Origin of the sequence: Thiothrix eikelboomii (assembly GCF_900167255.1) — a bacterium.
Taxonomy (GTDB): domain Bacteria; phylum Pseudomonadota; class Gammaproteobacteria; order Thiotrichales; family Thiotrichaceae; genus Thiolinea; species Thiolinea eikelboomii.
In genome coordinates, this window is sequence record NZ_FUYB01000001.1 from 373,123 (window position 1) to 416,984 (window position 43,862).

Here is a 43,862-nt window from a genome sequence, read left to right on the forward strand (position 1 = left end):
GCTAACAGCAGCGGGATGCGGCTGCATTTGACGGATTATCATTTGGAGATGGCGCGGTTGTTGGTGGCGGAAGTAACCCCTCCTAACCTCTCTTTATCAGCGGTGGAACAAAACGCTGTTACCAAGAGAAGGGCGGGTGGGGTCGCTTCAAAGACGATTGCCTTTCATATCACTACCGCTGACAAACTCATCAAGGAAACAGGCTATCACCGCCGAAACGCAGAACTCACTAAGTTAAAGTACTACCTAGGTTAAGCCTTCAAACCTGCGAACGGATCAATAATCCGCAGCCCTCCTTCAAGAATTTGCCCATGCTGCATATCTTCGGAATACAGTATGCTACAACCTTGCTCTAGCGCACTGGCCAGCATCAGGCTATCAAAATAACTGTAACCATAACGCTCCCCTAGCACGAGGGCTTGCTCAATTGTCTGACTGGTCACGATTGTGATCTAAAAATTACGTTGTAGCTCGTGGATAACATTCAGAATCTCCAAGTAGGCCTGCTGCTGTTTGCGACATAACACATTACTAACTTCGTTCAAGACTTGTGTGCTGATCTATGCATCTGACGCTTGAGCCGATTGCAGGGCAAGTGCTGCTTTCTCAGGTTCATCCTCTGAGTACAGATAAATCAACACATTGGAATCGAGGAAAACCCTAGCGAGCATTAGCATCCTCACGGTCGAAACGATAACCGTAGGTTTTCAAACTGATCGCATTAAACTGTTTCTTGATGGGCTGCGAGGCTGTCAGTGGTTGCAAACGGTTTTCGCGCATCAGTTTTTGCAAGCAGTCAAAGGTCAGACTAGGGTAAAGCTCAGCCAATCTGCCAATTTTCGCCCAATAATCCACTTGCCCACCTAAAGTACGCTGAAATATTTGCGCCTGTTGCCTTGCAGATTCGACAGTTTCATTGGAAAGCTTCACGCTGGTAGCCAGATTACCACCTATAGTCACTAAAAGTTACTGTTAGTAACTTAATCTTAGGTTGGCATCCTATTAACGTCAAGCTATAAGCCCCAGTCCTCCAGCTTAAGCAACATCTATCGCTCAAGCTTTTTCAAACCCCAGCTCCTTTAATTTGCGTGTCAGTGTGTTCCGCCCCCAACCCAATAATTCAGCCGCTTCAATCTTGCGCCCGCCGGTTTTATCGAGAGCAGCTTGCAGCAGGATACGTTCAAAAATCGGGTACATCTCATCCAGAAAAGCGGTTGAACCTTTGGCTAAACGGTGGCTGGCAAATTGGGCTAACGCTTTTTCCCAATCACCGGGGAGTTCAGCTTTAGATTGCTCACGCTCTTGCAACTCACTGGGTAAATCATCCATTACCACCTCTTGCCCAGAAGCCATCACCGTCAACCAACGACAGGTATTTTCTAATTGGCGTACATTGCCCGGCCACATTAAGCTTTGTAAATAAGCCGTGACTGCTGGAGACAGAACCTTCGCATCGACATGCAATTCTTCCGCTGCCCGCATCAGGAAAAACTTTAGCAACAGCGGAATATCCTCGCGGCGCTCGCGCAAGGGTGGATTGTGAATACGAATTACATTTAAACGATGGAATAAGTCCTCCCGAAATGAACCTTTACGAACTAACTCCTCTAGATTCTGGTGGGTGGCCGCAATAATGCGTACATCTACTTTAACCGGAGTATGCCCCCCTACTCGATAGAAAGTGCCTTCGGCTAAGACTCGCAATAAACGGGTCTGAAGCTCGGCGGGCATATCACCAATTTCATCTAAGAATAGAGTCCCTGTATCCGCTTGCTCAAAGCGGCCTTTGCGCTGTGCATACGCGCCGGTAAAGGCACCTTTTTCGTGTCCAAATAATTCAGACTCTAATAGCTCACTGGGAATAGCAGCGGTATTTAAGGCAATAAAGGGTTTATTAGCTCGTGGGCTATGCGTATGCAGGGCTTTAGCGACCAACTCCTTGCCTGTTCCAGACTCGCCAGTAATCAATACTGTAATACTCGATTTAGACAACCGCCCAATTGCACGAAAAACTTCCTGCATGGAAGGCGCCTTACCAATAATTTCTCCGGCTGCAAAACCACTATCAGTCGCCAGCTCACCCACGACTTGGGTGCGACTTTCTTGGCGCATCCGACACGCACGACGAACTAATTCGACCGCTTCATTGACATCAAACGGCTTGGGTAGATATTCAAACGCCCCTCCACGATAAGCCGATACGGCACTATCTAAATCTGAATGAGCCGTCATAATAATCACCGGCACATCAGGATGCCCTGTTTGCATTTTGGACAAGAGCGTCAGACCATCCGTGCCGGGCATACGAATATCCGTCAGGAGTACCTCCGGCTCTTCCATCCGTAAAGCCTGCAGCACTTGATCAGCCCCCTCAAAGCTACGTACCTTGATACCTGCTTTCTGCAAGGCGCGCTCTAAAACCCAACGAATCGAGCGGTCATCATCTGCGATCCAGATTTGCTCAGCCTGGTTGATTTCCATCAGTACCCTCTCCTCTGTCTAAGGGGATTAGAATCGAAAAGCAGGTGTAACCCGACACCGACTCACATTGAATTAAGCCCCCATGTTGACGCAGCAAAGCTTGAGCAATTGCCAGCCCCAATCCACTGCCATCGGCATGCCCACTCACCATAGGGAGAAAAATTTTATCTATTAAATGGGCAGGCACACCCTCACCGTCATCACAAATATCCGCTCGCAGCACAAGGCGATGCCGTCGCTGTTGAATCGTAAACTGCCGCAGTATCCGAGTACGCAGCCAAATCGTGCCACTCTCGCCTACTGCCCGCACGGCGTTATTCACAATATTTAAGCAAACTTGCACCAGCTGACCACGATCACCTAATAGCTCAGGAATACTCGGGTCATAGTCACGTATAAACCGCACATTGGCAGCTCCCTCAATTTCGACCAAGTTACGCACATATTCCAGCACTTCATGAATATTTACCGGCTCACGACAAGGCAACTTGCCCGGCCCTAACATGCCATTCACTAAATGCTTGAGGCGATCAGCTTCCGCAATAATAATCTGGGTATATTCTTTTAACTCTGGATTCTCAAGTTCCGCTTCCAATAATTGGGCAGCTCCCCGCAACCCCCCTAAAGGATTTTTGATCTCATGGGCGATTCCACGGACGAGTTCATGCACCGCCTGCTGCTGATTGAGAATCTGCTTCTCCCGCACGATGCGCATTTGCCGATCAACGCGCTGCATTTCTAGTAATAAACCGGTAATTTTGCGTGGCTCATATTCATAGACAGGGGTGATAATGCAATCGACCGTGATGGGCTGCTCATCTAGCAAATACATCACTTGCTCACGCACGGCTTGTGGCTCATTGAGTTGCCATGCAAGCCGCAATTGGGCATGAAAGACATCGCTATGCACCAAATAAGTGATATTACTACTGCGCATACGTTGCAAACTTTGCCCAAATAACATTTCAGCGGACTGATTCATATAAGCAACACACAAATCCGCGTCCAAAACGACCACTGCACAGGCCATCAAATCCATTAGATTATCGTCATTCATGCGTATTTGTTCCATGCGAGTTAAACTGCAAAATTAATGCCAAATAGGCGGATTACTCATCCACCGTCCTAAAGCTCAAGATCAGCCCACCTGAGTTTGCACTAAATAAGTGCAGCTCGGCGAGCTTCGCCTTAGTTTAGGGGTATTAGGCTGTACTCACTGTTTGAACAAGCGAGTTTAAAGCTCAGCGAGTTTGTTTCTTTTTAGCTAAACTCAGGCACAATAGCGCCCCTCACTGAACATAAGCATTGATACTTGTATGTTTTTATTATCCAAACATTGGCTGGTTTCGCTGATTATTATTTTCAGCTTAGGCTTTTCAACGCTGTCTGCCGCTGAACCCGCTTGGCAACAAGCACTGCCCACCCCCACGAAACCCAGTTTGAGTCGACTAGCAGGGTATCAGCAGGATTTATTTCAGTATTTTTTAAGCCGCTCTTTGCAGGGTAAAGGCAAGCAAGCCTTTCAAAAAGTCAGTCAGCGCGTAGCCAATAATATTACTTGGCGCAATCGGAAAGGGAATAATGCTTATCTAGCAGCTTATGAGCGCTCTTATCCCTTTATTAAAAAGGTCGATCTCCAGCAAATGCCGGCGATTATTCTCCTGATTCCCTATTTAGAATCACAATGGCAAGGCACACGCGGCGATCCTTCCGGCGATTATGGTTATTGGCAAATGGTACCTGAGGTGGTCGATGAGTTGCGCACCCTCGATCATGCCCCAAGTGGAATTAAAAAATCTAGCGCGAATACCATCCGCAGCAAAGCCTCGCTCAGCACTCAAGCGGCACAATTGCATTTACGCCGCTATTATTTCTATTTTGCTAAAGTCGCTCATCACTCAGAAACAGATGCTTGGCTATTGACGATGACTGCTTATAACTGGGGGGCAGGCAATGTTAAGCGCCTATTAGCTGACTTAGAAGCTAAAGGTATTAAGGCGAATTACTCCAACTTTTATCAAGCCTTATATAAAAAACAACGCGCTAATCCTGCTGACATTTCCCTACGTGCTGCGGTCGAATATGTACCGAGTCTTTGGCATATTGCGCAGATGTTGGATGACACTTACTAAACCCATGCAAACTTTAATCTTAGGCGGCGCCCGCTCCGGCAAAAGCCGTTATGCTGAACAACTGGCGCTGCAAAGCCAAAAGTCTGTGGTCTATATCGCCACGGCTCAAGCACAAGATGCAGAAATGCAGGCACGGATTGCCCATCACCAAGCTAGCCGTCCTGTTGAATGGCTGACCTTAGAAGAACCTTTGGCTTTAGCCGCTACGCTGGCGGCTTATGCTCAGCCAGAACGCCTGTTATTAGTCGACTGCTTAACGCTGTGGCTCACCAATCTACTCTGCCTTGAGGATAGCGAGCAGCGTTTAAACAGCGAGCTGCGGGCTCTCTATGCTTTATTGCCACAACTACCCGGTGAGCTGCTCTTGGTCAGTAATGAAACGGGCTTGGGAGTCGTGCCAATGGGCGAGCTGACCCGCCGTTATGTGGATGAGGCTGGGCGCATGCATCAGCACTTAGCTGCACAGGTGCAGCAAGTAATTTTTATGCTTGCAGGCTTGCCACAGGTATTGAAAACCCTTTAAACCGGTCGATAGCTAAAACTATACTGCGTCAGCTGTCGATAAACTTGCCCCGGTTCTAGCTCAGCACTGGGGAAATGCGCGTGATTGGGTGCGTCTGGCCACACTTGCGGCTCTAAAGCTAAGCCTGCATGAGCGGCATAACCGCCGTCTAAATACTGCCCATCATACAACTGCAAACCCGGCTCAGTGGTCACCAAGCGCATACTAACCCCTGTTTGCCCTTGTAAATAAGCGACTGGCCTTAACATCTGCCGGACTGATGCCGTACAAAAATTATGATCATATTGACTCTGCTGCCAATGAATCGGCTGGAGCTTGCGAAAATCAAAAGCAGTCTTGTCCACCGTGGCAATTTCCCCAGTCGGTATAGCCTCTGCATCCACGGGCAAATAATAATCGGCATGAATTTGTAATTGGTGATTTTGGATGCTGCCTGCACCGTCCAAATTGAAATAGCTATGGTGAGCGAAATTGCACAGCGTTGGCGCTGTGGTGGTAGCAGTGAATTCGACTTCTAAGGTCGCCGTTGCCAATAAGCGATAATGGAGAATTACGGTTAACTCTCCCGGAAAGCCCATCTGCCCATCCGCCAAACTAAGTTCTAAGCTTAGGCTAGACTGAGTATGAGCGATCACTGTCCACACCTGCCGATCAGTTCCCCTACTACCACCGTGTAATAAATGCTTACCTAGAAAATTGCGATCAAATTGATACATCTGCCCTGCGATCTTAGCCCGCCCCTGAGCAATCCGATTTGCAAAGCGTCCGACATTGCCACCGATATACGCTTGAGAATTCAAATAGCGGTTTAAGTCAGCAAAACCCAGTACTAGAGAATAAGGTAAGCCATCCAAGTGCAAATCCTGTAAAACCCCGCCCCAAGTTAAAACATGCGCTGTTAACCCACCCCCGCTTAACTCAAAGCGATAGATTGCTTTGCCCTCTGAATTGACTCCAAAACTTTGCATTGCCCTCTCCAAACCTTGCTCTAGCTGATTAATGTCGATTAATACTGCAATTAATCACTTTAGTAATGAAATAGTTAGTGCATGATCGCTAAAATTTGCTCTAGCTGCAGCTCTGCTTCTAAACTATCCGCTAAACGCTCTAGTTGCTGTTCACGAATCGCATTAATATCTATGCTTTGTGCAGCCTCTAAACCCGCCCAAGTTAACAGCGCCGTGACTGCAGCGGGTGAATCAAATAAGCCATGTAAATAGCTGGCAAAGATTTGATCGTCTGCTGACCGTGCGCCTTCGGGTTCACCCTCTAAATAAGTGGCTGGTCGCTCTAGGGCTTGGCCGACACTCTGACCGCAATGGATTTCATAGCCTTGTAAGACAATACTTGGATCAGAGGCTAGAACACCTCGGCGATTGATCAATTGCTTATTAGGATGTAAAACTGTCTCTAACTCTAATAAACCCAAGCCTTGATGATAGCAGGTCGTACCCTCAATCCCCTGTGGGTCATAAATACCTGTTCCCAGCATTTGCAGGCCACCACAAATTCCCATCAGCTTACCCCCATAGCGCAAATGCTGCTGAAGACGCGCTTCCCAACCTTGGGATCTCAGCCAATCTAAATCATAACCCGTATTTTTACTGCCCGGTAAAATAATCAAATCTGCTGCAGGGATAGGTTCGTTGTGACGGATATAACGAAAATCAAGCTGTGGATGTAAGCGCAATGGTTCGAAATCAGTGTGATTACTAATATGCGGCAAAACCGGAACAATCACCCGAAAACGAGCATCAGACCCCTGTTGCTCGGGCAAAGCATCTTCAGCATCTAAATGCAGCCCATGCAAATAAGGTAAAACACCGAGTACAGGCTTACCGGTATGCTTCTCTAACCAAGCCAAGCCGCTTTTCAGCAAACCTATATCCCCCCGAAAGCGATTGATCACGAAGCCTTTGATCCGTGCTTGCTCGGTCGGGCTTAATAAAGCTAAAGTTCCAACTAAATGTGCAAACACTCCACCACGATCAATATCCGCAATTAAAATCACCGGGCAATCCGCTGCCTCTGCAAAGCCCATATTAGCAATATCACCTGCCCGCAGATTAATTTCAGCAGGGCTACCAGCACCTTCTACCAAAATATAGGGATAGGCCTGTTTTAAACGTTCATAGGAGTCAAATACAGCTGCTGCAGCCTTAGGCTTATAGTGGTGATAATCCCAAGCCTCTAAATTAAGGAGGGCTTGCCCTTGCAAAATCACTTGTGCACCTGTATCGGTATTCGGCTTGAGCAAGACTGGATTCATGTGCACCGTTGGAGCAATCCCCGCTGCTTGCGCTTGCAAAGCTTGAGCGCGGCCAATTTCCCCACCATCAGCCGTCACTGCACTATTGAGTGCCATATTTTGTGGTTTAAACGGTGCAACACTTAAACCTCGCCGCTTAAAGACACGACACAAACCCGCGACTAAGGTGCTCTTACCCGCATCTGACGTACAACCTTGAACCATGAGTGTTGGCATGACACACCTTCATCCCTCTTAGTAAGCGCCCGACTATAGCAGAGTTTTCACCCATCCAGCTTCGACTAAAACCTTTGGATTGCTTTCAGTGCATCAAGCTGCCAACATGCCAATTTCTTAATCTAACTAGGGTAAACTATGAATTGGCTGGTGGCGTCTTGTGCAACTCCTAATCAACAGTTTCTTGCTTTAGCGCGGGCGCGCCAAGCTCAGCTCACCAAGCCACCACAAGCCTTGGGTACGTTGGAAACTATCGCGATTCGTTTAGCTGGGTTGCAAGCTTGCGAGCAGCCTTCCGTAGAACGGGTGCAGATCAGTATTTTTGCGAGTGATCATGGGATAGTGGCTGAAGGGGTATCTGCCTTTCCGCAAGCGGTCACGCAGCAAATGGTTGCCAATTTTTTACAAGGGGGTGCCGCGATTAGTGTATTGGCAAAATCGCTACAAGCTTCATTAGAAATTGTCGATGTTGGTATCCTTGAGCCATTATCCGAGCAAGCGGGCTTAGTAATCCAACGGGCGGGGGCTGGTACTGCTAATAGCCTGCAAACTGCCGCCATGACCTGTGAGCAAGTGCAGCTCGCCCTGCAAGCTGGCTATGCGGCGGCTGAACGCGCCTATAGCCACCAAGCTGAACTATTTATCGGGGGTGAAATGGGGATTGGCAATACAACCGCCGCGACTGTGTTGTATTGTGCTTTGCTAAATCTATCCCCTAGCACGATGACTGGAGCAGGAACAGGCTTAGATGCTGCAGGGATTGCGCATAAAACACAGGTGATTACCCAGATTCTGCAACGGCATGCGGCTTGTGGTCAGGATGCTTTAGCTTGGCTCACTTGTGCAGGGGGCTTTGAAATTGCCGCGCTCACAGGGGCTTATCTACGGGCAGCACAGTTGGGCTTACCGATTTTGCTCGATGGTTTTATCACAACTGCGGCGGCTTTGGTCGCGCTCAAACTACAACCAGCTCTTCAAGATTGGCTATTTCTATCCCATACCTCAGCGGAGCGCGGGCATCAATCAGCGATAACCGCTTTAGGTTTACAACCCTTATTAGATTTGAATTTGCGTTTAGGTGAAGGCAGTGGAGCAGCAATAGCCTTACCTATTATGCGCCAAGCCTGTCTTCTGCATAATCAAATGGCCACCTTTGCTGAGGCGGCGGTGGCTGGCAAACTTCGATGAGTATCACCTCTATTGATGTTCTGCGGCATGGCAAGGTTGTGACGCCGAATTTGTTTTGTGCCGCCTCGAATGAACCCTTAAGTGCAGTGGGTTGGCAACAATTACGACAGGCCACTCATGCTTATAAGCCTGATCAAATTCTCTGCTCACCGAGTTGGCGTTGCCTGCAGTTTGCAAAAGAACTCAGTACCGAACAAACCCTACCCTTGCATATTGAACCGCGTATTCAAGAAATGAATTTCGGCGATTGGATCGGTAAAAGCACCCAAGAACTCTGGGCAACCGACCCAACCGGCCTGCAACAACTGTGGACAGATCCATTAAGCTTTACTGCTCCTCAAGGCGAGAGCATGCTGGCTTTTATCCACCGAGTACAAGCAGCTTGGAATGATGTCACTCGGCTTTATGCAGGGCAGCGCATTCTGCTGGTCACTCACGGCGGGGTTATTCGGGTGCTTTTAGCGCAAACCTTAGGAATAAACTATGCTCAAACGCTCCGTTTCGAATTAGGCTATGGGCAAGCGGTGCGCTTTCATGTGTATGCCGATCATACTAGCAGTGTTTATGGTTTAGGCTTGGAGCAACTCCGATGCTAAAGCAGACATCAACTGCCTTTTTTCTCGCCGTATCGCTGCTCACCCGCGTGCCGACTCCAACCCTACCCACTTTGAGCGGTGCCGACTTTGGGCGTTCAGTTTTATTTTATCCCTTAGTCGGTGGGCTCATCGGTGGCCTGTTATGTTTACCGCTTTGGCTATTGCCCGAAGCCGAGCCTATCGTATTGGCAGCCATTTTAACAGTAATGTGGGCGGCGCTGACTGGAGGCTTACATTTAGATGGCGTAGCTGATAGCGCAGATGCTTGGTTGGGCGGCTTCGGTGATCTGGAAAAGACACATCGTATTCTCAAAGATCCGCTAGTCGGAGCAGCGGGGTCAATTGCGCTAAGTTCGACTTTATTACTGAAATTTGCCGCGTTAACTGTACTGATCAACCACCAACTGATCTGGCTTATTTTATTTGCACCCGTACTAGGGCGTAATTTTGTCGTGTTACTCTTGATCAGCACGCCTTATGTACGCACTCAGGGTTTGGCGAGTGCTGCTGTGAATAATTTGCCAAAAACACCCGCTATTTACTTAGCCCTGTTGGTCATGGGGATCGCAGGCGGGTTGGCTTGGCAAGGCCTAGTCTTGGCTTTAATCGTATTTTGGCGGTTGCGCCGTTTAATGCTGCAGCGTTTAGGCGGCTGTACCGGAGATACAGCCGGAGCTTGCGTAGAATTCGGTGAAGCAGCATGGCTCATCGGGATCGCATTGAGTTTATAAATCGACACCCTTTTGCGCTTGGACACCTGCGCGATAGGCATGCTTTTCATCACTGATGTCTGAAACCGTATCCGCCAAGCTTCGTAGCTCAGACGTTGCAGCCCGTCCTGTCACCACTAAATGCTGCATCGGTGGGCGGTTGACTAGCGCATCATACACGCGCTCAGCCTCCAGATATTTATAATTAATCAGATAAGTCAGCTCATCCAAGACCACTAAATCATAGCTAGGGTCGGTTAGCATTTGCTCTGCAATCAACCAACCCCGCTCTGAGGTCGCAATATCTTGAGCACGATCTTGGGTGTCCCAAGTGAAACCATCCCCCAACACATGCCAGTCCACGTTAGCCTGCTGGCTAAAAAAGGCTTCTTCGCCGGTATCGGTTCTACTTTTAATAAACTGCGCTACTCCGACCTTCATTCCATGCCCTAACGCACGCGCCACCATACCGAAGGCTGAGCTAGACTTACCCTTACCGTTGCCTGTTAGCAACACAAACACACCTTGGTCTTGATTCGCTTGGGCGATGCTAGCATCAATCGCTGCTTTTTTACGTTGCATCCGTTCTTTATGTCGCTGATTTCTCTCTAATTCGTCCATGTCTTGCCTCCTATTTGCTCAATGTCAACGTTTATACGGTTTAGTTCGTTCATAGGCTTACGGATAATATAAACTTTTGCGGAAAAGCCATAAAATTGTTAATGTGCACTTAAATTAAGCGTAGATTCATTCAATATAAATGGCTCGCAGGCCCCACAACCTGAAGCTTGAGTGTTCTGTATCATAAGCTGCCTTAATTTTAGCGTGTAGTTAAATCGCCCTAAGCTCTACAAAAACGCTAAAACCTTTTAACGGCAACTTTTTACATTAACGACTAAACTTTGGAATGATGGGGTCAATAATCCTGTCAAGGAGAAGGTATGGCATTTGGTAAAACAGGCATTGATTGGCGCTCAACGATTGCCGCCGTATGGCGATCAAATCGGCATTTTCTCAAGCCAATCACTCAGGTCGAGCTAATCGCACCGGATAGCCTGCTAGGCATTGATGAGCAGAAAGCTTTGTTATACAAAAACACAGAGAACTTTTTGCGTGGAAAGCCTTCGAGTCATGCGTTGCTTTGGGGCGCACGTGGAGTCGGTAAAACGACCTTAATCAAGACCTTACTGACTCGTTACCATAGTTACGGTTTGAGGATCATTGAAATACCCAAAGCGGATCTTCACTTATTACCTGACATCACCGATGATCTGCGTGAGCATCATCATCATTTTATTCTTTACTGTGACGATTTGACGTTTGAAGAGGGACAAACTGAGTATCGTCTACTAAAAAGCACAATGGAAGGAGCACTAGAAACGCCACCAACTAATGTGCTGATTTATGCCACCTCGAATCGCCGCGCTCTGCTACCTGCCCACATGGCCGCTAACTTAAATCGTGATCTACGATCTGAGCAAGCACCGGATGCAGATCATGAATACCTGTCATTAGCGGACTATTTTGGTTTATCACTGTCTTTTGCTCCTATGGATAAAGAGACTTATTTAGCCATTGTGGATCAACTTTTTAAAGGTAAAACCATTGACCGTAGTGCTTTGCATGAGGAAGCCTTACGGTTTGCAGCAGATCGAGGGGGCTATAGTGGACGTACCGCACGTCATTTTCTCACCCATTATCAAATATATATGTAAGAAAATTATGAAAACTACACATCTGCGCTTATCGGTAACGGCGCTTTTAGTTACCGCTTCAGTCGGTACAGCTTACGCTGAGCCTGCTGATGTTTGGTCTTCTAATGCACCGACTGTTGAAACAACGACTAAAGCTGTCGCTGCTTCTCCCGTTGTACCTATTGCTACTGCTCCAGCTCCGGTGGCCGTTCGCCCAGCGGTGGCAACAGCCAGTGCGCCCGTAGCAGCAATGCGCTCTAGCTATAACTATGGCTCAACGGCTAATGCGGGTGCAGCACTACCGAATGCGGTGAACGCTGCACCCACTGTTGCGGTGGATACTAGTCCGGTGCCACAAATGAGCCAACGTGATTTAGACGAACGCTTATGGTTGGCTGCTTTAGCTGGGAATCTAGCCATGATTAATGAGTTAGTCAGTCAAGGTGCAAACCCACGGATTGCCACACGTTACGGTGAAACCGCCATTCATGCGGCGGCGGCTCGAGGACATACGCAAATTATTGCTTTCCTTGCTCAACGTGGGGTCAATATCAATGCACGGACGAGCAATGGTTGGACAGCTTTGCATCATGCAGTACGCTTTGGACACGCGAATGTGGCGAACTATCTTGTACAAGCCGGTGCTAATCCTCGCGTCCCGACCAGTGACGTAGGGCAAAAAACACCGATTGATATTGCGATGGATAAAAACGACTTAAGGATGGCAAGAATTTTGGGCTATCAATAAGGTGCTGTTAAACTGGTGTTTTCCAATAACCCAAGAGTCTGGATATGAGACATATCAGTAAAGTGCTGCTTAGCTTATCGGCGGCTAGTTTGTTAATGGTCGGCTGTACCCAAGAGACGCAAAACCAAATTGGGCGTGCCATTAATAACTGGACAGGCACAAATGGTGTGCTAGAAGTGTATGCGGGTGACAAATTGGTTAGGCGTTTTGTCAAAATAGATAAATTGAGTACAGCTACAGGTACTAACTCAAGTGCTGACCGCCCTTACCGTTTTGGTAATGGCTATTTAGATGCCAACTTAAATGGGCTGGCCGATAAAGAAGAAAGCTATGTCTATTTTGAAATTAGCGACTATTCAACTCAGTACGTCTTCTACGAAGCACCTAAAGTAATGCCTGTTCAATAACTTGGTTCAATAGCCCCAATATTTAGGGCTTTTTATGCGCCCGTGGATGAGCTTGATCATACACGGCCGCTAAACGCTGAAAATCTAAGTGCGTGTAAATCTGCGTTGTGCCGATATTAACATGACCGAGCAATTCCTGTACGGCACGCAAATCGCTTGATGACTCTAATAAATGACTTGCACACGAATGGCGCAATTTATGCGGGTGTAAATGCTGGGCTAAGCCACGCTTCTCTTGCCAGTAAATCAAACGCGCCTGTACATTGCGCATACTAATACGACGACGTTGTTGGCTTACAAATAAAGCGGGTTCATCGGCATCGCATAAATCCCGGCGTAAGCTTAACCAAGCCCGCAAAGCCTCCACCGCTTGCCGACCAATCGGCAAATCACGCTCTTTTCCGCCTTTGCCATACACACGCATCATGCCTTGGCTTAAATCTAAGCTATTCACATTTAAATTCACCAACTCTGCTAAGCGCACTCCTGAGGAATAAAATAACTCCATCATGGCGCAATCCCGCACTTCTAAAGCCCCTTCAGGATCAGCGGCTAGCAAATAATCTAATTGATCCGTATTGAGAATTTCAGGTAGATGCGGCGGCGTTTTAGGCACAGGGACATCCACGCAAGGATTGGCATGGACTAAGTTTTCACGCAGTAGAAACTGATAAAAGCGGCGCAGTGATGAAAGTTTACGTCGTAAGCTGCGACTGCCTAAGCCACGCCGTCGCAAAGCACTGATCCAATCACGAATATGAAAAGCTTTCACTTGAGTCACTTCAGGTGCTGGCTTGAGCTGTTCCAACCACTGGATAAAATCACCCAAATCCTGCTGATAAGCAGACAGGGTTAATGGCGAATATCGTTTTTCGCTTTGTAGATAATGCTGATAACGCTCAAAAACTGCTAAATCCATGCCTTAAGAATGACTCGATTCCAGCGAGGGGTCAACCCAAGCTTCTAAATGCAAGGATAAAGCCCGTGATACCAAATCACCCAACTGGCTAATGAATAAAGTCCCCATCGCCGGATGGAAGCGATCTTCATGCTCACTGCCTAAGGCTAAGACCCCAATCTTGCGAGCTTCGAATAAGGGAATCAGTACAGCTGACTTAATAGTGGTGTTCTCTTCGCCAAATAAAAAGATTTGCTGCTTAGGTCGTAAGCGTCCACAAACGGGTTGGCGCTTTTGGAATAGACCTGCCATCTGTTTTAACGCACGGTCTTCAGGATCAATGAAATGCAAGCTGCTGTCCCCCGATTGCCCCCGACCAATTAGACGTAAGACCACGCTATCGGCATCAAATTCGGAACACATTAAATCGCGGCAAGTCGCCACCACATCATCTAAGCTGTCACAAGTCATTAACTCCAAAGCTAAATGATGTAGGCTAACGACAACACGCTCACTTTCACGCGCAGCACGTAGCATATCCTCCATTTGCCGTGACAGCTGTGCTTGTCGATCACGTTGGCGCTGCACTAAATGTTCTAATAAAGAAACGGCCTCGCCCGTGTGTCGATGGGGAATAAATAAACCATCCAGAAGTTCTTCATGTTCTTGGAAAAAATCATGATTTGCACGGAGGTAAGCAGCTACCTGCTCGGCAGTCATATCGTCTGCGTCTAATTTTGTGCTCATACTGTCACTGTACCTGTATAAACGGTCGTTGCAGGCCCTGTCATATAAACAGGTTGTCCCTCGCCTTGCCATGCAATTTGCAAACGCCCACCGGGTAAATCCACTTGAACTTGCTCTGCAAGTAACCCCTGCAAACGCCCTGCTACCACAGCAGCACAAGCCCCCGTTCCACAAGCCCGAGTTTCCCCCGTTCCTCGCTCGAAGACTCGTAAACGAATCTGCTGAGGGTTAATGACCTGCATAAAACCGACATTAACACGCTTAGGAAATAGCGGATGTGACTCTAAACTAGCCCCTAATGACTCCACGGGTGCGGCTTGCGTATCTGCGACTTGTAGCACAGCATGTGGATTACCCATCGACACGGCTGCGAACTGCACAGCATCTTGCCCTAGGTCCACAGTATAGAGCATTTGGCGCGCTTGGAAAATGAATGGAATTTCAGCAGGCTCTAAGCGCGGTATTCCCATATTAACGGTAACCTGCCCATCGGCTGTTAACTCTAAGACAATCCGTCCAGATTCAGTCATAACTGGAATCCGTGTCTTTTGGGTTAGCCCTTGCTCGTAGACAAAACGCGCAAAACAGCGCGCTCCGTTACCACAATGCTCTACCTCACTGCCGTCGGCATTAAAAATTCGATAGCGAAAATCCGCATCATCTCCCGCATGAGGCTCAACCAACAGTAACTGATCAAAGCCAATCCCTTCATGGCGGTCAGCTAATTGCCGGACTAGTTGCTCATTAAAATCGAGTGGCTGATTAATGGCATCAAACACCGCGAAATCATTGCCTAAGCCATGCATTTTGGTAAAACGGATTGACTGCGCTAGCATCTGTGCCCCTTGTTTAAGCGAGTATATTAGTATACAAATATATAGCGATAAAGCGATATTGCTGCTATATTAGCAATACGTTATATAGCGTTTTACCCATCATTTTAATCGAAATCAGGAGAGGAAAATGACCGATTTCAACACAGAGCTGGACGCACGTGGCCTTAATTGCCCTTTGCCCATTCTGCGCACCAAGAAAGCAATGACTGGCATGACAGCGGGCGATGTCTTAAAAATAGTCGCAACTGATCCCGGTTCTGTCAAGGACATGGAAGCCTATGCCAAGCAAACCGGCAATGAATTAGTCGGTAGCACAGAAAATAATGGCGAATATACCTTCTATATCAAGAAAAACTAAGCATTTAGTTTTGCATGCTATACCTTAAAAGGCACGCCTTTGTGCCTTTTTCATATTGGGCGTTATAATACGCCATGAACAAATACGCCCACCTTCACCAAGTCCTCGCCCAACGCCAACAGCAATCCCTATACCGCCGCGCTCGTATCACTGATGGCCCTCAACAGCCTATCATGCAAGTGAATGGCAGACCGATGCTGGCTTTCTGCAGCAATGATTATTTAGGCTTAGCCAACCATCCCGAGGTCATCAAAGCTTTTCAGCAAGCTGCCAATCAATACGGTGTCGGTAGTGGTGCTGCCCACTTGGTTAATGGGCATTCGCGTTTGCATCAGCAACTTGAAGAAGCGCTAGCTGAATTCACTAAACGGGAACGAGCCTTATTATTTTCTACTGGTTATATGGCAAATTTAGGGCTGGTGGCTGCTTTAGCCGAACGCCCAGATACGATTTATCAAGACCGGCTCAATCATGCTTCTTTATTAGATGCGGCTCGGTTATCTAGTGCAAAACGAGTCCGTTATCCACATAAAGATACCCAGCAACTCGCCAAGCGGTTAGAGGCACAAAGTACCGGACAAAAAGTGATAGTCACGGATGGTGTATTTAGCATGGATGGCGATACTGCCCCAGTTAAAACCTTAGCGAGCTTAGCCAAGCAGCATGAGGCTTGGCTCATCGTGGACGATGCACATGGTTTGGGATTCTTAGGTGAGACTGGGGCAGGTTTATTAGAAGCTGAACACTTAGCTCAAGACGATGCAATCTTAATGGGTACACTCGGTAAAGCTCTTGGCACAGCAGGCGCTTTCGTAGCAGCCAGTGCTGATTTAATTGAATTTTTGATTCAAACCGCACGCCCTTATATTTATACCACTGCCCAACCGCCTGCGATAGCTGCTGCCAGTTTAGCTAGCCTAAAACTAGTGCAAACCGAAAACGGGCGGCGCGAGCATCTCAAGGAATTAATTCAAGTTTTTCGCCAAGGGGCTGAGCAATTAGGCTTAGCTTTAATGCCCTCAACTACTCCAATTCAACCCATTATTATCGGTGAAAATGCTAAAACCTTGGCTATGAGTCAGCAATTAGAGCAATTAGGTATTTTGATTACTGCAATTCGCCCCCCCACCGTCCCTGCAAATACTGCACGCTTACGCATTACTTTGTCAGCCGCCCATAGTCAAGAGCAAGTCGAATTTTTATTAGCAGCCTTAGAACAGGTCATTCAGTCACAGACGCCAATACCCTAGACAAAGCTATTTACAAAACTCGAAAAGTATACTAAACCACTAGTGTAGCACGGGCTTGCGTGCGCATTTCTATTTGATACCCCACCCTCAGGAGCTGAATTGATGAGTACTTTAGTGGCTGTTGCTTTTGCTGATGAAAAAATGGCGTTCGATATGCGTGAAAAATTGGTGTCGATGCAAAAAGAATATCTAATTGAAATGGAAGATGCGGTGGTTGTTACTAAAAATGCTGAAGGTAAAGTCAAACTCCATCAAGCCGTTAACTTAACCGCAGCGGGTGCTGTCGGTGGAACTTTTTGGGGAATGTTAATCGGGATGTTATTTTTAAACCCCTTACTCGGTGCAGCTGTGGGTGCTGGTACAGGTGCATTAACCGGCGCTTTAACGGATATTGGCATTGATGATAAGTTCATGAGTGAGCTAGCGAAGTCAATGGAATCGGGGCATGCGATGTTATTCGTCCTAGTACGGCGTGCAACCACTGATAAAGTCTTAGAAGGCTTAAAAGGTTTCCAAGGCACGATTATTCAAACCTCGCTGGCTAAAGACCAAGAAGAGCAATTGCGTCAAGTTTTATCCACCCCTGCTGTCCAAGCTTATATTGAAGCCCAGCAAGCAGCTCCAGCAGCTCCAGCAGCTCCAGCAGCTCCAGCAGCTCCAGCAGCTCCAGCAGCTCCAGCAGAAACTAATACATCTGCGCCGGCTATTAACACTCCTTCACAATAATCACGGAATTGTCACAAAGCTGCGTAAAAATAATGTTTGAATGGGCTAATCAACCCCAACCTTTCAATTTTGCATTAAGAGTAATACATTATGAGTACAATTTTAGCTAGCCCTCTCGCAGAGTCTAATGCTCAAATAACACGTGTCACTTCCAATTGGTATTGGTATGTTATCGCAGGTATTGTGTTCTTAATCGGTGGCTTTATCGGTATCAGCAAACCCGTAATTGCCTCTTTAACTGTTGAAACCATGACAGCTATCTTTTTTATTGTGGGCGGTTTATTACAGGCTTTTCAATTATTCCGTGCTAATAAGACCTCTTCTTTTATTTGGGCCTTATTATTAGGTTTACTATTTATTGCCCTCGGTATCGTTTTGTTACGTAATCCAGTTGCAGGTTTATTTAGCCTGACAATTGTAGCAGCGGCTTTAATCGGTGCTTCAGGCGTTGTTAAATTGGTTTATGCTTTTAAACTGCGCCCTTTAAGTGGTTGGATCTGGATGTTAATTTCAGGGATTATTTCGCTTATATTGGCTTTTATAATTTTCACTAATATGGCTGCAAGTGCTGCAATAACTTTAGGTATCCTGTTATCAGTTGAGTTGATTAGCAGCGGTATTTGGCTGCTGCTAATCGGCTTCAGCTTTAGAAAAATTAACAAGGAATTATCAGCTCACTAATCTTTATAATCTTCAACCGCCCCATTGCTAGATAATAGAATCGCAATGGGGCGAGTCGTTGGGCTTGCGGAGAGTAGTAACATAATAATCACCATAATGGGTACACTTAAAATCATCCCGGTAATTCCCCAAATTGCACCCCAAACAGCCAAAGCAAGAATAATGACTAAACCACTTAAATTGAGTTTACTCCCCATTAAATAGGGTTCAAGAATATTACCGATACTAAACTGAATGGTAGTCAATACAATAGTAACCCCTAAAAAAGGCAAATAACTATCGAACTGCACCAATGATAATAAGGCGGGGAAAACCACTGCAATTAAAGAGCCAATTGTTGGAATATAATTTAATAAAAAGGTGATAAATCCCCAAAATGCGGGGTAATTTACATCAAAAATGGATAAAACTGTATAACAAAGCACGCCAGTTAAAATACTGACAAAGGTTTTTACCGTTAGATAAGTGCGAATACTCTCATCCAGACGATCCAAAGTGGTATTGACTCGGGTACGCTGTTGCGGATCAGTAAATAAGGCAATGATTTTTTTAGGCAGCGCGGCTTGCTCGGACACAATAAAGATAATATAAATCACGACCAATGAGGCAATGCCCAAAAAACCACTCACCGCACTCACCACCCAACTCACTAAACGCTCCAAATTAAATAAATCATTGAAACGGCTCATATCCAGTTTCATATCTGACGAAAACAGACTCAACATATAATTTATCTTTGCCTCAATGCGAAGCTGATAACTCGGTGCATCTTTAGCTAAAGCCAGCGCATTCGTAGCGATCATATCCATTACAAATAACATGAGCAGAATAGAAATAGCTAAGGCGAGTAAGACAGCAATCATCCGTGGCACATGAAAACCACCGAAGGAAATACTTTGAAAATAACGGGCGACGGTATCCAAGACATACCAGATAACAATCGCAATAATTAATGGAATTAAAATATCGCGCCCAATGACTAACAGCCAACCCAAAATACAGATTAAAAACAGGCCTGCTGTGATGTTGACTAGGCGATTATTTAGTAAACCTTGTGGCATAAGCTATCCCCAGCTTTTTGAGAAACAGCCTTAATTATAGCGAAATTGAATTAATTTGCTCGGCTACTAAAATGCCCTAATTGTTCTAATAAAATCGTCGCATAAGCCCCCGGCGGCAAACTAAAGCTTAAACGCACAGAAGTCGCAGATAAGGCGGTCAACTGAAGCTCATTCACTTTAATCCGCAAAGCACGACGCTCTTGTTTTAGGCCGTGCTTTTCCAAGCCTGCACAAAAAATCGGAAATTGCGCAGCTTGAGTGGCTTCCAACTCACCTACCCCCGCTTGCGTAGCTAACTCACCGCGTCCCCATAGCACACCTGTTGGATGCAAATCTAAAGCGGCTAAACGGGTCGTTAATTCAGGGCTAGCATCATCTGCAAACCATGCACTCCCACCTTCAAACATAAAGACATCACCTTCCATACGCTGATCCCAAGTTTGCTGTTGGATGCGAGCTGAAAGAACATGATTAAAAATCCAAGAACGGGCTGCCGATAAATACAAACTGCGTTGATTACGTTGCTTGGGCATAAAACCACCCTCAAACCAACGCTCAGCCTTGGTGAGATTGCCCATATTGTGTCCAAACCGTTGTTCACCATAATAATTTGGCAAACCACGCTGGCTAATCTCTACACAAATTGCCTGTGCAGCGGCTAAATCACCCGAGCAATCCTGTAAATTGAGAATAAATTGATTGCTCAACAAAGCACCTCGACGTAGTTTTTTGTCGTGCCGCTGCTGATAGAGAATCTCGATTTCTGGAGGTAAATCCGCAAAATTAGGGTCAGCTTTCCCCGGCAGTTGCAGACTAAACCATTGAGTGGTCACAGCATGGCGATCTTTTAAGCCAGCATAACCTACCTCACTGGCAGGGATTTGTGCACACCTTGCTAATTGACCAGCTACCCAATCAGTATTTGCGCCCGTTTTACGGACTTGTAACCACAGATGCTCACCCGCCCCGGAAAGGTCTATATCCATCTGCTCATTGACTATGAAATCCTCAGGTTTTACCCGAAACTGCCCTTTCAGTGGGGCTGAATAAGCGCGGGCAAAAGCCGCCATCGTAAAAGGAGTCGTCATCAATTTACTCTACCTGTACCAAGACCAAGCTTAAAGTTAACAGGCTAGCATGCAATAGGGCACTAGCAATGGTCATTTTAATCGCAGTGGTTAGACGGGCAGGGTGAAGTGCATAGCGCTTGAGTAAAATCGCCGCACTGATCGCTAAACCCAAAGGTAAAAGACTGATAATAGCCAAGCTAGGCAAGAACTGATTGATGATCAAACTCACTAAAATAACGAAGGCTAATAAAACATTGCCCACATAAATCCACGCTGCAGGCAAAGCACCAAAGCGAACCACCCAATGGTATTTACCACTCGCTGCATCAGCCTTAGCATCAGGAAATTGATTAATCAATAAAATATTCATCGCCAATAAGCCAAGCGGTAAACTAATCACACAAGGATACCAAGCTAACTGGCTGGTTTGCACATACCAAGCCCCTAGCGGCGTGAGCAAGCCAATACCCAAAGCCACCGCTGGCTCGCCTAAACCACGGCTATTCAATTGCAAGGGCGGTGCAGAATAACCCCAACCGACTAAAAAACCGGCTAAACCAATCCAAAACAAACCCCAACCGGTTTGCCAGACTAAGATTAAACCCAGCAGGCTAGCCACAGCAAGCAACCAGCAGGCCCATTGAAAACTTGCCTTAGCGCTTAAAACCTGATTCTGAATAAAGCGACTTCCTCCTGTGAAGGGGTAAATCCGCTCAGTATTAAGCCGATCTGTACCATTTTGCTCATCGTAATAATCATTGATCACGTTCACACTTGCATGAATCAGCATCATCGCCAGCACGCTTAAGATAAACAAACCCCAGTTAAATTCATGGCCTTGGTAACTTGCCGCAGCAGCCCCCACACAAACAGGCAAAATGCTCACCCCTAAAAAAGCGGGGCGAGTGGCGAGGCTATAACGCAGGAGCGGCGACTGCTTGAGGAGAGCTTGAGTAGGTTCTTGTGGCATCGCAAATATAAAAGCTAATTAAGACCGCTTCACTCTAAGCTATTTTCCGTTATCATCCCACTATGAAATATCAAGACTTGCGCGACTTTATCCAACAATTGGAAGCCCGAGGTGAACTCAAACGGATTCAAACCGAAGTTGACCCCCATCTCGAAATGACTGAAATCGCTGATCGTGTACTGCGTGCGGGTGGGCCGGCTTTATTGTTTGAAAACCCTAAAGGCTATCATATTCCGGTATTAGCTAATCTCTTTGGCACACCCCGCCGAGTTGCCTTAGGTATGGGTGAAGAATCGACCTCAGCCTTGCGGGAAATAGGCCGTTTGCTCGCCGTACTCAAGCAGCCTGAACCACCTAAAGGTTTGAAAGAGGTTTGGAAGGCTGTGCCAGTTTTCAAAAAAGTACTGGATATGGCACCTAAAGTGGTGAACCACCCTGCTTGCCAAGCCATTGTATTAAAGGGGGATGAGATTGATCTGCATCAGTTACCGATTCAGCATTGCTGGCCGGGGGATGTTGCACCTCTAATCACTTGGGGCTTAGTCATCACTAAAGGTCCTGAAAAAAATCGCCAAAACTTAGGCATCTATCGCCAGCAAGTCTTAGGCAAAAATAAGGTGATTATGCGCTGGCTCTCGCATCGAGGCGGGGCTTTAGATTTCCTCGATTGGCAACGCAAATACCCCGGCGAACCTTTTCCGGTAGCCGTCGCATTGGGTGCTGATCCAGCAACGATTTTAGGCGCAGTGACCCCTGTACCCGATACCCTCTCTGAATATGCGTTCGCGGGCCTATTACGCGGTTCACGCACTGAATTAGCAAAAGCTTTGTTGTCTGATTTGCAGGTGCCAGCCTCTGCTGAATTTGTGCTAGAAGGTTTTATCTATCCACAGGATTATGCACCGGAAGGCCCATATGGCGATCATACGGGTTATTATAATGAGGTAGATACTTTCCCTGTATTTACAATTGAGCGTATTACTCATCGCAAAAATCCGATTTATCACAGCACCTACACCGGTCGCCCACCCGATGAACCTGCTATTTTGGGGGTGGCCTTAAATGAAGTTTTTGTACCTATTCTGCAAAAGCAGTTTCCAGAGATTGTCGATTTTTATCTCCCACCAGAAGGCTGCTCCTATCGCATGGCCGTGGTGAGTATTAAAAAGCAATATGCCGGACATGCAAAGCGCGTGATGATGGGGGTTTGGTCGTTCTTACGCCAGTTTATGTATACCAAATTTATCATTGTCGTGGATGAAGATATTAATATCCGCAACTGGCAGGATGTTATTTGGGCGATGACAACACGGATGGATCCAGCCCGTGATACCGTCTTGATTGAAAACACTCCGATTGACTACTTGGACTTTGCCTCGCCTGTGTCGGGCTTAGGTTCAAAGATGGGCTTGGATGCCACTAATAAATGGCCAGGAGAAACCACCCGAGAATGGGGTACACCGATTGTGATGGAACAAGCCGTGAAGGATAAAGTAGATGCTATCTGGCAGGAGCTGGGATTATAAATCCATGCTGATGTGAGTATCAGCATGGTTAGTTGGATTTAATATCTGCTTACAAGATTTAATTAAAGAAGTATATAATAAAATCACCTTTATTATAACTGGACTTACCCCACCAATTGCAGCCTTTTCTATTGTCATACCCAGTCGCATACATTGTTTGCATGCCACCCGTATAAAAATAGCCTACATTAGACCAAGCACCATTACTCTGATACTGACCATACCATGTGCCGCTTTGAGAGCGGCCAACACAGGTTACAGTATTAACATTATAATTGTAGGCATAAACTTGGCCATTATAACCCACTACTCGATTCCACAAATAGAAAGTGCGATAGGCATCAACATAGCTTGAGGTTGCTTTATTCCCACTCTTCTCAGCCAATTTCGTTATATCTACAGCAACCATGTCATCAGGGTAGCTTTTTATTCTAACTTGGTTAATGGCCTCTGAAACTTTAGCGGCGGTATCTGCAGTATCCTCAATAGTAGAAGGTATAACACTTAACAAATGCTGTGCAATTTCTACTGAAGGTGCTTCTATTTCTACTTTAAAGCCATTAAAATTTTTACTGGCTTTAGCTAAATTTGCATCCTGACTAACCGCAGCCAATACAGAGCCCATCGCTAACAAACCTAAACCAGTTAAAACTAAATTAGCTAATAATTTAGTTTTTTTCATTTTACATTCCTCCGACAGTATAATAAAACAACTTTAAGCTCTAAATTAGAAAATAACAATATGGCTTAGGTTATAATAAACTATATAGACTTACTATAACTCTATGCATAAAGTTATAGCTAGACATTCATAATTAAGCCTAGTTTTTCTGCATATTTGACTGCCCCGACTCGATTATGTACATTTAGCTCTTTTAAAATAGCACTGACATGGAGTTTAATTGTACCATCTGAGCAGTTTAACTCATGCGCTATATCTTTATTTGAAAAGCCAGCTGCTACTAATTTGAGCACCTGTAGTTGCCTTGGAGTCAGATGGTTGCGCTTGGCGGGTTCATGCTTTTTTAGATCCAATACAGCTCTCGGAAGAGCATGTGCTACCAACAAGCTAGGAGACACGTAGAATTCTCCCATTAAAACCAGTTTTAAGGCATTGTTTACTTCTCGTAAATCTGCCGATCTAGCTAAAAATCCATTAACACCCTGTAGCTCGATCAGTTCAGTAAATGACTGTTTTATATCGAAAATAACCAATAAACATAACTCATTGGCCTGAGCTCTCAGCTCCCTCACCCACCGATAAGCCTTATCATCTATGCTACAAATGATCAGATTGAAAGCTGTGGTCACAGACATTAGCGCACTCGCCTCCTCAACAGAGGCTGCCTCAAAAACGGATACAGGCTCTATTACCTTAGCTACTTGCAGAGTAATAGCCTCTCTAAATAAAGGATAAGGATCTATGATCAGAACTCGCATTTCTAATCGACCTCGCTTAGTATATAGGATATTAGTTATATTTAAGTGATAACTTCCTACTAAAGTATAAATTATAAATGGTATTTTTTTGGATTTTTTTATGGGGAGTTAAATTCAATAAATTGAGCAAAAAATAACCAGACTAGCTATCTCAATAACGAAATGTATTTTAATTAGCGCGAACTCGCTGCACCTAGAAAGCTAGGTGCTTAGGGTATATTGGGTAATGACTGTCCATCCTGAGCCACATAAATAACCCAACCAGAACCATCGGATTTAGGCATAGTCATGACTTCAGTAGCCTCGGGGAAAACTTGCTGCTCCCATAAAGCCTGCAAAACATCAACACCCTCAGGTGCCTTGCCTTGGAGATCCAGCTTACAAAAGGCGGGGCCACATTCAGTACGACCCTGCAGAAGATGAGCAAGTTCAGATTGATTGAAAGCAGCATCTAGCTTTTGTTGTAGCATGCTTTGCCTCGCTAGATCAGGCTCTGCTGCTTGCAATTGTCGATCTAACTGGCTCGTACCCGCTTTTAAGCGTTGCTTAGCCGTTTTAACCTGAGCCTCAAGCATCTGCTCTGTGGGTGGAGCAGCAGAATCGGCATCCATTGTGGTGGTAATAGCTTGAACATCTGGCATCGCTGATGCAGGCGTTTTAGTTGGAGCTTTAGCTTGCACTTGAGCTTGCTTTAGCTCATCAAGCTGTTTTTGTAGCGCCGTCACCGCCGCTGCTTGCTTCAACTCCATTTGCTTAAATTGCGCGGCAAAGGCAGCTTGCATCTGTTCTAACTGCTGAGAAATTAATTGATTCTGATCCACAGTTATAGGTTTTGTCTCTGACAAGCTCAACTGCTCTGGCACAATCTGCTTAACAGCAGTTGAGCTAGCTTGACTGAATGCGTTTGGAGTCTCTGTCGGCTGTCGATCAGTCCACCAAAAATAGCCATAGAACGCAGCGATCAAATATAAAACTGCCACTAAAACTATAGTAATGCGCATTCGCTCCAACCTTCAATGTGCTGATCAATTATCCTGCCAACTGACTCCACGCACGGTCGTGCCTTGAGCGAGATTGCAGCTAACACTATAGGTATCGTAATTATTCATCGTCCCTAAACCGCTGGTATTAAAACCCGCATAGACATTACCTGTCCCACGCGCCACCATCGACACAGAGCGACTAGCACCCGTCAAATAATCCGTATGAATCACCTTGCAGGTCGTCTCTCGAGCTGAGGGATGATTCAAATTGACATAAACAGTTTGCCGAACAAACAAGGTGCGCTGTAGTGGGCAAGAGACCCAAGCACTATTCGCGCTCACACGAACTAAGCCCGTCTCACCGATGGTATTAAACTGGCTGGTTTGACTACCTAAAGCCGCTCTACAAGCAGCTCCCGGAATGGCTTGCCAAGCAGCATAGCTACTGGTACTCAAAGTGCCGATCACAGCAACTAATACCCCTACTGGAATCAATTTCAAGTGCTTACTCCTCAATTAACTGGCTGGATTACTAGGCCTGATTACCAGACCTCATTAAAGGTTTTTACAGGTTTGCTTATACTGCAACTCACCCAACTTTGCTAGTCACCGCTCAACCCACCGCCTTTCACCGAACATCTGTCAGCTTATCGCTAGGCAGCGAATTTCTGGCATGATTTTGGGAATTAATAAAAAAATGGAAGCCCGCATCATGCAAGACCTCTCTTTATTAGATTGGCGCGACAATAAAGACGCTTGGACTAAAAAATACATTGCCCCTGGCATCCGTACTGGGGATGTTGACCTGATGATTGATGAATTAGGCCCGGATATTTATTGCTTCCCCCTATTCACGGATGCTTTTTGTTATGAAGTCGTCGAGCAAGCCGAGCGTTTAGGTAAATGGACGACTGCACGCCACGAATATTACCCCACGACCGATGTTTTATTACAAGACTTAGGTCTAGCCGACATGTATCACCAAGTCATGCATACGTTTTGCCATCCCATCGCTCGGAAAATTTGGCGTTTAGAAGGTCGGCATTGGGAAGATATGGTCGAAGAAAGTTTCATGGCACGTTACCGTTCGAATGAACAAGTACTCCTCTCTGTTCATCAAGACTATGCCGACTATACGTTTACCGTTGGCTTAAATAGTGGTTTTGAAGGGGGCGGTACTTGGTTTGTACGCCAAAAAATTCTAGGTAATCCCAAAAGTGGCTATTGCACACTGTTCCCCTGTATTACCCATCCGCACGGTGGCCGCCCGACGACTAAAGGTACTCGCTATATCGTTGTCTCGTTTTGTCGGCGTCGACACCTGTATGAGCACGGCTAAAGTGTCTTAGTGCTGTAATAACTCATCCAAAAAAGCCTGCCCATAACTAGTTAATTTACGCTGGCCAACGCCACTGAGCGAAGCCAGCTCCATTAAGGAGCGAGGGCGTTGTTGGAGCATTTCGCGTAAAGTGGCATCATGAAAAATCACATAAGGAGGTACACCATACTGCTTAGCCAATTGGGCACGTACTCGCCGTAACCCCTCCCAAAGGGGTTGATCAGTCCAACGAATAGGTTGTTCTGCACGGGCTTTAATTCGGGCTTTTTTCTTGTCAGTTTTACGCTCGCGACGCAGTGATAACTGAGCTTCGCCCCGTAAGAGTGGGCGAGCTTTTTCAGTCAGATATAAAGCACCATGTCCCTCTAAATCGACGTTTAAGTAAGCTAAAGCAATTAACTGACGAAACAGGGTGCGCCATTCGGTGTTATTTAGCTCTTGACCAATCCCAAAAGTAGACTGCTTGTGATGCCCAAACTGTTTAATACGCTCATCATCTTTGCCCAACAAAACATCAACCACATAAGTCACACCAAAACGCTGCCCAGTTCGATAGACACAAGACAAAGCCTTTTGTGCTGCTAAGGAAGCATCCCAAGTTTCTGGGGGCTGTAAACAATTATCACAATTGCCACATGGCTTGGAGTTTAGCTCTCCAAAATAATCTAATAAGGCTTGGCGACGGCAAGTGCTCAACTCACACAGACCCAGCATCGCTTCTAGTTTGTGATATTCAATCCGCTTTTGCTGCTCAGGTAAATTAGAGGTCTCCATCATCTGTCGCAAGCTAATCACATCTTGTAGGCCATACGCCATCCATGCATTGGCAGGCTCACCGTCACGTCCGGCACGTCCGGTTTCTTGGTAATAAGCCTCAATACTTTTCGGCAAACTCAAATGCGCTACAAAACGTACATCGGGTTTATCAATCCCCATACCAAAGGCAATTGTCGCCACAATAATAATGCTATCTTCACGCAAGAACCGCTCTTGATTAACCCGCCTAACTTCTGCACTTAAACCCGCATGATACGGCAAAGCTAGCCGCCCCTGTTGGGCTAGCCATGTCGCAGTATCCTCAACCTTTTTACGCGACAAACAATAGACAATGCCTGCATCTTCAGGATGATGAGCCTCGAGAAAATCCCACAATTGTTGGCGAGCATTCAAACCATCTTGAATCAAGTAACGGATATTCGGGCGGTCAAAGCTATTAATAAACACAGCTGCCTGATCAAGCTTGAGCTGGCTGATAATTTCTTGGCGAGTACGCAAATCAGCCGTCGCGGTGAGCGCCATGCGTGGCACATTCGGAAAGCGCTCCGCAAGAATATATAGCTGCTGGTATTCAGGGCGAAAATCATGCCCCCATTGCGAGACACAATGCGCCTCATCAATGGCAAATAGCGCAATACCAACTCGCGCCCGTGCTATCTCCAATAGATTTAACAGTCGATCCGTGACGAGGCGCTCTGGGGCAACATAGAGTAAATCCAAATCGCCCGCTAACAGCGCTTTTTCAATACGCTGAACCTCATTGAACTCTAAGGTGGAATTTAAGAACTCAGCCCGAATCCCCAACTGTTGCAAGGCCAACACTTGATCATGCATCAAAGCAATCAGGGGCGATACAACAATACCCACTCCCTCGCGCACTAAAGCCGGAATTTGATAGCAAAGCGATTTGCCACCACCTGTGGGCATTAGGGCTAAGACATCTTGGCCTGCTAGCAAAGCAGCAATAATCGCCTGCTGATTGAGGCGAAAATCAGTGTAACCATAAATGGATTTGAGGATTTCTTGAGCGCGTTGCATTTGTCGATTATGCCATGAGCTTTATGCCTAGCGCCCCTTCTTTTGATTCCCACCACTCATCTCGTTTTCATCGGCCATCTGCTGCTAGCTTAAGCAATGTGCAGTATACTCGCGGTTTCTTGGCAAAAATTACAGAATCAAATGGCTAACTACGACTTATCCACCTTTCAGGGCATGATTCAAGCACTGCAAGGGTATTGGGCTGAACAAGGTTGTGTATTAATGCAGCCTTATGACATGGAAATGGGTGCAGGCACTTTCCATCCAGCGACTTTTTTACGTGCCATTGGCCCCGAGCCTTGGCGAGCAGCTTATGTACAACCTTCGCGCCGCCCCACCGATGGTCGCTATGGTGAAAACCCCAATCGTTTACAACATTATTATCAATTCCAAGTTTTACTCAAACCTTCCCCCCCAAATTTTCAAGAGCTATATTTAGGCTCACTTAAAGCTTTAGGCTTTGACCCGCTCGTCAACGATATTCGCTTTGTAGAAGACAACTGGGAATCACCCACCTTAGGCGCTTGGGGATTGGGTTGGGAAATTTGGCTGAATGGGATGGAAGTCACGCAATTCACCTATTTTCAACAAGTTGGTGGTTTGGATTGTCGTCCAGTGAGTGGTGAAATTACTTATGGCCTAGAACGCTTAGCCATGTATATGCAGAATGTGACCAGCGTTTATGACTTAGTATGGGCAAAAGGGCCTCAAGGTATTGTGACTTATGGTGATGTCTATCATCAAAACGAAGTCGAGCAATCCACTTATAACTTCGAACATGCTAATACAGAAGCACTCTTCCACCAGTTCAATGTCGCTGAGCGCGAAAGCCAACGCATGAGTGAATTAGGCTTACCGTTGCCCGCCTATGAGCAAATGCTGAAAGCTTCGCATACCTTTAATCTATTGGATGCCCGTAAAGCCATTTCTGTCACTGAGCGCCAACGCTATATCTTGCGTGTGCGGACTCTAGCGCGAGCGGTAGCCGAAGGTTATTACGCCACTCGTGAACAGCTCGGTTTCCCGATGCTGCAATCAGAACCAAAGGTAGCCTAAGATGACAGATAAAATTGATTTACTGGTAGAAATTGGCACTGAAGAACTACCACCTAAAGCGTTAAAGAAACTTTCTGACGCCTTCACTGATGGTATCGTCACTGGTTTCCAAGCCGCTGGTTTAGCTGCGGATGAAGTGATTGCGTATGCCGCACCTCGCCGCTTAGCGGTATGGTTAAAAGATATACCTGCCCAACAAGCGGATCAACCGATTGAAAAACGTGGCCCCGCCGTACAAGCCGCCTTTGATAAAGAGGGTCATCCTAGCAAAGCAGCTCAAGGTTTTGCGGCCTCTTGCGGGGTTGAGTTCTCGCAGTTACAACGCTTAGAAACCGATAAGGGTGCTTGGTTGGTCTTCCGCCAAACTCAAGCTGGCCAAAAGACGGCTGCACTATTCCCCGCCATCGTAAAACAGTCCTTAGATAATTTACCGATTCCTAAGCGGATGCGTTGGGGTGATGGTGAGGCGGAGTTTGTACGTCCTGTGCATTGGATTGTCATGCTCGCCAATGAGCAAGTGATTGAGGCTGAAATCCTTGGCATTAAAACTGGTCATGAAAGCCGTGGGCATCGCTTCCATGCGCCTGCCTCAATTCGCATTCGTCAACCAGCTGATTATGCCGTGCAATTGGGTGAAGCGTATGTCATCGCCCGCTTTGAAGCCCGTCGTGAAATGATTAGTCAGCGGGTGCAAGAACTAGCCACTGAGTTAGGTGGTCATGCCATTATGCCGGAGAGCTTACTGGATGAAGTGGCAGCTTTAGTTGAGTGGCCCGTTCCCATTGCTGGACGCTTTGAGGAAAAATTCCTTGCAGTTCCTCAAGAAGCCCTGATTCATACCATGCAAGGTGACCAGAAATACTTCGGCTTGACCGACGCCAATGGCAAGCTCATGCCAAACTTCATCACCATCAGCAATATTGAAAGCAAAGACCCCAGCAAAGTCAGCGAAGGCAATGAACGGGTGATTCGCCCCCGTTTCAGTGATGCGGCTTTCTTTTGGGAGCAAGATAAAAAGCAGTCTTTAGCTTCGCGTCGTGACTCACTAAAAACGGTCGTCTTCCAGCAGCAATTAGGTAGTTTGTACGACAAGTCTACTCGGGTTGCAGCTTTGGCTGATTACATGGCTCAGCAGTTAAACGCAGATACCCAGCTCGCTATCCGTGCTGCTGAACTGGGCAAATGCGATTTAATCACCAATATGGTGTTTGAATTCACTGATCTACAAGGCACGATGGGGCGCTATTATGCGCAACACGATGGCGAACCCGCTGAAGTCGCACAAGCAATGGAAGAGCAATATCTGCCACGCTTTGCAGGTGATGCTTTACCCACGACACAAACAGGCCGCATCCTAGCCCTAGCTGAACGTATAGATACCTTAGCGGGTATTTTTGCCATTGGGCAAAAACCGACAGGAACCAAAGATCCCTTTGGTTTGCGGCGCTCAGCCTTAGGGGTATTGCGGATTTTAATTGAACAGCAATTACCTCTCGATTTAGCCGAGTTACTTGAGCAGGCAGCGCTTAATCTCAGCCTGCAATTAGGCCAAAAACCGGATATGCAAGAAGCCTTGGAGTATATCCTTGAGCGTTTGCGGGCTTATTATCAGGAACAAGGGATTGGCGCTGAATTAGTCGAAGCTGTTGCAGTCTTAAAACCCACTCAGCCATTAGATTTCGACCGGCGCATTAAAGCTGTTGCTGCTTTCCGCCAATTAACTGCCGCTGAAAGTTTAGCAGCTGCTAATAAGCGGATTAGTAATATTTTAAAGAAAGTCGAGACGCCCCTGCCTGCTGAAGTCGATGCCAGCCTATTGAAAGAAAATGCTGAGCAGGCCTTAGCTGAAAGTTTACAAGCTCAACAAGCGGAGGTACTACCTTTGTTTGCAGCGGGTGATTATAAGCAAGCACTACTGTCTTTAGCTCATCTACGTGAACCTGTTGATAACTTCTTTACTGAGGTGATGGTGATGGCTGACGATCAAGCTTTACGCAATAATCGCTTAGCCTTATTGAATCAACTACGTGGCTTATTTTTACGAGTCGCTGATTTGTCGGTGCTTTAAACTGAAAGCATCGACTGGCAACTGACTAGGCAGTTAATTTTAGCTGTCTAGCTATTTAGTCTTCTTCAGCTGGAGCTGGAGCTGGAGCTGGAGCTGGAGCTGGAGCTGGAGCTGGAGCTGGAGCTGGCACAGCTTGCTGTTCTGGATTAGCGGCAGCTACGGGTGTGAGTAAATTATCCGGTAATTTTAAGACTATTTGCCCTGAATCTTTAATCCGAATGCTGCCATCAGTTTGCGGTGCACCTAATAAGCTTAAACCTTGAGCAATACTAGGGTCAGCTTCAGCGATAGGTCTTAGAAATAATTCAACTTGATACTGCCCATCTTTTTCTACATCTAGCTTGCCGTCTAACGAGATCAGGGCTTGATCTGATTGTAAGGCAATATTTAACGCCTGCTTACCGGTACCCTCGGTAATTTTAGCCCGATACTGTCCACCTAAATTCACGGCAATCGGGGTTTGCACACTTCCCTCTACCCAAATCAAAGAACCATTTAAGCGCGGAATGGTTTCACGATCCCACGCAATATCATCCACGATAGCGCGAAAGGTTCCACCTAAACTGACGGGCAGATTTTTTAAAGCCGGAGCAACTTCACCTAAAGCAGCGGCAGGTAATTCTAAATTGAGGGGCGAGCAAGCCAAATTCGTATTCCAAGCCAAACCACATTGCCCTTTCACTTGTAAGGCTTGCACCTTGCCCTCTATATCAGCGGCTAGCAAGCCACTCAGTAATTTGTTGGGGGCAAAGGTCCACGTCAAATCGCTCAGCTGTGCATCCGAAATGGCCACTCGGGTAATTTTGCCTTGCCATAAACGCCCACTAACCCCCGTAAAGCTCAGCTCTGGTCTAAGCTTAGTCACTTGCTGCGTGAAAAAGCTTAAAGGCGCTAAGGCGATCAAGGACACTGTAAAGCTAGTCAGGCCAGCGAATACCCACAATACTTGTTTTTTCATCGTTCTAAGGTCAATTGCATGCCTGCTAAGCCCGGAGCTGCCCCCGGAATGAGTCCAATATTGGTTGCATAAATGGCATACTGTAGTTCTAGCTCTGCCAAAAATGCGATCACTTGATCAAAGGGTGCATTATCCAGCCGTAAATTCACCCCATCTTTACCCTTAGCTTCAGAGCGCGACAAAATCTCTGGCTTATCGAGTTGATACTTTTGCAAAACGGGAGCAACTGCAATCTGCACACTAGTAGTGGTATCAATCGGTTGTTTATTAGCAGCCTCAGCCTGATTAGCCAGTAATTGCGCTTTGGCTTGCCGAAGATAGTTAGCATCTTCTACGGTCGCCATTAAATCGTTTTCTAAGCTTGTTTTATATTTAACCAAAGGTTTCCAAGCATAGAACCACAATATACTGCCTAAGATGACAGTAATCGCAATCATCAATAAATAACGTTCGCGTTCAGAGAGGGCTAGAAACCAAGCTTTCATGTGTTTTCACCACCAGCGTCTAACGTGACCTCACCCCGCACAATATTATTGGCTTGAGTGGACTTCACTCCCACCTCACGCCCTATGAGCTTAGTTAATCCCTGTCCAATACGCTCAATCGCTTTTAAGTCTGCGGTTTCAAACACCACACTTAAGCGGCCATCACGGGCACGAATTTCCGTCACTTTTAAACCTTGTTCTTGCTGAAATACTTTACCCACCATCGTTAAATACGGCAGTAAACTCATTTTGTCAGTTTCAGGTGAGCTAGCCCGTTCTAATAAAGTCAGCTCAGACTTAACCCGTGAACGGATCGCATCAGGCTGAATATCTTTAATCGCCGGAAAGACCTCTTGGAATAAAGCCAGATTTTGCTGTTCTGCAGCCTGAACTTGCTGAGCCATTCGCCAAATATCCATCCCTTGAATCCCCCCCCAAACTGCTGCACAAAAGAGGGCTAAGCTTGCCGCAACCTTCCAACGCCGCCAATTGCGCTTGAAATTCGACATGCTTTCATCTTGATAGCCATTCAGCAAATTTAAAGCCATCCCTGCTTGTAAACTCGATTGCAGCAAGCGATTCGGTTGTGGCTCAGAAATCACCGTCAGACGCTGCTGCCAATCAGCCGCCTGATCCGTATAGAGCTGGATGGTTGGAGCTTGATCTTCAGCCTCAAACAAACTATCGACTAATAAGGGTAGAGAAATCGCGGGGCAACTAAAACCACTATAAGCCCCAGTTCGTACCCAAGCCTGACCGTCTTTCTGCCACACCGTGGGCATCGTGCCCACCCAAGGCAATGCGAAAATATCCGGTAGAATCGCTTTAGCACGCAGTTTTTGTTGTTTAAGGGTTTGCATCCAAGCTTTGAGGCGATTGCGATCAATCACTGCGACAGCCAACAGACTGTCATTTTCAGCTTGCCAAACAAAATGCTGATCCTCAACTTCGCCCACCAAATTTTCTTCTAGGGCATAAGGCAAGGCTTGTTTTAACTGACGGTTATTACTGGTGACTAATAAAGTACGAGTGAGTAACACATCCGCGCTGGGAATTAGTAAAACAACCGCTTGATTGCCCTTCATCTTGCTGATTTGTGCCCAAGTACCTTGCTGCCATTCAGCAGAAGCAGCATGACCCTCCAACTTTGCATACGCAAACTCGGTGTCATCAGGTGTTTGTAAACGCAGGATCAACATACTCAATAATCAACTAGTTATTCATTTAAAAGCAGCAAACTTTAAGCATCCGTTGGCTCAGTTTCAGGCAGGGCATTGACCCGATTAAACTGGCGCATAATAACACTTACCTTCCCATCTGCTGAGCGAAATAAAACGCTATTTATAAACAAGCGGCTTTTCCCTAAACGTACTTGTCCGGTTAAACGATAATAATTCGAACTAACATTTAATAAAACTTTCTGCTGTGCCGTTAAATTCTGTACCAACTTAGTTAAGGCCGCGCTCGATTTAATCGGTGCTGCAGTTCTTTCCTGAACAATCGCTTGAACTTGTTGACTGGTTAAGCCAATCGCCGCTAGCATCGCTTCAGAGGCAGTATTAACATTAAGCGCCGAAGGTGTGGGTAAAGCGGTGATGAAAGGTATTAACTCACCTAGTAGCTTTTTCTTTTCCTCAGGCTCAGTAATATTCCCAAGCTTTAAAATTCTTAACTCGGTTGTATCGACTATTAGGGTATTACTCGCTTGATAGGGTTTATCTTGCGAACTGTAATAATCTGATTCAGCACTATCAGGATCAGTTAACTCATCATCAGGATCAATCCAATCCACTACGCTATAAGCAAAGCTGCTAGGCAACATGCCTTGGGTTTGCAAGATTTGCTGAAACACTTTCAGCATAGAAGCGCGTGGCTTCTTATTTTGTACATCATAAAGATTGTTAACATTAAAATAAGCTTGCAGATCTTCAATCTTTACTTGAACCTCACCAATCGGCTGCCCATTATCATCGTCGATTTCAAAGACTGGAATCTTGGCAGCCCAATTATCTTGCAGCGAATCATAACTGCCATCCGTGGTTTCTTTAAGATCTTGCGCTAACCAAGCACCCGCCATTTTTTCAGCCGCATACGCATACTGATAAGCTTGCTCCATATCTTGCAAATTCGTGCTTAAGCGAATGCTATAGCGCTGTTGCACAAAAAGGGAGGTCACCACCATCACTGCTAAGGCCACAATCAGCAAGGCAGTGAGCATCGCTACACCTCGTTGTCGCCGCTGCAGCTTCATGCTCACATCGTCTCCAGTTCAGATCACCCAAGCCGTTTATTTGGCTGGGATCGGTTGTAAACGCATTGATAAGCGCAGGTGTTGATCTTGATTGAGTTTATGATCATAAACAGTAGTATACGCCATCACTGCTCGCACATATTTGCGCGTTTCCTCAAAAGGAATACTCTCAACCCATTGATCTGCCGCTAAATTTTGGGGTGGCGCCCATTTCGGAATCCGCCCAGGCCCTGCATTATAAGCAGCGGTAGCTTGTGCATAGTTTCCAGAGAAGCGCTTTAACATATCACGCAGATAGGTACTCCCTAGCTTAACATTCAGATCAGGCTGCAAAATATCTTCTTTGGCCAGTACTTGCATCCCCATTTGTCGGCTAATATCACGCGCCGTCCCCGGCATTAACTGCATCAAACCTAAAGCCTTCGCACTGGACTCTGCTTTTGCATCAAACGCACTTTCTCGGCGCATAATACCTAGAATCCACTCAGGGCGTATACCCTGCGAACGTGCTTGATCCATTACAATTTGTTCATACAGCAAAGGGAAACGTAGATCGACACTATTCCAATCTTTGACCCTAGAAACCGTCCAGATCGCTAAATTCGCATCCCCTTCACGCAAGGCTAATTCAGCCGCTGCCAACACACCCTCTTTATCCATCGCTTGCAACAAACGAAACCACTCTTTACGGGCTTGCCCACGCTCACCTAAAGCATTCCATTCTTGCCAACGCTGATACACCGCTAATTTTTGTAAACCCTGAATACGCTGAGTACGATCAGGGGGCGGATCTGTCAGACGCGCATAATCTTGTTGAATCCGATCAGCAGCTAAAAAGCCATAATAAGTTGAATTTTTAGCTAAACCTGCATAAAGAGCGTGAGCTTCTTTGGTTTTTTTCAGCTGTTCTAGCGCCCGTGCTTGCCAATACCGCCACGTATCCCATTCATCGTCGCTGCCTTCAACCGTATCTAAAGCACTAGCCGCCTCCAATAAAGCGGGCCAATCCTGTGAGCGCATGGCTAAACGGGCTAACCATGCATTACCCTCAGGACTGCGATCAGTGACTGTAATCTGCTTTAGGCGTTGCAACCCCGCCTCATCATGCCGCCATGCCTCCCACATCCCTAAACGACTTTCGACCTCACCCTGCTCAGCCTTAGTAAACTTAAAACTGGTTTGCGCTTGCGCCCACAGTGGTAAGGCGGTTTGCAGCTTGTCATCCGCAATTTGCTTAATGGTATCAACGATAATGGCACGAACTTGTGCGCTATCAGGCTGGCTGAATAACTCAGGCAGTTTTTTAGTCGGTGCACTGCGTACTGTTAACCACAGATCAAAAAACTGCTGATCCTCTTCAGTCAGATAAACGGCTAACTGACGCGCCGCATTCACGCGCTTATTGCCCATTAAGTCTTGGATGCGCCGCCAATAGTCACTCGATGCCAACTGCTTATGATTTTTTAATTGCCATAACAGGCTGGAGCAATCATTCGGCAGGTCTTTCTTGGTGGTTTGCCATAAAGCTTGAGCCTGCTCTAAGCCTTGTTTCACTGAGCCAGTGTGGATTAAAGCCTCAGCACGATAACATTGGGTGGTGAGTTGCTCGGGATTTTCAGGAATCAGCGTTAACAGCGCCGCCCATTGACCGCGCCCCGCCAAACGCGCCGCTAAACGAGCGGCTAAGCTATCACTCATCACAGAATGCGGATGATTACTCATGAAACTGACTAAAGCTGTATCAGAACTCTGCTCAAAGTCTGCGGTTAACAATTGTGCTTCTAGCCAAGCGGCTAAGGGATAACCACGCAATTCTGCCATAAATAAACGTGCCGCCTCCACTTGGTTCTCTTGCAAAGCCAGCCGAGCAGCTTGAAATGTAGTGCGCTGTTCTTCCAAACTATTCGCACTAACCCAAGGTATTAAACTTAAAAAACTGATAATACAGCCAGCACTGAGTCTGAGCTTGAGTCTGAGCTTGAAACGATCCTTCATCACATAAACTCTTGGGGTGAGCCAAATTTAAATTAGTTATTACTTTGGCTTTTTAATAAGGTCAAATAACGCTGGTAACGACGCGGGGGAAGCTCACCCGCTGCCAAAGCCGCTTTTATAGCACAACTTGGCTCATGTTGATGCGTACAATTATTAAACCGACACTCACCCGCAAAGCGAGTAAATTCGGGATAACCTGCTTGTAATTGATTGATGGTTAATTTTGGTAGCGGAAAATCCCGCACGCCCGGCGAGTCAATCAAACTAGCTTGCCCTGCTAACTGATACAAACTCGATACCGTTGTCGTATGTCGGCCCTCGCCGGTCTCACCGATAGCCCCAACTCGAATCACTTGCTCAGGAAGCATTTGACTAATCAGTGAGGATTTCCCTACCCCGGATTGCCCTGCAAAAATAGCCGTTTTACCTTGAATCGCCTCTACGATTTCTGCCAAACCGTTGCCATCCACTGCTTGAGTATGCACAATCGGATAGCCAATCTCAAAATATTCGCGTAAACAAGCCTCCTGTTCAGGATGATGATACCGATCCCGTAAATCAGCTTTATTAAAAACAATTAAAACTTCAGCCGGCAATAAATGCGCCGCCACTAAATAACGATCCAGCATTTCCCAGTTCGGCTCAGGACGCCAGCTACTCACCACTAACAGAATATCAATATTCGCAGCGACAGCACGTAATTTACCGCGAAAATCAGGGCGCTCTAAAACATTTTTTCGAGGCAAAATCGCTAAGACACTGGCGTTACCCTGCGGTTCGACTTGCCAACGAACATAATCGCCGCAGGCCACATGTTCTAATTTGCGCCGAGTGGTACAGCGCAGTTGCTCACCACTGGCGGTTTCTAAGATGAGTTCAGCCCCATAACGGGTGATGACTCGACCAATATCCTGTGCAGTTTTTGTCATAGTGCTTATTGTGAAGGAAAACTGCCAGAAAGCGAACTGAAACTATTAATGTGACTAAGGCTTCGGAGGCGTTAACGTGGGCGCGGGGAATTTGTAATACATTTGATTTAAGTAAGAGACAACATCTAAAATTTGATCATCAAACCAATTGGTGCTGAGATTAGCATCACAACGCCGCACTTGACTGTCAAGTGCAGCGTAATTTTTAACTTTTCGCGTCGGACTCGTAAAAGACTCAGCCGTGTGACAACTCATACAACGTGACTGCTCAAATAAGCGCTTACCATTAATCGGATCAGGTGCAGCGGCGTGAGCGGACATACTGAGCACTAAACCAGCAGTGCATAACGCGATGGATTTCATGGTTATCCTCGTTTAAGTCTGTTTTTGTAAATGGGCGATACGGATCGCAGCCGGAGGATGCGAATCATAAAATGCCGAGTGCAGCGGATCAGGTGTTAAAGTACTGGCATTTTCTCTGTAAAGACCCACTAAAGCAGCAATGAGTTCCGTAGCGCTCGATTGTTGTGCAGCAAACTCATCGGCTTCAAACTCATGCTTACGGGATAACCGTGCCAAAATCGGACTGATAAAGAAAGTAAATACCGGACTAACGATCATAAACAGGATCAGAGCCATATATGTCGAGGGTTCAGAGATCCCTAAGCTGCTATAAAACCAAGGCTCTCGCATTAACCATGCCAAAACGCCAAAACCGATTAAGGTCATCAGTACCGACAAAACCATACCTTTTACAATATGCTTACGCTTAAAATGCCCTAACTCATGCGCTAGCACTGCTTCAATTTGTGAGGGTGTTAAATGCTTCAATAAAGTATCAAAGAATACAATCCGCTTATTTTTGCCAAAGCCGGTGAAATAAGCGTTGCCATGCGCCGAGCGCCGCGAGCCATCCATCACAAACACACCTTGGCTATTAAAACCCGTGCGCTCTAATAAGGCATGAATCCGGCTAGCGACTTCACCCTCTTCCAGTGGCTGAAATTTATTAAATAATGGGGCAATAAACTTAGGATAAGCCCACGTCATCACTAGAGAAAAAATGGTCAAACCGGCCCAAGCATACAGCCACCACGCACTACCTGCTGATTCCATCAACCACAGCACAAATAAAATCAGTGGTACACCGATCACTAAACCTAAAGCGCTGCCTTTAAGCAGATCCACTAAAAAGGTTTTGAACGTAGTTTTATTGAAACCAAAGCGCTCTTCCAAGACAAAAGTGCTGTAAAGTGAGGAAGGTAGATCAATTAAGCTGGAAATCAAGGTCATACTTAAGATAACCGCTGTGCCTGTCCATAAAGCCCCCCAGCCGAGACTACGCCACACTTGATCCAGCCAGTCTAAACCACCGCCTAAAGTCCAAGCCAACAACACCAGCACCCCTAGGATTATTTGAAGACGCCCAAACCGTCCTTTAGCCAAGGTATAATCAGCCGCCTTTTGATGTTCGGCTAAACTTACCTTATCGACAAAGGCAGCGGGCACTGCTGAACGATGGCTTTGTACGGCTTGCTTTTGACGCAAGGACAGCCAAATTTGCACCACCGTTGACGCGAATAAAAACACTAAAAAAATCAAGGTAAAACTTTGCATCAGACTCTTCCGTAATTAGTACTTGAACTCACTAGCAAGATTCAGGTAAATATCTGCTCATTAGCTCATTTTTCAAGTAACCGAGTATAACAACACATGACTGCCCATCAGGATAATCTGATCTGGATCGACTTAGAAATGACCGGTCTAGATACTGTCAATGATCTCATTATTGAAATAGCCACCGTAGTCACGGATAAGGATCTAAATATTCTCGCCGAAGGCCCAGTGATTGCACTCCACCAAACAGAGGCAAGAATGGCACAAATGGATGAGTGGAATCAAAAGCAGCATGGTGGCTCAGGGTTAATTCAGCGGGTGCTTGCTAGCCAATGGACAGCAGCCCAAGCCGAACAAGCCACCCTCGATTTCCTTAAGGAGCAGGTACCTGCGGGTGTTTCGCCGATGTGTGGCAATAGTATCTGCCAAGATCGACGTTTTTTAGCGCGTCTAATGCCCGAGTTAGAGCAGTTTTTCCATTATCGCAATTTGGACGTGAGCACGGTAAAAGAACTCGCTAAACGCTGGAAACCTAGCATTTTAGAGCTGTATAGCAAAGATTCTCGCCATTTAGCGCTGGACGATATTTATGATTCGATTAATGAACTAAAATTCTATCGCCAACACTTTATTAGCCTATAAGGCAGTCAACCACTGCGCCGTCGTACTTGGCTTATCAGTCGTATTCCGTATCTTTCCAAATGCGTAAAGTCGCAAAAATTTCGGCCTGAGTCTGCAATTCACGCCCAGCGACTTTCTCTGCTTTGGCAATGACTTCAGGGATATGCGTGCGCAAAAAGGGGTTGGTGATGAACTCATTCCCTAAACTAAAGGGTACGGTTGCTCGCCCTGCCTCCCGCAATTGCCAGCACTCCTCCAAGCGTAGATCTAAATCTTGATTATCTGGCTCCACCCATTTAGCAAAACCAATATTATCAATCGTATATTCATGAGCGCAGTACACTAGGGTTGAAGCCGGCAATTTAGCTAAGCGCTGCAAAGCAGCATGCAATTGATCCAAACTGCCATCAAACACCCGTCCACAGCCACAACCAAAGATCGTATCCCCACAGAACAAGCTCTCCTCACCATAATAGGCAATATGCCCTGCCGTATGACCGGAGACATCTAGCACTTGGAAGCTGGCTTTTAATTCGGCTAACTCCACCGTATCGCCATCCTGCAAAGGATGCGTCCGATGGGGAATGGTTTCATGAGCTGGGCCATAGACCATTAAATGTGGATAAACCTCCAACAGCTTAGCTATCCCCCCCACATGATCCCGATGATGATGGGTAATCAGCAAAGCCAATGGCTCAATCTGCCGTTGCGCCAGCTCGGCTAAGACCGGTTCAGCATCACCGGGGTCGACAATGACCCCAAATTTACGTTCTTCGTTCGTAATCAGCCAAATATAATTATCGGCAAAGGCTGGTATGTTAATCACTTGAATCATCGTTCAGTTACCTCGCTGGCTTTTGCATTCTTTGAGTTTTGACTAGAATGACGCTCCCCAGTTTCTATACTCGCATCTGTGCGATTTTACTAGTCCATAGATTGCAATTTAGTTTTTTTCAAGCTCTCAGCTGTCGTTTGATTAGGAGTTCAGCCATGAAGCAAGGTCAGTTATATATCGTTTCCGCCCCTTCAGGTGCTGGAAAAACCAGTCTGTTGAGTCAGCTGCGTCAGCAACTAAACTATTTAACTATTTCGGTATCCCATACCACCCGTGCTCCTCGCCCCGGTGAAATAGACGGTCAACACTATCAGTTTGTAAGTGTTGATGCGTTTAAACAAGCGATTGAACAAGGGCTGTTTTTAGAATACGCGCACGTTTTTGACAACTACTATGGCAGCTCTAAAACCACGGTCGAAGCTCTCTTAACCGCAGGCAAAGATGTGATTTTAGAAATTGATTGGCAAGGTGCCCAACAGGTACGCAAACAAACGGCAGCAGTGATCAGTATTTTCATCCTCCCGCCGAGTCGAGCCGCACTCGAAGAGCGCCTGCGGCAGCGTCAACAAGATAGCGAAGACACCATCCAACGCCGAATGCGCGAGGCCTGCAAGGAAATCTCCCACTACCCTGAATATGACTATGTGATCATTAATGATGACTTTGCGGAGGCTTTAGCAGATTTGTTGGCGATTTTTCGAAGCGAACGCTTACGGCTTGCCCGTCAGCGCCAACATCATGCCGCACTACTGAGCGCTTTATTAACCTGATTAAAGTACCTGCACACTGTATTGCAGGACGACTTGTTGCTGCGCTTCGAGCTTATCCAGTTGAGCCTCAAGTCTTGATTCACCTCCCGTGTTGTTAGTCGCTGGCAGCAGCTGTATTGCTGGTAAGTTGATACTACCAGCGGTCAGGCTTAACTGCTGTTTCAATAGCGTATTCTTCGGTATGGGTAGCTTGAGCTTGACGCTTTCAGCTGCCGTACTACCTAGATTCGTGAGTGTCAATTGATAACGAATACATTGCCCCGGCTCAGCCATAGAGGCAGTCATTAATTGCCTGCCTTGGCAATCAGCATCGAGTTGTTGGCTTAGCTCTAACTGCAACGCGGGTTGAGCCATAGCTTCAACACTTGCCATGAATAAGCATAAACAGCCTAAGATAGGTTTCAACATCACCAGCCCTCAATCAAACAGCGTGAGAGCCAGCATGAAAGGAAACTCAAGTCACCGATAGCGTGCTCTAGATTAGCCGTTGTAAATCACCGCTAAACTTGAGTGCACACTGAGTTGACAGCGATTAACTGTTAACCTGTTAACCCCGCTATTTGTTAGGACGGAAATCTTTACGAGTGGCTCGCGGAGGTTTAGCGCCCGCTGGTGTTTTTTTAGCGGATGGACGTGATTTTTCATACGGATGAGCCGCCCGTGGCTGATCCTGGTCTTTCAGACTCGGGCGATACGCCGCTACTCGCGTCGATTCGGGCGGGGTAAGTTCTTCAAAACTCAGGCCCACTGATTCGTATAACCGACGCATGGTTTTCACATCCAACTCTTCATAATGCCCCCCACGTAAAGAGCGTGGCAAGCTGAGAAAACCATAACGGATACGAATTAAACGGCTCACTCTCACGCCTTGTGATTCCCACAAGCGGCGGACTTCACGATTGCGCCCTTCTGCGAGCACCACATGATACCAATGATTCGCCCCTTCGCCACCGCCTTCGAGGATTCTTAGGAACTGTGCTGGTCCATCCTCCAGTTGTACACCCGTTTGCAAGCGGTGCAACATATCCGCATCGACCTCACCTAAAACGCGAGTCGCATATTCACGCTCAACCTCAGAGGAAGGATGCATCAGCTTATTCGCCAGCTCGCCATCGGTAGTGAACAGCAATAGACCATCGGTATTCACATCCAAACGCCCAATCATAATCCAACGACCTTGGCGTAAATGTGGCAAATTATCAAAAACCGTCGGGCGACCTTCAGGATCATGGCGCGTACACATCTCACCCGCTTTTTTGTGATACATCAAAACTCTCTGTACACGACAAAACATTTAACCCATTGATTTAGTGAGTTGACTACCTATAAAGATGAAAGTCCATCGCCCCTATGTTTTACTCTCTAGTTACCACACAGGAGAGCGAAATGGATCTGAGCGATGGACTGAGAGACAGTTTAAAAGCCTATTTAGGTTGGGGCAAGCCCCGTCTGGATTGTTTTGTATCAATGCTGCTGGCGCTGCTGAATGCGCGTCAAATGAATCTGAGCTTGTTGGCCGTGCATATAGACAGCGATACAGAAATTGCCTCTCGCTATCGACGGATGCAACGTTTTTTTAGCCAAGTGTTCTTTGACTACAATGATATTGCCCA

The 43,862-nt window shown here is 46.5% G+C and carries 48 protein-coding genes and 1 pseudogene (1 of these 49 running past the window's edge); 20 read left to right on the forward strand and 29 right to left on the reverse strand.

Annotated features, from left to right (window positions below; all coding sequences use genetic code 11):
* Nucleotides 1–255, forward strand: partial view of a toll/interleukin-1 receptor domain-containing protein gene (locus tag B5D50_RS01745; protein ID WP_078920852.1) — the end only. 2,544 nt of this gene lie to the left of the window's left edge; the window shows 255 of its 2,799 coding nt (coding positions 2,545–2,799); its start codon lies beyond the left edge, outside the window; its stop codon occupies nucleotides 253–255.
* On the opposite strand, the gene B5D50_RS20445 is transcribed toward B5D50_RS01745, so the two are convergent.
* The 4 genes from B5D50_RS20445 to glnL form a co-directional block, all read right to left on the reverse strand.
* Nucleotides 252–443, reverse strand: a complete 192-nt coding sequence (locus B5D50_RS20445) for a PIN domain-containing protein (RefSeq protein WP_200807006.1) — start codon at nucleotides 441–443, stop codon at nucleotides 252–254. The genes B5D50_RS01745 and B5D50_RS20445 overlap by 4 nt on opposite strands.
* Before the next feature lie 217 nt (nucleotides 444–660).
* The gene (locus B5D50_RS01755; RefSeq protein ID WP_159448545.1) at nucleotides 661–930 is read right to left on the reverse strand and encodes a TA system antitoxin ParD family protein; all 270 of its coding nucleotides are present in this window, start codon (nucleotides 928–930) and stop codon (nucleotides 661–663) included.
* A 123-nt stretch (nucleotides 931–1,053) separates the two neighbouring features.
* Complete coding sequence (ntrC, locus tag B5D50_RS01760; RefSeq protein WP_078920854.1) at nucleotides 1,054–2,481, reverse strand: nitrogen regulation protein NR(I); 1,428 nt, start codon at nucleotides 2,479–2,481, stop codon at nucleotides 1,054–1,056.
* Nucleotides 2,462–3,553 carry a nitrogen regulation protein NR(II) gene (glnL, locus tag B5D50_RS01765; protein ID WP_078920855.1) on the reverse strand — a complete coding sequence of 364 codons (1,092 nt, stop codon included), beginning with the start codon at nucleotides 3,551–3,553 and terminating at the stop codon, nucleotides 2,462–2,464. The genes ntrC and glnL overlap by 20 nt, the downstream gene beginning before the upstream one ends.
* 244 nt (nucleotides 3,554–3,797) lie before the next feature.
* Here glnL and B5D50_RS01770 point away from each other — a divergent pair, with 244 nt between their 5' ends.
* On the forward strand, nucleotides 3,798–4,613 hold the full coding sequence (locus B5D50_RS01770) for a transglycosylase SLT domain-containing protein (protein ID WP_078920856.1): 816 nt from the start codon (nucleotides 3,798–3,800) through the stop codon (nucleotides 4,611–4,613).
* Nucleotides 4,600–5,136: a bifunctional adenosylcobinamide kinase/adenosylcobinamide-phosphate guanylyltransferase gene (gene cobU / locus B5D50_RS01775; RefSeq protein ID WP_327192670.1), complete on the forward strand. Its 537-nt coding sequence runs from the start codon at nucleotides 4,600–4,602 to the stop codon at nucleotides 5,134–5,136. The genes B5D50_RS01770 and cobU overlap by 14 nt, the downstream gene beginning before the upstream one ends.
* Here cobU and B5D50_RS01780 read toward each other — a convergent pair.
* Nucleotides 5,133–6,104: an aldose epimerase family protein gene (locus tag B5D50_RS01780; RefSeq protein ID WP_078920857.1), complete on the reverse strand. Its 972-nt coding sequence runs from the start codon at nucleotides 6,102–6,104 to the stop codon at nucleotides 5,133–5,135. The two genes, cobU and B5D50_RS01780, sit on opposite strands and share 4 nt — an antisense overlap.
* 74 nt (nucleotides 6,105–6,178) lie before the next feature.
* Nucleotides 6,179–7,621: a cobyric acid synthase gene (locus B5D50_RS01785; protein WP_078920858.1), complete on the reverse strand. Its 1,443-nt coding sequence runs from the start codon at nucleotides 7,619–7,621 to the stop codon at nucleotides 6,179–6,181.
* A gap of 138 nt (nucleotides 7,622–7,759) precedes the next feature.
* On the opposite strand from B5D50_RS01785, the gene cobT reads away from it, so the two are divergent.
* Genes cobT through B5D50_RS01800 form a run of 3 tightly spaced genes read left to right on the forward strand, consistent with a single transcriptional unit; the run spans nucleotide 7,760 to nucleotide 10,136 of the window.
* Nucleotides 7,760–8,809, forward strand: coding sequence for a nicotinate-nucleotide--dimethylbenzimidazole phosphoribosyltransferase (gene cobT / locus B5D50_RS01790; protein ID WP_078920859.1), 1,050 nt, complete (start codon nucleotides 7,760–7,762; stop codon nucleotides 8,807–8,809).
* On the forward strand, nucleotides 8,806–9,405 hold the full coding sequence (locus B5D50_RS01795) for a histidine phosphatase family protein (protein ID WP_078920860.1): 600 nt from the start codon (nucleotides 8,806–8,808) through the stop codon (nucleotides 9,403–9,405). Before cobT ends, B5D50_RS01795 begins: the two co-directional genes overlap by 4 nt.
* On the forward strand, nucleotides 9,399–10,136 hold the full coding sequence (locus B5D50_RS01800) for an adenosylcobinamide-GDP ribazoletransferase (protein WP_078920861.1): 738 nt from the start codon (nucleotides 9,399–9,401) through the stop codon (nucleotides 10,134–10,136). Before B5D50_RS01795 ends, B5D50_RS01800 begins: the two co-directional genes overlap by 7 nt.
* Here B5D50_RS01800 and cobO read toward each other — a convergent pair.
* Nucleotides 10,131–10,736 (reverse strand): cob(I)yrinic acid a,c-diamide adenosyltransferase, encoded by a 606-nt coding sequence (cobO, locus tag B5D50_RS01805; RefSeq protein ID WP_078920862.1) that lies wholly within the window; start codon nucleotides 10,734–10,736, stop codon nucleotides 10,131–10,133. The two genes, B5D50_RS01800 and cobO, sit on opposite strands and share 6 nt — an antisense overlap.
* Nucleotides 10,737–11,056: 320 nt before the next feature.
* Here cobO and B5D50_RS01810 point away from each other — a divergent pair, with 320 nt between their 5' ends.
* Genes B5D50_RS01810 through B5D50_RS01820 form a run of 3 tightly spaced genes read left to right on the forward strand, consistent with a single transcriptional unit; the run spans nucleotide 11,057 to nucleotide 12,964 of the window.
* Complete coding sequence (locus B5D50_RS01810; protein WP_078920863.1) at nucleotides 11,057–11,830, forward strand: ATP-binding protein; 774 nt, start codon at nucleotides 11,057–11,059, stop codon at nucleotides 11,828–11,830.
* 7 nt (nucleotides 11,831–11,837) lie between these two features.
* A complete protein-coding gene (locus B5D50_RS01815) occupies nucleotides 11,838–12,557 on the forward strand; it encodes an ankyrin repeat domain-containing protein (protein ID WP_159448546.1) in 720 nt (239 codons plus the stop codon).
* Nucleotides 12,558–12,601: 44 nt separating this feature from the next.
* Nucleotides 12,602–12,964: a hypothetical protein gene (locus B5D50_RS01820; protein ID WP_078920865.1), complete on the forward strand. Its 363-nt coding sequence runs from the start codon at nucleotides 12,602–12,604 to the stop codon at nucleotides 12,962–12,964.
* 22 nt (nucleotides 12,965–12,986) lie between these two features.
* On the opposite strand, the gene xerC is transcribed toward B5D50_RS01820, so the two are convergent.
* Genes xerC through dapF form a run of 3 tightly spaced genes read right to left on the reverse strand, consistent with a single transcriptional unit; the run spans nucleotide 12,987 to nucleotide 15,445 of the window.
* Nucleotides 12,987–13,883: a tyrosine recombinase XerC gene (gene xerC / locus B5D50_RS01825; RefSeq protein WP_078920866.1), complete on the reverse strand. Its 897-nt coding sequence runs from the start codon at nucleotides 13,881–13,883 to the stop codon at nucleotides 12,987–12,989.
* Between the two features lie 3 nt (nucleotides 13,884–13,886).
* Complete coding sequence (locus tag B5D50_RS01830; protein ID WP_078920867.1) at nucleotides 13,887–14,609, reverse strand: DUF484 family protein; 723 nt, start codon at nucleotides 14,607–14,609, stop codon at nucleotides 13,887–13,889.
* Nucleotides 14,606–15,445 (reverse strand): diaminopimelate epimerase, encoded by an 840-nt coding sequence (gene dapF, locus B5D50_RS01835; protein WP_200807007.1) that lies wholly within the window; start codon nucleotides 15,443–15,445, stop codon nucleotides 14,606–14,608. The genes B5D50_RS01830 and dapF overlap by 4 nt, the downstream gene beginning before the upstream one ends.
* Before the next feature lie 127 nt (nucleotides 15,446–15,572).
* Between dapF and B5D50_RS01840 the strand changes: the two genes are divergently transcribed.
* The 4 genes from B5D50_RS01840 (at nucleotide 15,573) to B5D50_RS01855 (ending at nucleotide 18,460) form a co-directional block, all read left to right on the forward strand.
* A complete protein-coding gene (locus tag B5D50_RS01840; RefSeq protein ID WP_078920868.1) occupies nucleotides 15,573–15,803 on the forward strand; it encodes a sulfurtransferase TusA family protein in 231 nt (76 codons plus the stop codon).
* 74 nt (nucleotides 15,804–15,877) lie between these two features.
* A complete protein-coding gene (bioF, locus tag B5D50_RS01845; protein WP_078920869.1) occupies nucleotides 15,878–17,053 on the forward strand; it encodes an 8-amino-7-oxononanoate synthase in 1,176 nt (391 codons plus the stop codon).
* A gap of 102 nt (nucleotides 17,054–17,155) precedes the next feature.
* Entirely contained in the window at nucleotides 17,156–17,779 is a 624-nt protein-coding gene (locus B5D50_RS01850; protein WP_078920870.1) for a DUF1269 domain-containing protein, read from the forward strand.
* Nucleotides 17,780–17,869: 90 nt separating this feature from the next.
* Nucleotides 17,870–18,460, forward strand: a complete 591-nt coding sequence (locus tag B5D50_RS01855) for an HdeD family acid-resistance protein (protein WP_078920871.1) — start codon at nucleotides 17,870–17,872, stop codon at nucleotides 18,458–18,460.
* Here the strand turns inward: B5D50_RS01855 and B5D50_RS01860 are convergent.
* From B5D50_RS01860 to B5D50_RS01870, 3 genes are read right to left on the reverse strand one after another with little or no spacing between them, the layout of a single operon-like run.
* Nucleotides 18,457–19,521, reverse strand: a complete 1,065-nt coding sequence (locus tag B5D50_RS01860; protein ID WP_078920872.1) for an AI-2E family transporter — start codon at nucleotides 19,519–19,521, stop codon at nucleotides 18,457–18,459. The genes B5D50_RS01855 and B5D50_RS01860 overlap by 4 nt on opposite strands.
* 50 nt (nucleotides 19,522–19,571) lie before the next feature.
* Nucleotides 19,572–20,609 (reverse strand): tRNA pseudouridine(13) synthase TruD, encoded by a 1,038-nt coding sequence (gene truD / locus B5D50_RS01865; RefSeq protein WP_078920873.1) that lies wholly within the window; start codon nucleotides 20,607–20,609, stop codon nucleotides 19,572–19,574.
* Between the two features lie 4 nt (nucleotides 20,610–20,613).
* Nucleotides 20,614–21,561 (reverse strand): prenyltransferase, encoded by a 948-nt coding sequence (locus B5D50_RS01870; protein ID WP_078920874.1) that lies wholly within the window; start codon nucleotides 21,559–21,561, stop codon nucleotides 20,614–20,616.
* A gap of 62 nt (nucleotides 21,562–21,623) precedes the next feature.
* On the opposite strand from B5D50_RS01870, the gene ubiD reads away from it, so the two are divergent.
* Entirely contained in the window at nucleotides 21,624–23,087 is a 1,464-nt protein-coding gene (gene ubiD / locus B5D50_RS01875; RefSeq protein ID WP_078920875.1) for a 4-hydroxy-3-polyprenylbenzoate decarboxylase, read from the forward strand.
* A 58-nt stretch (nucleotides 23,088–23,145) separates the two neighbouring features.
* On the opposite strand, the gene B5D50_RS01880 is transcribed toward ubiD, so the two are convergent.
* The 4 genes from B5D50_RS01880 to B5D50_RS01895 all read right to left on the reverse strand — a co-directional run bounded on the left by B5D50_RS01880 (nucleotide 23,146) and on the right by B5D50_RS01895 (nucleotide 26,011).
* Nucleotides 23,146–23,769, reverse strand: a complete 624-nt coding sequence (locus B5D50_RS01880) for a hypothetical protein (protein ID WP_078920876.1) — start codon at nucleotides 23,767–23,769, stop codon at nucleotides 23,146–23,148.
* A gap of 119 nt (nucleotides 23,770–23,888) precedes the next feature.
* The gene (locus B5D50_RS01885; RefSeq protein WP_078920877.1) at nucleotides 23,889–24,527 is read right to left on the reverse strand and encodes a response regulator transcription factor; all 639 of its coding nucleotides are present in this window, start codon (nucleotides 24,525–24,527) and stop codon (nucleotides 23,889–23,891) included.
* Nucleotides 24,528–24,736: 209 nt separating this feature from the next.
* The gene (locus tag B5D50_RS01890) at nucleotides 24,737–25,528 is read right to left on the reverse strand and encodes a hypothetical protein (protein ID WP_078920878.1); all 792 of its coding nucleotides are present in this window, start codon (nucleotides 25,526–25,528) and stop codon (nucleotides 24,737–24,739) included.
* Nucleotides 25,529–25,552: 24 nt separating this feature from the next.
* A complete protein-coding gene (locus tag B5D50_RS01895; RefSeq protein WP_078920879.1) occupies nucleotides 25,553–26,011 on the reverse strand; it encodes a hypothetical protein in 459 nt (152 codons plus the stop codon).
* Between the two features lie 211 nt (nucleotides 26,012–26,222).
* On the opposite strand from B5D50_RS01895, the gene B5D50_RS01900 reads away from it, so the two are divergent.
* Nucleotides 26,223–26,849 (forward strand): 2OG-Fe(II) oxygenase family protein, encoded by a 627-nt coding sequence (locus tag B5D50_RS01900; protein WP_143594209.1) that lies wholly within the window; start codon nucleotides 26,223–26,225, stop codon nucleotides 26,847–26,849.
* 6 nt (nucleotides 26,850–26,855) lie between these two features.
* Here B5D50_RS01900 and recQ read toward each other — a convergent pair whose 3' ends face one another.
* Nucleotides 26,856–28,664: a DNA helicase RecQ gene (gene recQ, locus B5D50_RS01905; RefSeq protein ID WP_078920881.1), complete on the reverse strand. Its 1,809-nt coding sequence runs from the start codon at nucleotides 28,662–28,664 to the stop codon at nucleotides 26,856–26,858.
* A gap of 141 nt (nucleotides 28,665–28,805) precedes the next feature.
* On the opposite strand from recQ, the gene glyQ reads away from it, so the two are divergent.
* Nucleotides 28,806–29,720 (forward strand): glycine--tRNA ligase subunit alpha, encoded by a 915-nt coding sequence (gene glyQ / locus B5D50_RS01910; protein WP_078920912.1) that lies wholly within the window; start codon nucleotides 28,806–28,808, stop codon nucleotides 29,718–29,720.
* Between the two features lies 1 nt (nucleotide 29,721).
* Nucleotides 29,722–31,788 carry a glycine--tRNA ligase subunit beta gene (gene glyS / locus B5D50_RS01915; protein ID WP_078920882.1) on the forward strand — a complete coding sequence of 689 codons (2,067 nt, stop codon included), beginning with the start codon at nucleotides 29,722–29,724 and terminating at the stop codon, nucleotides 31,786–31,788.
* 55 nt (nucleotides 31,789–31,843) lie between these two features.
* Here glyS and B5D50_RS01920 read toward each other — a convergent pair whose 3' ends face one another.
* Genes B5D50_RS01920 through B5D50_RS01955 form a run of 8 tightly spaced genes read right to left on the reverse strand, consistent with a single transcriptional unit; the run spans nucleotide 31,844 to nucleotide 40,023 of the window.
* Complete coding sequence (locus B5D50_RS01920; protein WP_143594210.1) at nucleotides 31,844–32,746, reverse strand: type II secretion system protein N; 903 nt, start codon at nucleotides 32,744–32,746, stop codon at nucleotides 31,844–31,846.
* The gene (gspM, locus tag B5D50_RS01925) at nucleotides 32,743–33,231 is read right to left on the reverse strand and encodes a type II secretion system protein GspM (protein WP_078920883.1); all 489 of its coding nucleotides are present in this window, start codon (nucleotides 33,229–33,231) and stop codon (nucleotides 32,743–32,745) included. Before gspM ends, B5D50_RS01920 begins: the two co-directional genes overlap by 4 nt.
* The gene (gene gspL, locus B5D50_RS01930; protein ID WP_078920884.1) at nucleotides 33,228–34,430 is read right to left on the reverse strand and encodes a type II secretion system protein GspL; all 1,203 of its coding nucleotides are present in this window, start codon (nucleotides 34,428–34,430) and stop codon (nucleotides 33,228–33,230) included. The genes gspM and gspL overlap by 4 nt, the downstream gene beginning before the upstream one ends.
* Nucleotides 34,431–34,471: 41 nt before the next feature.
* On the reverse strand, nucleotides 34,472–35,482 hold the full coding sequence (gene gspK, locus B5D50_RS01935) for a type II secretion system minor pseudopilin GspK (protein WP_078920885.1): 1,011 nt from the start codon (nucleotides 35,480–35,482) through the stop codon (nucleotides 34,472–34,474).
* Nucleotides 35,483–35,518: 36 nt separating this feature from the next.
* Nucleotides 35,519–37,477 carry a lytic transglycosylase domain-containing protein gene (locus B5D50_RS01940; RefSeq protein WP_078920886.1) on the reverse strand — a complete coding sequence of 653 codons (1,959 nt, stop codon included), beginning with the start codon at nucleotides 37,475–37,477 and terminating at the stop codon, nucleotides 35,519–35,521.
* A gap of 32 nt (nucleotides 37,478–37,509) precedes the next feature.
* A complete protein-coding gene (rsgA, locus tag B5D50_RS01945; protein WP_078920887.1) occupies nucleotides 37,510–38,406 on the reverse strand; it encodes a ribosome small subunit-dependent GTPase A in 897 nt (298 codons plus the stop codon).
* 54 nt (nucleotides 38,407–38,460) lie between these two features.
* Nucleotides 38,461–38,769 (reverse strand): hypothetical protein, encoded by a 309-nt coding sequence (locus B5D50_RS01950; RefSeq protein ID WP_234975764.1) that lies wholly within the window; start codon nucleotides 38,767–38,769, stop codon nucleotides 38,461–38,463.
* 12 nt (nucleotides 38,770–38,781) lie between these two features.
* Nucleotides 38,782–40,023, reverse strand: coding sequence for a M48 family metallopeptidase (locus tag B5D50_RS01955; RefSeq protein WP_078920888.1), 1,242 nt, complete (start codon nucleotides 40,021–40,023; stop codon nucleotides 38,782–38,784).
* Nucleotides 40,024–40,119: 96 nt separating this feature from the next.
* Between B5D50_RS01955 and orn the strand changes: the two genes are divergently transcribed.
* On the forward strand, nucleotides 40,120–40,665 hold the full coding sequence (gene orn, locus B5D50_RS01960) for an oligoribonuclease (protein WP_078920889.1): 546 nt from the start codon (nucleotides 40,120–40,122) through the stop codon (nucleotides 40,663–40,665).
* 34 nt (nucleotides 40,666–40,699) lie between these two features.
* Here orn and gloB read toward each other — a convergent pair whose 3' ends face one another.
* The gene (gene gloB, locus B5D50_RS01965; RefSeq protein ID WP_078920890.1) at nucleotides 40,700–41,479 is read right to left on the reverse strand and encodes a hydroxyacylglutathione hydrolase; all 780 of its coding nucleotides are present in this window, start codon (nucleotides 41,477–41,479) and stop codon (nucleotides 40,700–40,702) included.
* 155 nt (nucleotides 41,480–41,634) lie between these two features.
* On the opposite strand from gloB, the gene gmk reads away from it, so the two are divergent.
* Nucleotides 41,635–42,249, forward strand: a complete 615-nt coding sequence (gmk, locus tag B5D50_RS01970; RefSeq protein ID WP_078920891.1) for a guanylate kinase — start codon at nucleotides 41,635–41,637, stop codon at nucleotides 42,247–42,249.
* On the opposite strand, the gene B5D50_RS01975 is transcribed toward gmk, so the two are convergent.
* Both B5D50_RS01975 and B5D50_RS01980 read right to left on the reverse strand, forming a co-directional pair.
* Entirely contained in the window at nucleotides 42,250–42,657 is a 408-nt protein-coding gene (locus B5D50_RS01975) for a DUF11 domain-containing protein (RefSeq protein WP_078920892.1), read from the reverse strand.
* A 148-nt stretch (nucleotides 42,658–42,805) separates the two neighbouring features.
* Entirely contained in the window at nucleotides 42,806–43,516 is a 711-nt protein-coding gene (locus B5D50_RS01980) for a pseudouridine synthase (RefSeq protein ID WP_234975765.1), read from the reverse strand.
* Between the two features lie 119 nt (nucleotides 43,517–43,635).
* Between B5D50_RS01980 and B5D50_RS01985 the strand changes: the two are divergent.
* Nucleotides 43,636–43,862: pseudogene (locus B5D50_RS01985) on the forward strand (hypothetical protein); the annotation flags it as partial.

What these genes read in the sequence shown, in the direction of transcription:
- ntrC (WP_078920854.1), bottom strand. Translation starts at nt 2,481, where the DNA reads ATGGAAATCAACCAGGCTGAGCAAATCTGGATCGCAGATGATGACCGC.
- glnL (WP_078920855.1), bottom strand. Translation starts at nt 3,553, where the DNA reads ATGGAACAAATACGCATGAATGACGATAATCTAATGGATTTGATGGCC.
- B5D50_RS01770 (WP_078920856.1), top strand. Translation starts at nt 3,798, where the DNA reads ATGTTTTTATTATCCAAACATTGGCTGGTTTCGCTGATTATTATTTTC.
- cobU (WP_327192670.1), top strand. Translation starts at nt 4,600, where the DNA reads ATGACACTTACTAAACCCATGCAAACTTTAATCTTAGGCGGCGCCCGC.
- B5D50_RS01780 (WP_078920857.1), bottom strand. Translation starts at nt 6,104, where the DNA reads ATGCAAAGTTTTGGAGTCAATTCAGAGGGCAAAGCAATCTATCGCTTT.
- B5D50_RS01785 (WP_078920858.1), bottom strand. Translation starts at nt 7,621, where the DNA reads ATGCCAACACTCATGGTTCAAGGTTGTACGTCAGATGCGGGTAAGAGC.
- cobT (WP_078920859.1), top strand. Translation starts at nt 7,760, where the DNA reads ATGAATTGGCTGGTGGCGTCTTGTGCAACTCCTAATCAACAGTTTCTT.
- B5D50_RS01795 (WP_078920860.1), top strand. Translation starts at nt 8,806, where the DNA reads ATGAGTATCACCTCTATTGATGTTCTGCGGCATGGCAAGGTTGTGACG.
- B5D50_RS01800 (WP_078920861.1), top strand. Translation starts at nt 9,399, where the DNA reads ATGCTAAAGCAGACATCAACTGCCTTTTTTCTCGCCGTATCGCTGCTC.
- cobO (WP_078920862.1), bottom strand. Translation starts at nt 10,736, where the DNA reads ATGGACGAATTAGAGAGAAATCAGCGACATAAAGAACGGATGCAACGT.
- B5D50_RS01810 (WP_078920863.1), top strand. Translation starts at nt 11,057, where the DNA reads ATGGCATTTGGTAAAACAGGCATTGATTGGCGCTCAACGATTGCCGCC.
- B5D50_RS01815 (WP_159448546.1), top strand. Translation starts at nt 11,838, where the DNA reads ATGAAAACTACACATCTGCGCTTATCGGTAACGGCGCTTTTAGTTACC.
- B5D50_RS01820 (WP_078920865.1), top strand. Translation starts at nt 12,602, where the DNA reads ATGAGACATATCAGTAAAGTGCTGCTTAGCTTATCGGCGGCTAGTTTG.
- xerC (WP_078920866.1), bottom strand. Translation starts at nt 13,883, where the DNA reads ATGGATTTAGCAGTTTTTGAGCGTTATCAGCATTATCTACAAAGCGAA.
- B5D50_RS01830 (WP_078920867.1), bottom strand. Translation starts at nt 14,609, where the DNA reads ATGAGCACAAAATTAGACGCAGACGATATGACTGCCGAGCAGGTAGCT.
- dapF (WP_200807007.1), bottom strand. Translation starts at nt 15,445, where the DNA reads ATGCTAGCGCAGTCAATCCGTTTTACCAAAATGCATGGCTTAGGCAAT.
- B5D50_RS01840 (WP_078920868.1), top strand. Translation starts at nt 15,573, where the DNA reads ATGACCGATTTCAACACAGAGCTGGACGCACGTGGCCTTAATTGCCCT.
- bioF (WP_078920869.1), top strand. Translation starts at nt 15,878, where the DNA reads ATGAACAAATACGCCCACCTTCACCAAGTCCTCGCCCAACGCCAACAG.
- B5D50_RS01850 (WP_078920870.1), top strand. Translation starts at nt 17,156, where the DNA reads ATGAGTACTTTAGTGGCTGTTGCTTTTGCTGATGAAAAAATGGCGTTC.
- B5D50_RS01855 (WP_078920871.1), top strand. Translation starts at nt 17,870, where the DNA reads ATGAGTACAATTTTAGCTAGCCCTCTCGCAGAGTCTAATGCTCAAATA.
- B5D50_RS01860 (WP_078920872.1), bottom strand. Translation starts at nt 19,521, where the DNA reads ATGCCACAAGGTTTACTAAATAATCGCCTAGTCAACATCACAGCAGGC.
- truD (WP_078920873.1), bottom strand. Translation starts at nt 20,609, where the DNA reads ATGACGACTCCTTTTACGATGGCGGCTTTTGCCCGCGCTTATTCAGCC.
- B5D50_RS01870 (WP_078920874.1), bottom strand. Translation starts at nt 21,561, where the DNA reads ATGCCACAAGAACCTACTCAAGCTCTCCTCAAGCAGTCGCCGCTCCTG.
- ubiD (WP_078920875.1), top strand. Translation starts at nt 21,624, where the DNA reads ATGAAATATCAAGACTTGCGCGACTTTATCCAACAATTGGAAGCCCGA.
- B5D50_RS01880 (WP_078920876.1), bottom strand. Translation starts at nt 23,769, where the DNA reads ATGAAAAAAACTAAATTATTAGCTAATTTAGTTTTAACTGGTTTAGGT.
- B5D50_RS01885 (WP_078920877.1), bottom strand. Translation starts at nt 24,527, where the DNA reads ATGCGAGTTCTGATCATAGATCCTTATCCTTTATTTAGAGAGGCTATT.
- B5D50_RS01890 (WP_078920878.1), bottom strand. Translation starts at nt 25,528, where the DNA reads ATGCGCATTACTATAGTTTTAGTGGCAGTTTTATATTTGATCGCTGCG.
- B5D50_RS01900 (WP_143594209.1), top strand. Translation starts at nt 26,223, where the DNA reads ATGCAAGACCTCTCTTTATTAGATTGGCGCGACAATAAAGACGCTTGG.
- recQ (WP_078920881.1), bottom strand. Translation starts at nt 28,664, where the DNA reads ATGCAACGCGCTCAAGAAATCCTCAAATCCATTTATGGTTACACTGAT.
- glyQ (WP_078920912.1), top strand. Translation starts at nt 28,806, where the DNA reads ATGGCTAACTACGACTTATCCACCTTTCAGGGCATGATTCAAGCACTG.
- glyS (WP_078920882.1), top strand. Translation starts at nt 29,722, where the DNA reads ATGACAGATAAAATTGATTTACTGGTAGAAATTGGCACTGAAGAACTA.
- B5D50_RS01920 (WP_143594210.1), bottom strand. Translation starts at nt 32,746, where the DNA reads ATGAAAAAACAAGTATTGTGGGTATTCGCTGGCCTGACTAGCTTTACA.
- gspM (WP_078920883.1), bottom strand. Translation starts at nt 33,231, where the DNA reads ATGAAAGCTTGGTTTCTAGCCCTCTCTGAACGCGAACGTTATTTATTG.
- gspL (WP_078920884.1), bottom strand. Translation starts at nt 34,430, where the DNA reads ATGTTGATCCTGCGTTTACAAACACCTGATGACACCGAGTTTGCGTAT.
- gspK (WP_078920885.1), bottom strand. Translation starts at nt 35,482, where the DNA reads ATGAAGCTGCAGCGGCGACAACGAGGTGTAGCGATGCTCACTGCCTTG.
- B5D50_RS01940 (WP_078920886.1), bottom strand. Translation starts at nt 37,477, where the DNA reads ATGAAGGATCGTTTCAAGCTCAGACTCAAGCTCAGACTCAGTGCTGGC.
- rsgA (WP_078920887.1), bottom strand. Translation starts at nt 38,406, where the DNA reads ATGACAAAAACTGCACAGGATATTGGTCGAGTCATCACCCGTTATGGG.
- B5D50_RS01950 (WP_234975764.1), bottom strand. Translation starts at nt 38,769, where the DNA reads ATGAAATCCATCGCGTTATGCACTGCTGGTTTAGTGCTCAGTATGTCC.
- B5D50_RS01955 (WP_078920888.1), bottom strand. Translation starts at nt 40,023, where the DNA reads ATGCAAAGTTTTACCTTGATTTTTTTAGTGTTTTTATTCGCGTCAACG.
- orn (WP_078920889.1), top strand. Translation starts at nt 40,120, where the DNA reads ATGACTGCCCATCAGGATAATCTGATCTGGATCGACTTAGAAATGACC.
- gloB (WP_078920890.1), bottom strand. Translation starts at nt 41,479, where the DNA reads ATGATTCAAGTGATTAACATACCAGCCTTTGCCGATAATTATATTTGG.
- gmk (WP_078920891.1), top strand. Translation starts at nt 41,635, where the DNA reads ATGAAGCAAGGTCAGTTATATATCGTTTCCGCCCCTTCAGGTGCTGGA.
- B5D50_RS01975 (WP_078920892.1), bottom strand. Translation starts at nt 42,657, where the DNA reads ATGTTGAAACCTATCTTAGGCTGTTTATGCTTATTCATGGCAAGTGTT.
- B5D50_RS01980 (WP_234975765.1), bottom strand. Translation starts at nt 43,516, where the DNA reads ATGTATCACAAAAAAGCGGGTGAGATGTGTACGCGCCATGATCCTGAA.